The sequence below is a fragment of the Rothia sp. HMSC069D01 genome (assembly GCF_001810135.1).
Taxonomy (GTDB): domain Bacteria; phylum Actinomycetota; class Actinomycetes; order Actinomycetales; family Micrococcaceae; genus Rothia.
On sequence record NZ_KV800088.1, the window covers coordinates 1 to 43,913 of the forward strand.

Sequence of the window (43,913 nt, forward strand, 5' to 3'; positions counted from 1 at the left end):
GGTTACCGGTCGCCGCCGCAGGCTGAGTAGCCGCAGTAGTCGGAGCGGTCGTCTGAGTCGGAGTAGCAGCCACACGGATCGTCACAGTGCTGTTCTGAGCCACCAGAGTACCCGCCGCAGAGCTCTGCGAAAGCACAGTGCCCGCAGGACGCTCGTTAGTCTGAACAGTCTCAATGTTGGTGTTCAGCAGAACATCCTGAGCGGTCAGAGCAGCAATCGCCTGATCCTTGGTCAGACCCACCAGCGAGGGGACCTTTACCTTACCGGAGGACAGGACAATGTTCACGGTGCTACCAGCCTCAACGGTCTGAGCGCCCTTATCGTCGGTCGAGCCCTTCTCCGGGGACAGCTCCACAACCATACCGGCAGGAACGGAAGCGCTCTCCACAGTGGAGACGCGGCCATCCACCAGACCCAGGTCCTTCAGAGCGTTACGGACATACGCCTCACTCTGACCCTGCAGGTTATCCGGCAACTTGACCTTCTCCGGACCGCTCGAAACAGTCACAACCACGGTCGAGCCCTTATTAACCGTAGAACCGACACCCGGCTCAACGTTGATAACGTCGCCCTTCTTGATGTTGTCCGAGTAGCCCTGACGGTACTCCACCACGAAGCCTCGGTTACGCAGCTGGTTATCGGCATCATCGCGGGAAACATTCACCACAGCCGGAACCTGAACCTGCGGAACCTCATTGAGCTTGTTCTGGTAGTACAGAACCGAGCCGACACTGAAAACCAGCAGAGCCACAATCAGAGTACCCACAAGGAAACGAACCCACGCACGCTTACGCGGCGAAGACTCATCGTACTCTGCGTACTCCTCCTCGTCATACAGTTCCTCATCGTCTTCATACTCGAAGAAGCCGTTGAGGCCGCCGTCTTCCACCGAAGCCTCAGTAATCGAGGTGGTGTACGGGGCGTAATCCTCACCCAGGGAAGCAGTAGTCGCCGAAGGAACAAAAGCAGTAGTCATCGCTGCATCCTGAACCACGGTCTCTTCACCCGGGCGAACAACCGACGCCAGAGCCTGAGCGAACTCAGCAGCACTCTGATAACGCTCATCCGGGTTCTTCGCCAGACCCTTCAGAATCACAGCATCCAGACCAGCAGGAACCTCAAGCGGGGTGAACTTGCTCGGAGGCTCAGGGGCATCCGAAAGATGCTTAGCCGCCAGATCAACATTCGACTCAGCGTCAAACGGAGAACGACCAGCAATCATCTCGTAAATTACGCAAGCAGCAGAGTACAGGTCGCTACGGGCGTCAACTTCCTTGCCGCTCACTTGCTCAGGGGACATGTAGCGTGCGCTACCCATCACCACATTAGCCTTGGTCAGCGCCTCGCCAGCTTCCTCAATGGCACGGGAAATACCGAAATCCATGACCTTGATCTGGCCCGGCTGACCCTTAGCGATATCCTCGCTGGTACGCTCCAGCACCATAATATTCGCCGGCTTAATATCGCGGTGAATGATGCCCATCGAGTGGCTGTACTGCAAAGCACCCAGCAGCTGCTCGGAATAACCCAAAGCATCACGGACCGGCAGATGACCGCCACGGGACAGAATGGAACGCAGAGTATGACCCTCCACGTACTCCATCACGATATAAGGAATAGCGGTGCCCTCTTCCGAAGAAGCAGACTCCCCACCATCCTGCGAAGGGTTATACGAACCGGTGTCATAGACAGCAACAATCGCAGGATTGTTCAGAGACGCCACAGCCTCCGCCTCACGCTTAAAGCGTGCGCGGAACGTATCGTCCTGGGCCTGCTCCGGGCGCAGAATCTTAAGCGCAACCTTGCGACCGAGGCGAGTATCCTCAGCAGCATAAACGGTTGCCATCGCACCGGTACCGATTACCTCGAGTACCTTGTAACGGTTATCAACCGTGTCGGGAACCGACAGGTCCATAAGTTCTCCTGGATCACTAAGACTAAAACTAAATCAAAATGTAGGGGCTAACGCGCCGACGCGGAAGCGGAAGCAGAAGCCGACGCAGACGGTGCAGCAGAAGCGCTCGCACTCGAACCCCTACCCGAACTGGAAGAGGCCACATACATGTCTACATTACTACCAACCGTGACCTTGGTGCCAGATGAGGGGGTAGTACGAAGCACCGTACCGGGGGCCGCCGTGTCTGAATTCTCATAATGCAGAGAAACATTCACACCCAGAGCGGCAACAGCCTTCGACGCCTCATCAACGTTCTTACCCTCAAGGTTCGACGGCAAAGTCACCGACTTCGGACCGGTTGAATAGCGAACAGTCACGCTATTACCCTGCTCCAAAGTACCCGTCGGAGAAACCGAAATCACCGTGTTCTCCGGCTGAGTCGACTCAACACCCTCAGTCTTGGGGGACAGGCCAAGGTTCTTCAGCTCGTTCACCGCATCCTGCAGCTCGCGACCCTCGTAGTTAATCGCGTTGACGGTCACCTTCTGCTTAGCGGCACGGGCAGAAGCAGACTCAGTCGGCTCCACCGTCGAAACGGTACCCGTGTTCGTCGGAACAGCAGACGAAGAAGCGCTCGGAACCGGATCAGTCGAACCGCCACCATTATTGGAGGAAAGAACCGTCCAAATACCGCCAGCAATCAGCACGATTGCCAGAAGCAGAGCAACCCACATCCACACGTTCGATCCACGCTTAGCCGGAGGGGCAACAGCAGCCTTCACACGACCCGAAGCTGGACGCATGGTCTGCGCACCCGTACGAGGAATAGGCGCCGTCGTCGGCTCCGGCGAGAAACGACCACCAGAACCAAAACGCGGAGTAGCAGAAGCGCTAATCGGCTCCGCCGCCACATCCATAGCAGTCATAGCGACAGTACCGTCGTCAGCATTCTCCTCAGCCAAGAACTGCGCCAGCGGAGGAACAGCCTTCACCGCTGCCTTCAGATCGCGGCGACGAATCGCATCCACCGCAGACGCCAGAGCGGTCGCATCCTTAGGACGCTGAGCCGGGTCCTTCGCCAGCAGACACATAATCAGCGCACGAGCAGGAGCCGGGATGGTCTCCGGAAGCGGCGGCGGCGGGTCATTCACCTGAGCCAACGCAATCGCAATCTGCGACTCACCTGTAAACGGACGACGACCCACCAGGCACTCATAACCAATAATGCCCAATGAGTACATATCCGAAGACGCGGTAGCCGCCTGACCGGTTGCCTGCTCCGGCGCCAGGTACTGGGCGGTACCCATCACCTGGCCGGTAGCCGTCAACGGCACCTGGTTAGCCAGACGAGCAATACCGAAATCGGTCACCTTCACACGGTCATCCGGAGTGATGATGAGGTTACCCGGCTTCACGTCACGATGCACCAGACCCTGCGAATGAGCCGCAGCCAACGCGCGAGCGGTCTGAGCAATGAAGTTCAGAATACGGTCCGGCGGCAGGGTAGTCTCATGCTCGATGATGCTCGAAAGCGGATTACCCGGCACCAGTTCCATGACCAGGTACGCGGAGTTGTCCTCCTCACCGTAGTCAAAAACATTCGCTACGCCGGGGTGGTTCAACAGCGCCGTATTACGGGCCTCAGCGCGGAAACGCTCCAAGAAGCCCGGGTCACCGGTGTACTCCTCCTTGAGGATCTTGACCGCAACGATGCGCCCAAGCACCTTGTCGCGAGCTTTCCACACCTCGCCCATACCGCCAATCGCGATACGTTCGGTTAGGGTGTAGCGCCCGCCCAAAGTGATATCAGCCGCAGGCCTCACTTGTTCAACACCGCCTCAAAGAGTTGCTTACTAGTACTGGTTGCCAACTGGGCACCGGTCGCCACGTCAATATCCTCATAAACCACAGCAATCGCAATCTGAGGATCATCAGCCGGCGCGAAACCGGTAAACCAAGAATTATTCAAACCTGCCGTGGTCTCCGCGGTACCGGTCTTACCCGCCACCTTCACACCGGAGACACCAGCATTACGTGCAATACCATTATCAACCGCATTCACCATCCACTGCTTTACCTGGTTAGCAATTTCAGGGCTAGTGGAGGTACGCAGCTTCTCAGGAGAGAACTCCTGCAAAGTGCTCAGGTTGCTGGTCTTCACCGAACGAATCAGGTTCGGCTTCATCTGCACGCCGCCATTCGCAATCGCCGCAGAAGTCATCGCCACCTGCAGCGGAGTGGTCTTCACGTCGTACTGACCAATCGCCGACTGAGCCAGCTGGCTCTGCGTCAGATTCGACGGGAAAGACGACTTAGAAACTGTCAAAGGAATCTTCAAATCCTGGCCGTAACCAAAATTCTCAGCGGTCTTCGCGATACGCTCCTGACCCAAGTCCATCGCAATCTGCGCAAACGGCGTATTACAGGACTGAGCCAAAGCCCACTCAATTGTCGCCTGAGTGCGGGTTCCACACTGGCTGCCAGTATAGTTCGGCAGGCTAATGTTCGTACCCGGCAGAGGCAATTGGGCGGGATTCGCAATGACCGAAGACGCGTTGTACTTGCCGGATTCCAGCGCCGCCACCGCATCAATAATCTTGAAGGTCGAACCCGGCGAATAAGTATTACCGGCAATCGCACGGTTAAACAGGGGGCTGTCCTCATCAGAAGTCAGCGCCTGATAATTCGCCAAAACCGAAGAGCTCGTATGAGCCGACAGAAGATTCGGGTCATAGGACGGCGAAGAAGCCATCGCCAGAATCTCACCGGTCTTCGGGTTCATCGCCACCACAGCACCCTTACGGCCCCGCAGAGCGCTATACGCAATATCCTGAAGCTTCGAATTGATCGTCAGCTCCACGCTAGCGCCCTGCGCGGAAGAACCACTGAACAGCTGCGCCACACGGTCATAGAACTGGCTATCGCTCGTGCCCGCAAGCTCCTTATCCATAGCAGCTTCCAAACCGGTCGCGCCATAAATCGTGGAGAAGTAACCCGTCAGAGCCGCATACTTGAGCGGGTGGTTATACACACGCTGGTAGTTGTACTCATCATCGGACTTCACCGACGAAGCAATCTCCGTACCATCAACCACAATCGAACCACGTGCCGAACCGTAATTATCGTAGAGAGCTCGGGAATTCCACTGATTGTTCATCAGAGTCTTCGAATCGAAGAACTGAATATAGCTGAGGGTGCCCATCAGCAGGACAAACACGCACGCGGCAGACATCCACATGCGGCGAATAGCCCTATCCATTCTTCTCACCTCCAGAATCCTTAGCCGTAATACGCGCCAGAACGCTAGTAGCACCCTCCGGCTCGTAGCTAGTGTCCGCATGGTCAATACCCTGCGGAGCATCATAACCAGCCACCAGGTGAGGTGCGCGGGCGCTATGAGAAATAGACAACCACAGCGCCACAATAATCCAGTTAGCCACCAACGAGGAGCCACCGGCAGACATGAAAGGAGTCGTCAGACCAGTCAGCGGAATCAAACGAGTCACGCCGCCAATCACCACGAACAGCTGCAGAACCATGACCGTAGACAGGCCAGCAGCCAGCAGCTTACCGAAACCATCACGAGTACCCAACGCCGCACGGTAACCGCGCGAAACCAGGAGCATGAACATCATCAGGATCGCGCCCAGACCAACCAGGCCCAGCTCCTCACCCAACGAGGAAATAATCATGTCCGAGTTAGCGTACGGGACGAGGTTCGCGCGGCCCTGACCCCAACCGCGGCCAAAAAGACCGCCATAAGCCAGGCCGAAAACGCCCTGCAGAATCTGACCCGAACCGCCAGGAGACGCCTGGTAAATCTCCGGATCAAAAGCATGCACCCACGCATAAATACGGGCGTGCACGTGCGAGACATAGTGGTACGCGAAATAGCCACCCACAGCCATACCGATACCCGCAACCACCAGCCACGAAATACGACCGGTCGACAGGTACAGCATCGCCATGAACAGACCAAAGAACATGATTGCCGAACCAAGGTCCTTCTGGAACACCAGAACACCCAGGCTCACAATCCACGCCAAGAACACCGGCGCCAAATCACGCAGACGCGGCAGATTAATCGGACCAATACGGCGGCCAGCCACCAGAATCAGGTCACGGTGCGTCGCCAAATAGCCGGCGAAGAAAATCGCCAAAGTAATCTTCGCGACCTCACCCGGCTGGAACGTGCGGTTACCGATATGAATCCAAATACGAGCACCATTAAGCTCCATACCCAGACCCGGAACCAGCGGCATGATGAGCAGAATCATCGACAACACCAGCGAGGTGTACGTGACCTTACGTAGCAGACGGTAATCCCTGAGCACGAACACGATAATCGCGCACAGCACCATAGACACGCCGGTCCACATCAGCTGACCATCACCCACCGGCGCCGCAATCTGCGGGTCCAGACGATAAATCATGGTCAAACCAATACCGTTCAGCGCCACCACCAGCGGCAGAATAAACGGATCAGCATAACGTGCGCGGAACTGCATGACTAGGTGAATCAGAAGAGCACCGGCACCCAGCACCACCGTGCACGGCAACCACTGGCTCTTCGACGTATCAAAAGCATGCTCCGGATCAATCAGATACATGCCGAACGAGCTGATACCCACCGCCAAAACCAGCAGGAAAAGCTCCGTGAAACGGCGTGCACGAGGCGCATCCGACTCACGACGGAACGAGAACTTAGCCATTATTCTCACCGCCTACCGCAGCAGGAGCCTCCGAAGAAGCCTGCTCAGGAGCCGGGGATGCCGAATCAGAGCCCGGTGCTTCAGAGCTCGGAGCCTCACTGGGTGCCGCAGAGCTCGGGGAAGCGGAAGCGGAAGCCGAGGCAGACGCTGCAGCCTGCTCAGCCTTCTCACGCGTCTGATCCGCCTGAGTCTTCAAACGAGACACAATCTGGTGCGCATCATCCAGGTCCTTCGCCGTAATCGCATTACGCAACAAAGAACGCGTATGATCGCTCAGCTCACTCGTAGGAATATCGGTATTCTCCACCACGTGAGAAAGGCGAATCGGGCCCAACGCATGCGGAATACCGTTGTACACCGCAACCGTGCCGTCACTCTCACCCACATAGTAGCTACGCTCTACATAACGCAGACCGGTCCACGCAGCCAACGTCAAAACAGCCGCAACCAGCAGAGTAATAAACAGGCGAATCGGCCACGACCTCGGACGCGAACGCTCCTCAGTGTCCTCAGCAATCAGCTCCTCCAGCTCAGCCGGCAGGGCCGCCTCATCAGACTCAACCTTCAACGGCACACGCTGAGCCACCGTCGCACGATGCTCCAGGGTACGAGAAGTCACCGCCGGAATCATGCCGGTCTCAGTAGCCACCGAAGCGGCACCAACCAGCTGATGCGGGCGGGAACCCAACTCGCTACGCAAAATCGCAGCGTTCGTAAGAGCCGCATCCACGGCGTTATCGTACGTACCGATATGGTGACGAACCGCCCCAGAACCGCTGTGCAACAGGGTGCCAGAGAAGTCACGAGCACGACGGAAACGGCGCAACGACCGACGATGATGCTCCTCAGAGTCCTCATCATGGTGCGCACCCAAAAAAGCCTCAGCAGCTTCAGCCGTGGCAGCAACCTCGGGAAGCTTCTGAGTGTTCGTGCTGACCTCCTGCTCCGCCACAATCGAATCAGGCAGAGCAGACTCAGGCAGGCTCGAAGGACCCACCGGCTCATCCACCGGCAGAACCTCACGGTCAATCACCTGCAGAGACACAACCGTGACATTGTCCGGAGCGCCACGCTCCAAGGTCATCGCAATCAGAGTGTCAGCAATCTCAGACAGGTCATCGGTAGAACGCATGACCTGCTCAATCTCCGACAGGGACACCACAGCATCCAAACCATCCGAAGAGAGCACCCAGCGCTCGCCGGGAACAGCGTCCAGAGTCTTCAACTCCAGCTCAGGGGACGCGTCAACATCACCCAGAACGCGCATAATCACGTTCTTATGCGGGTGGTTCTCCGCCTCCTGCGGGGTAATACGACCCTCATTGAGCAGGCGCTGCACAAACGTATGGTCAGTAGAAATCTGCTCAAACTCGCCATCAGCACCCGGACGCAGACGATACGCACGCGAGTCACCAATATGGGCGAACTCAATGCAGTCACCGTCAATCAGCAGGGCAGTACAGGTCGTACCCATACCCGCCAGCTGCGGATCATTTGCCGCCAGCTCATTAATAATCAGGTTCGCGCTCTGAATCTCATCAGCCAGATAAACGCTACCGGTACCATCCTCAAAGTCAGGATGGTCAAGCGGAGTCAGATTCAGAACCGTCGTAGCCGACGCGACATCGCCGCCCACGTGGCCGCCCATGCCGTCAGCAACGACCGCAAGGAAACGACCACCGTAGCCGGAGTCATCATTCTTCGAGCGTTTCAGACCCGTATCAGAGCGGGCCTCAAAACGAAAAGCAATCTTCATACACTAGCCCCTCAACTGCATGGTGGTACCGCCAACGCGGAAATCATCACCGGGCTCAATCGGGGTCGCACGAGTCAGACGCTCGCCATTGACGAACGTACCATTAGTAGAATTCAAATCCTCCAGGAACCAACGGGAACCCTGAGGGAACAGGCGCGCATGGCGACCCGAGGCGTAATCATCCTGCAGAGACACCTCAATGTCATTAGCGCGGCCAATAGTAATCGGCTGGTCGCCCAGCTGCATCATGGCGCCAGCCTGCGCACCGGCAGTAATCACAAGCTGCGAAGGGCGAGTCGGCGGAGGCACAATATGGGTAGCCTCCGGAACTGCATCAACCGGCGCCGCACGATAGTTCTTACCCAAACCAAGGTCACGGCGAGCAGCCGAAACCACCAGGAAAACAAAGAACCAGATGAGCGCCAGAAAAGCGTAACGAAGGATAGTAACAGTCAGTTCGGACGCCATTAACGGACACCTCCGGTCGAACTATGGAAGATGATGCGGGTATTACCCATGCGAAGCAGCGAACCGTTCGCCAGCACCACCGGCGCACGCAGAGGCGCACCATTAATCAACGTGCCGTTGGTAGAACCCATATCGGTGGCGACCACCGCACCACCCTGCATCGAAAGCTGCAGGTGACGGCGAGAAACACCCTTATCGTCCAGACGAAAATCAGCATCAGAACCGCGGCCCAGCACAAACGGCAGGTGGTTCACCGGGTGCATGCGACCCTCAATCTCCAAGAAGAAACGGGGAGCTGCCGTTGCCGGGGGTGCTACAGGCATGCTCGGGCGACCCACAGGAGCCTGCGGCTGTGCAGGCTGCGCGGGCTGTGCAGGGTGTGCGGGCTGGGCCGGCTGAGCAGCCGGCTTCGTAATGCGGGTCGGCAAAGAAGACTCGCGCGGCGGACGCACCGGCGCATAGTTAGTAGCACCACGCAAAGACGGGGACGCCGGAGCCTCCGGCACAGAGAACGGCTCGAAGGTCGCAACAACCTCAAACTCGCCCTCAGAGAGAGAATCAAGAACGTTGAAGGTCACGCGAACCGCACCAATCAGGGTGTAACCCTGCGCGCGGGCGTGCGAAATCGCCAAATCGCACAGCTCAACAGCGAACGGGTTGCCCCACTCGCGTACGCGAGGGAAATCAACCGGTGCGAAACGGAGAGTATAGACATTAGGAGCCATAGTGCGGCCACTGCCGTCCACATAGGACTCGTCATCCATCATGATGCGGACGCGGTTAGCGACATCCGCCTTCGCAAAGGTGCCGAAGCCCTTGGAAAGGCCGACAGTGCGACCGATGCCTTGCTCCAGCTTGCCCAGCTTGTCGAAAAACTTCATGCCGCCTCCTTCTCAACGACCATTCCGAGCAACAGACCGCGCAAACGGTCTTTATCCGAAAGGCTCAGTTTAACGAGCGTGTCTGTGCGTTAGCTGTGTGTCCTGTGAATGAACACACCCGATTCTATTTTAGGTGATGCACTCGCCATCGCTCTGGAACCCCGTCATTTAGCGGGGGATTGGTTATGGATATGAAAAAATCCCCGGTTCTTTCGAACCGGGGATCGTTGGTGCGCGAGGGGGGAGTTGAACCCCCACGCCCTCACGGGCACACGGACCTGAACCGTGCGCGTCTGCCTATTCCGCCACTCGCGCATGTGTCTTACGGTGTATCACCGCAGGCAACACATAAAACTATACGGACCGCATGCGGTGCTGTCCAATTGAGAGAGTGTGACCTTCGTTACTTATTATTGGTGGGGGTGTCAGAAAGAGCCTCCGAGGCGTTACCAGCCGTCCTCCTCAGAAGCCGCCGTATCGGAAGCAGTCACCTCGGAAACAGCCGCAGAAGCCTGCGCTCCGCGTTCCTGCTCAGTACGCTCCCGGTCAATACGTTCCAGACGCGCACGCAACAGCCACGTCACCGGACCCACATACGGCAGGCACAACACCAGCAGAAGCCACTTCAACTTCTGCACCTCCGAAAAATGCGGGTTCCGATGAATCGTCACCAGGCACAGCAGCGCCAACGCAATACCCGCCAGAAAAACAACCGTGACCACCAGCTCCAGTACGGCACGCCAATCCATAAACCCTCCTAATATCCTCCCTAAGGATACAGACCCCGGACACGCCCCGGGATATGCATTAGGACGCACCCAGAACGTGCGCTGGCAGGCACGCCATCCGCACGCCCCTCGGGCGTGTAAAAGGGTCCGCCCCGCACACAGCAGGACGGACCCTCCGCAAAGCCTTACGCAGAAACCTGCGTGTAGCTCACAAACTAGCGGCTAGCCTTCTTAGCCTTCTTAGCGGCACGACGCTCAGCAACCTTCGCATCATACTCAGCCCAGAACTCACGGGTAGTCACCGCATCGGTGCCATCCCACGCCGCCAGATTCTTAATCTCCGGCATATCCGAAGCCTTGAAAATCGGCTCCAAACCAGCCTTACGCTGAGCCTCGTAATTCTTCAAGACCGCAACCACCTTCGGGGTCAGCAGCAGCACAGCCGTCAAGTTCACAATCACCATGCCGGCATTCAGCATATCCGCGGTAGTCCACACCAGATCCAGCGAAGAAATCGCGCCGAAGAACACGAACGCCAGAACCAGCACCCGGAAAATAGTCATCGGCAGCTTACGCTCAGTCACGAAACGCATGTTCGACTCGCCGTAGTAGTAGTTACCAATCACGGTCGAGAACGCAAACATGAAAATAGCGATGGTCAAGAAGTGAACCGCCCAATCGCCCAGCTGCATAGCCAGCGCCGACTGAGTCAGCGACGCACCACGAGAACGATCACCATAGGTCGGGTTCGACAGCAGAACAATAAACGCAGTCACAGTACACGCCATCATGGTGTCAAAGTAAACACCCAGAGTCTGCACGTAACCCTGCTTAGCCGGGTGAGAAATAGTAGCGGTCGCGCCAGCGTTCGGAGCAGTACCCATACCCGCCTCGTTAGTCAGCAGGCCACGCTTCATACCCCAAATCACGGCGCCCATCGCGCCACCGGTCACGAACTCCTTGATGCCAAAAGCACCCTGGAAAATCATCAGCAGCATCTCCGGAACCTTGCCAATGTTCAGCAGAACAACCAGCAGACCCAGCAGCAGATACAGTACCGCCATAATCGGCACCAGCCACTCAGTCACCGAAGAAATCGCGCGAATACCACCGAAAATAATAGCCGCAGTCAGCGCCACCATAATCAGACCAATAGTGATGCGGAAGCCCATCGAGTTAGTACCCGAAACATCAATGCTGAACGAGTTCGCCGCAGCATCCACCACAGCATTCGTCTGAACCGCCACAAACACGAACGCATAAGTGACCACAATGAACGCCACAAAGATGTAACCCATCCACGGAGCATTCAGACCGCGCTTCATGTAGTACGCCGGACCACCAATATAGGAATCCTTACCGCGCTCCTTATACAGCTGACCCAGAAGGGACTCCGCAAAAGCAGAAGCCGCACCAACAGCAGCAATAACCCACATCCAGAACACAGCACCCGGGCCGCCCATAGCAATAGCCAAAGCAACACCCGCAACAGTACCGGTACCCACACGAGAAGCCGCCGAAACAGTAAACGCACGGAACGAAGAAATGCTCTTCTTACCGTCAGCCTCACGAGCAACCGGGTCACCCAGGACGCGGATCATTTCCTTAATGGAACGCCACTGCACACCGCGAGTGCGGATCGTAATGTACAGACCAGCCGCAATCAGAGCGTAGTAGAGGAAATTACTCCACATCCAGTTCTGCACGGCATCCACGGAGGAAGTCAGTTCCGCAGTCTGCGTATTAATGTCCCCGATGATATTCAGAAGAAAATCCACTCGGCACTCCAATCTTGAAAGCAAAAAGCCCGCACGCTCAAATCCGAAAGACGGACAACGTGTGGGCTACATTGCTGGGTGGCGCGGACTCAAAGCCGCGTAACGGAGACAGATACACTCCGTATGATTAGTCACCTCATTGTGGGGTGCGCAACCCTCACGGAGCAACTTAAAAAAGGGGTCAAATGCAAAATGTAACGAATACTTAATATATGGACAGAGTAAATATAGACTCCGTGGAGGTGTTGACGGCACCGGCAGGGCGGGCACAACAAGCCCGGCACAAGGTACAAAACCTCGCACCGGGCTTAGCGGAGAAGCGTGGGTATCAGTCGGGCTACGAACGCTCAGGCTTCACAAACGGGAACGACAACACCCCACGAATCTGCGTCTGAGCCAACAGCATCACCAAACGGTCCACACCCAGACCCAAACCACCCGTCGGCGGCATACCCGTCTCCAAGGCGTAAAGGAAATCCTCATCCACCTCCATCGCCTCCAGGTCACCCGAAGCCGCCTTCAACGACTGCTCCGTCAGGCGCTCACGCTGCACCAGCGGATCCGCCAGCTCCGAGTAGGCACAGCCCATCTCCATGCCGTTAATCACCAAATCCCAACGCTCCGCCAAACCCGGAACACTACGATGCGGCGCCGCAAGCGGACTCGTCTCCGCCGGGAAATCCGTATAGAACGTCGGCTCCACCGTATGCACCTCAACCAGCTCACCATACAGTTCCTCAACGATGGCACCCGGACCCATACCCTCGTGAACACGCACACCGTGCTGCTGCGCCAAAGCCAGCAACTCCTCAAAATCCGTCTGCACATCCACTCGGCGACCCAGCGCCTCCGACAGAGCATCACACACCGACACCACACGCCACGGACCCGACACATCACGCACCACGCGCTCGCTCGAAGCCTTACGACCCAGCGGCAAAGACACCGAACCAAACACCGCCTGAGCGGCATCCTTAATCAGACGCTCCGTCAACTCACGCATCTGCACATAATCCGCATACGGACGATACGCCTCAAGCACCGTAAACTCCGGATTATGGGTCGCATCAGCACCCTCATTGCGGAAATCACGACCCAGCTCATACACCGGACCGCTACCGCCCACCACCAGGCGCTTCAGGTACAGCTCCGGCGCAATACGCAGCGTCAGATCCTCACCGTACGCATTGATATACGTGCGGAACGGGTGCGCGCTCGCGCCACCGTGCACCGTATGCAGAATCGGGGTCTCCACCTCAAGGAAGCCCTCCGCATCCAGGCGGGCACGCAGTGCCTTAATCACCGCGGTACGCAGGCGCAGATTCTGCATCTGGTCCGGATGCACCAACAGGTCTGTGGAACGGCGACGCAGGCGCGCCTCCGGGTCAGTAAAGGAGTCGAAGGGGATGGGGTGCAGGCTCTTCGACGCCATGTACCAGGAGGCGGCAATCAGCGATGGAGTGCCGTTACGGCTCACCCCGTAAGTGCCCTGCACGATGATGATGTCGCCGGTATCCAGGTTGCGGGAGGCGAGGCTCAACGGGCGCTCGCCCACCAGGCTGCGTTCCATGACGACCTGAAGAGTTTCGCCACCCTCAATCAGGGTCGCAAAGAGGACTCCACCGTGGTTGCGAAGCGCGCGAATACGCCCCGAAACCATGAATTCTGAATTTGGAATATTTTCAGAAGAGAATATACGCAGGGCATCCTTCACGCCCAGAATAGGCGCACCATTACTGCGTATCTCACCACCCAGCGGATACGGATCCATGCCCGCCGCACGCAGCGCCTCCAGATGGCGCAGACGGTGCTGAGTCTGATCGCTACGCGACACCTCAGGAAGCTCTTCCACAGAAGCGAGCTGCATCTGGCGAAGAGCCTCCAGCTCATCTGTAGAAAGAACCTGCTCCTGATCCTGCAAACGGCGCGCCGACAGATTCGGCAAAAAGCCCTCCGCCATACCCGACGCAACCACAACATTCGCCATCGCCAACGTCGGCTCCGTCGCCAAAAAACGAGGAACCCACAGCGGGGCAAACTTTAGATTGAAACGATACAGGCGGCGCAACTGCAGAAAACGATCCAGCACACCCAAAGAGCGGGAAGCAAAACGGTTCCACGCCGACGCACCCACCTGATCAGCAGCCTCAAAAATATGGCCAAACATCGCAAAATTCAGCGACACCCGACGCACACCCAAAGACGCCGCCTGCTCCATCAGCGACGCCACCATAAACTCCACCACACCATTAGGTGCCTCAGGGGAGCGACGCATAACATCCAAAGACAGCCCCGTAGGACCCCACGGGACGAACGACAGCAGAGCCACCATCTGACCAGCCTCATCATGAGCTGACACCAGAACAGACGAAGAATCCGCCGGATCATTCACACGATTCAGAGCCATCGAGAAGCCACGCTCCACACGCCCATGACGCCACGCCGAAATATTCTCCGCAACCTGCTGACGCTGCTGCTCGTCCAGCTCCGCAAAGCGACGCATCTGCGCCGTGTACCCGCCGCGACGCACACGCTGAACCGCCTGACGCACCGGTAGCATCGACGTGTCATTGAGCGTGAAACGGTCCGCCTCAAGGACCGCCTCCTCACCCATCTGAATAATCGACAGGCCCGCACGGTTATAGGCGCGCGCACCCGCCTCACTCACGCTCAGCGCCGCAGGAACCCAACCATAGCTACGCGCCTGCAGCATCCACTGCTCAATGGCGGCATCCCACGAATCGGGGTCACCCACCGGGTCACTCGACGCCAAGCACACCGAACCCACCGAACGGTACGTAATCGCCGCCCTCTGATCCGGAGAGAAAATCACCTGCTTATCGCGGCGCGTCGCAAAATAGGAGAGTGAATCATTGGCGCCATACTGCTGCAGCAGAGCGCGAATCTTCAGCTCCTTCTCACCGGTCCAGGCGTCCGGGGCACGGTAGCCGCGCGCCAACAGGTACAGCGCCGCAACCAGCGAAGCACCGTAACCAAACGACGCTAAGAAAGCCACCACATCGGCAGCCCAAACACCAGGATGCGTACGCTCAATACCCATGCCGTGCATGAGTAGCTCCCACGGGGTGATGAAACGCAACGGCTCCCACACACCAATGTGGCAGAGGTACCAGAGCACCAGGGTAGTCAGCAGGATACCGCCAACAGCCGTCAATGCCGCACCCACCCACGAGAGGCGACCAATGCGTGCCGGGAACGCCGAACGAATCGAGAAAAGGAACGGCACCAGCACACACGCAAACACGATGGAGAGAGTATCGACCGTCGAGGAGAAAATACGGTCCTTCGGCATAATCCCCGCGGGGAACGCCAGCGTGAAAGCGCTATGGGTCGCAATCAGTGCGCCCAGCACCTGAAAAACGATGGCTGCAATGAGGGCAGCGCGCTTGCGCACAATCAGGCCGGAAACCAGCACAATCATCGTAATGGCGCTGGGCAGAGTATGCGTGGAGGGAATATTCAGCAGGTCCGCGGTAACTTCCCACCAGGTGAAGCCGCGGCCGCGCCGCAGAGGAGAGATAATCCACGCAAATGTGGTCAGAAGCGCGGCAAAAGAATACACCCCGATGACCACGCGTGCTGATATCTCTGCATACCTTGAAGGAGGTGCGGGCGCCTGCCCTGCTCGTGCTGTACGGCGACGTGAGGTAGTGCGGTGAGACATCATGATCAGCGAGGAATCGGGGTGTAGAGAAGGTATTGGACCTAAAGAATCTGGCTAGGCTTCAGCCTTCGGGTCACGGTAGGTGCCCTCGAAGACATCGGGGATGCCATTGTCGTCAGCATCCACGGTTTCCTTCTCGGCTAGGGCGCGGTAGTGCTTGTTGCGGCGAGACAGGATAGCCGCACCCACAATGGCAGCCAGAACAGAGCCGACGAGAATCGCAATCTTTGCGTCTTCGGTGTGCGGGGAACCGTGCGGGAAGGAGAGCTCAGCCACCAGCAGGGACACGGTGAAACCGATACCACCGGTTGCAGCCAGACCGACCACGTCAATCCAGGCGATATCCGGGTCGAGGTTAGCGTTCTTGAAGCGGGTCACGAGCCAGGTGGTGCCGAAAATACCGATGGTCTTACCGGCAACTAGCGCAACCATAATGCCGACCGCCACGGAGTCGGTGAGGGCGCGTCCGAGGCCTTCAAAACCGCCCACAGCCACACCCGCGCTGAAGAACGCGAAGATGGGCACGCAGATGCCGGTAGAGAGGGGACGGAAGCGGTGCTCCAGCACCTCCGCAAGACCGTGCTCAGCCTGCGCCGCCTCAGAGCGAGCGGACATCTTCACCGGCACCAGGAAGCCCAGAACCACACCGGAAATGGTCGCGTGAATACCGGACTCAAGGAAGAGCGCCCAGGTGATAATACCCAGGGGCAGAAGCAGCAGCCAGGCAGCCAGCGGCTTCAGATGCAACATAGTCTCACCGCGGTAGGCAATGAACGCGAAAAGAGCGAGGGGAATGAGCGCGAAGAGCAGGTACTCGCCATGGAAGTTATTGGTGTAGAAGATTGCGATAATGCAGATTGCGATCAGGTCGTCGACCACAGCCAGGGTCAGCAGGAAGACGCGCATCGCCGAGGGGAGGAAAGTACCCACGGCGGCGAGAACAGACACCGCGAACGCGATATCGGTTGCGGTGGGGATCGCCCAGCCGTGCAGAGCGGTGGGGCTGGTGAAGTTCAGCGCCGTGTAGATAATCGCGGGCACTGCCACGCCACCGAAGGCAGCCGCAATCGGCACAATAGCGGTGGACGGCGACTTGAGGTCACCGATCACGAATTCTTTCTTCAGCTCCAGACCGGTGAGGAAGAAGAAGACTACGAGCAGACCGTCTGCTGCCCAGGTGCCGATGCTCATCTGCAGGTGGTTGAAGCCGGGGATGACCGGGCCAACAACGGTGTCTCGCAGACCAAAGTAGAAGGTGGATGCGGGGGTGTTGGCGAGTACTACTGCCAGCACCGTTGCGATCAGAAGCACGGTACCGCCGACGGTTTCTGCACGCAGAATATCGGCTACGCGGCGTGAGTTGCTATAGGAGCCGCGGCTGAGGGTATCTGGGTTGGTGTGAGTCATTCTCTCCTCTTTCTGCCGCGGTATTCTGCGGCGTCTAAGGCTTTTAAGTTTACTCTGCGCTGTATGAGTATTCGAGTACCCGCTGGCGGCTTTTAGCTCCTGGACGGTGCGCTGCAATGATTTTTCGTGGTTTATATGCATAAACGTTCCGCCCTCCCCACGGTGCGTGGGAAGGGCGGAACGTTTTAATATTCTGCGTGGTCGACTAGGTGCCTAGCCGTCAAACGAGAGATTAGGAACCAGCGATTGCGGGTGCGCCGGACTCCTGGCCGTGGTCGTCTGCCAGCTCGCGTGCAACGTAGTTCTCCAGGTCGAAGAGGTTGCCGTTGGCGCGCTTTACGACGGTCACGAGGGTTTCCATGGTGGCGACTTCCTCGACCTGCTCCTTCAGGAACCAGAGGATGAACTGCTCGCCCAGTGCGTAGTTCTCAGCGCGTGCTGCGGAGAACAGTGCCTCGATCTGACCGGTGACGACCTTCTCCTGTGCCAGGGACATGTCGACGATTTCCTGAACGTTCTCGAAGTCGTTCTTGACAGCGGGAACGGAGGGAATCTCAACCTTGTGGCCACGGTCCAGCTTGTACTGAACCATCATGAGTGCGTGCTCGCGCTCTTCGAGGGACTGGCGGTAGAAGAACTTAGCCAGCTGGGGCAGATCCTCACCGTCGAGCCAGATAGCCATGGACAGGTACTGGTGAGATGCAGCGAACTCGTGGCCGATCTGCTCGTTCAGAAGGTCGTAGAAAGACTTAGACATATGGTTTCTCCTTATATGGTGATTGCTCTTGGGCGCCGGATGGCGCGGTGCAACCTGTTGATATTTATCGTACGGGGTGCTCTGGGGCGTGTACAGAGAGAAAAGGCTAATCGGTGGGGTAGATGAGGTACCCCTGACATATTGTCGCCATAACCCTTAGTGTGGATGCCCTGAATACTCTCTTTGGATTGAGTGGTATTGGGTGTGTTTCCTTGAGATTTCGCGGTTTAACGGGGATAGACAGCGGGTTTAAAAACCACAAACCCTACGGTTCAAGGTAAACATAGAGACACCATGTTGGGTGCCCGCGCACGGGGCTAGAGGGCGCAAAAAAAATCTTAAAAATCTCTCGAAAATGCGGCGAAACTGGTGTGGCCAGAACCCCGATGCGCCCCCAACCGCCTCCGTAAAGGTTGTTCTGCGCGCACCTTTAAAGAGATAAGGCACGTTCCCGGTGGGGAATGTGCCTTATCTCTGGTTCTCTCAACTCTCATCCCTCTGTGGGGTGGAGGAGGTTATTGTGCGGGGTATTCTCCGCGCTTTAGCGCATCAATCGAGATGACATTTGAAGGAGTATCACCCAGAACAGCCTTACCAATCTCGGCAAGCTGCTCAACCTGCTCGGGGGTGAGGTGATCGAAAATTTGGCGGCGTACTTCGCCAACATGGCTGGGTGCGACTTCCTGGATCTTCTGCTCGCCTGCGGGGAGCAGGTGGCAGATGCTCACACGGCGGTCTTCAGCACTGAGGGAACGGCGGACGTATCCATCCTTCTCCAAACGCGCTACGACTCGTGAGAGGCGTGCGGGAAGAGTGTTCGTAGTGATTGCCAGCTCGGTCATGGTCAGGGAATGATCCTTGGACTCGGAAAGCATTGCAAGCACCATGTATTCAACGAAGCTGATGCCAGCCTCGGTTTGTAGCTGATTCTCTAGCTTGCGGGTGAGGCTGAAGATGATGGAGCTGATAAAGAGCCAGCCTTCTCGCTCTTGCGGGGAGAGCCACTGGGTGGATTCGCTGTGCGAGGCATTCTCCGGCTGCTGCGCAGACGTGGTTGGTATGGACACGAGATTGGTTCCTCTTTTATCGGATATGGAGCTCTCTTAAATAAAGAGAGAAGTGGCGTGTTGGCACCCATTGTAGCGAAAGGTCTGACTAGGTGACTCAAAATTGGTACGGTCAAGTAATGGTTGACACTTTGGTGCTAATTTTTTGAGGGGTGCTAGGGGTATCTTTTTGCACGCGGTGACTGCAAATACCCAGGGTAAGCAAGTGATATGCGACATATTTAAAAAGATTTCTGGTACAAGTATAGACGAGACCATACCAAGAAGCACCTCCGTGCATAATGCCAACTTCCGCGGAATATCAGGGTTTTTTGGGTGGTGGAAGAAAATTCTCGGGCCGGCAAAGAGTGTTCCGAGGTCGAAAAATAACGAAACGGTAACAAAAATTTTAAAAAAATCTCGGTTTTGGCTTTGCAACCGTAATGAAACCGTGTACACTAATTACATAACGGGGTCGAAGGAAGCCTCCGAGGCGAGACCGGAAGCTCGCTTCGATAGGTTCGACTCTCTATTTATCGGTGATTGTCGTCGGTGTACGAGTAACTCGTATTTCTACCGACGGATGTGCGGTGCGGGTGCAGTTCGTGGTTGGGCTGCATTCCGTACCGTATCTTTTTAACTCAAATTTCTATCAACTCACTCTAAGAGCATCCAATGGTCGGGTGCTCTTTTTCTTTACCCTCATATCGGCATCAGCAAGAGCGCTGTACGAGCCGGGGGAGGAGCATACGAGGAGGCGCAAACACCTGTGCTGTTATGTAGCTATACAAGTGTGGCTACGCCGCCTGGCTACACTGCGTACCTGCGGTATTGTCGTGCCGTATCGTGCCAGGAGTGTTATCCACAGGGGTTATCCACAGTGTGGAGAACTTACGCCCGTGTGATTTGGTGGAGCGGAATCGAGGCTCGCCACGGGCCCAATTTAAGAGCTCTGCAGAAAAATTCTTGTAATTACAGGCTTTCACAGCCGTTAAAACCGAGGGTCAGTTCTTAAATAGAAGACCTTTTCACCTTTAAATCCGCGGAACGCCAGAGTTTCCACACCTGTGGATAACCCTGTGCACTTAATCCACCGCCTCCGGCGCTAAGCGGCGTGTAAGGGGGCTCGGCGTCCCTGCCGGCGCCCAATATTTTGGCTAGTAGAAGGAAAAACGCCCCGAGTGAGGGCAAAAATTCTGTAGTTTATCCCCTGCGCATCCCCAAAATGGGGTGTTATCCACAGTAGTTATCCACAGTGTGGAGAACTTACAGCACTGTTATTCACATGAGTGCATACCCTGTTATTTCAAGGCAGAACAGGCCACTGAGCCTGAAGAGCCTGTTGATATACAGGGTTATCCACAGGTGTGGGGAAAAGTTTCCGCCTAAAATCCACAGTCCTGCACGGGTTGGTGCGCACATGTGACGCTCCCCAATTCATGAAAGGTAAAGTAAACGCTACGCTGGTAATCTTTAATACGAGCCAAGTTTTCTAATGAAAGGCATCATCATGGCTGAAAAGTACACTCTCCCCGAGCTTCCCTACGACTACGCGGCGCTCGAGCCCCACATCTCCGCAAAGATCATGGAGCTGCACCACGACAAGCACCACGCAGCATACGTTGCAGGTGCTAACGCAGCTCTTGAGCAGCTCGAAGAGGCACGCGAGAACGGTGCGTACGGCAACGTCTCCAAGCTCTCCAAGGACCTGGCGTTCAACCTGGGTGGCCACACCAACCACTCGATTTTCTGGAACAACCTGTCCCCCGAGGGCGGCGACAAGCCCACCGGCGAGCTGGCAGCAGCAATTGACGAGTTCTTCGGCTCCTTCGACAAGTTCCGCGAGCACTTCACCAACGTTGCACTGACCATTCAGGGCTCCGGCTGGGCAATCCTCGCGTGGGACACCGTTGGCAAGCGCCTCATCATCGAGCAGCTTTACGATCAGCAGGGCAACATCTCCGTTGCACTGATCCCCGTTCTGCAGCTGGACATGTGGGAGCACGCATTCTACCTGGACTACCAGAACGTTAAGGGCGACTACGTCAAGGCATTCTGGAACATTGTGAACTGGGCTGACGTTCAGGCTCGCTTCGAGCGCGCAGTGTCCCAGACCAAGGGCCTGGTCCTCTAATCTAGGTTTTCGTCAGCGCGGTGAAGTGACCGCGGTGAGATAACTGAAACGGGTGCCCGGCGCCTCCATATTCGGAGGTGCCGGGCACCCGTTCGTTAAGCCCCGGGTTGCCGACCCGCGGCGCTGACCGGACTAGAGCGCGAGCGTGCGGTCAATGCGGATGCGGCGGCAGAAATCCTCATCATGGCTCACCACGATGAGCGCACCGGTGTAGGCTTCGAGTGCCTGCACCAACCAATCCACCGAAGAAATATCGAGGTTGTTCGTCGGCTCATCCAGCATGAGTAGCTGCGGTACCGGATCAGCCAGAAGCACCTGCGCCACCGCTGCGCGGAAACGCTCACCGCCGGAGAGCTCACCGGTCTTATGGTGCACGCTCTCGCGACGGAAAAGTAACCGCGCCAGCTGATCACGAAGGTGCTGTTCGCTCACCCCGGGGTTTGCCCGCTGCACGCTCTGCAGGAGAGTCAGCTGTGGATCCAAGCTAATGCGCTGCGGAATATACGCCCCCTCGATGCAATAGTCGACGCGATAGGCGGGCTGTACGGGGGAGAGGTAGTCCGCCTCGCCGGCGTGGGCAATTGCCTCAAGGAGGGTGGTTTTGCCACTACCGTTTGCACCGGTGATGCGCAGGTGCTCGGGGCCGCTGAGAATCAGGTGCTCGGGGTGCTCTGCTGGGGTTCCCTGTTGGCTCTCGCTATCAGCCTCTGCGGGCGAAAAATGCAGAGAATCAACCTTGGTGGGTTGCTGAACGGCAAATGTTTCACGTGAAACTGGGTGGCTATCAACCCTGCTCAGCTCCAGCACCTTACGTCCCGCGGGCAGGGGCTGCTGGCTCAGCTCTGCATAGATTTTCTCCTGTGCCCGCACCTGCTCCTGAGCCTTCTGATACGCCTCCTGAGCCTGCTCCTGCTTGCCGATGCGCAGACCGCGAAGCTTCACCGCCGCCTGCCGTGAGGCGTCCTTGGCGAGGGCAAGAATCGTATCCGGCTGGTCATCTTTCCACACCTGCGCCATGTTCTTCGAGATAATCTCCTGCGCATGCACCCACTCACGGTGCGCAGAACGCACCCGGTTCTTCGCCTCGGTGACGCGACGCTGAGCCGCCTGCTGCTCGGTGTCCAGCGCCTGCCGGTAGGTGCTGTAGTTACCCTCGAAAAGGCGCAGATGCGCCACCCCCTGGCGGTCGGCGTGAAGCTCGGCAATCACGTTTACGCGCTCCAGTAGATCGCGGTCGTGGCTGATAATGAGCGCCGGGCAGGGCAGCGCCTCCAGTGCCGTGAAGAGCTGGGCTTTCGCCGCGGAGTCAAGGTTGTTCGTCGGCTCATCGAGCAGAATGAACTCGGGATCGGAAACCATGAGTGAGGCAAGCGCGGCAATGACCGCCTCACCACCGGAGAAGCTGCGCATACTGCGAGCAAAGAGTGCGCGAACCGCCTGCGGGTTGTCGCGATCAATCAGCGCCGCCGGGGTGAAGCCGTAGGTCGCAAGAGCCGCCAGGGTTCGCTCCTCAACGTCCCAGTTATCCCCGATGGTTTCGTAGAGTTCGGGGGAGTATTCGCCGGATTCCACTGCTTGCAGTGCCCGCAGAATCTCGGAGATTCCGCAGAGCTCGGCTAGGGTCTGCTCCCGATCCAGACCCATATCCTGAGGTAGATACGCCATGTGTTCCGGTGCCGCCAAAGAACCGGAATCCGGGGTCAAATCACCCAAAATCAATCTCATGAGGGTTGTTTTTCCGCAACCATTGTCACCGATGAGCCCGGTCAGAGGTGCCGAAAACACCGCTGAAAGGTCCGCAAAAAGCGGAGGCTGGCTCGGGTGCGCAAAGTGTAGGTGGGCGATGCTAACGTGCGCCGCCGCATGGGCGTGTGAACGGGCATCGCGGGAAGAAGCGGAACGGGGAAAGGTCGCCTGCGGCTGAAGTGCGTGTGTCATACGAGCTCCTTGAATCATAGACGCGAGTCATGGATGCTCGGGTGCCCTCAAGCTCCGGCGGTGGTGCGTTGTGGCAGTGTGTCGGCGGTTTTGCTACCTGCGCTGAGTGCGCGGCGGTAAGAGGCTCGCCCCGAAAAAGGGCGCGAAAAAACCCGAGCGTAACGGTGGATATACCTGTGCCCGGGTGTATGCGCGCTGACAGAAATACGCAGGATAAAGCGACTATACGGCTGTGCCTATAAAGCTGCTGCGTGAGCGCGCGAAAAAAATTCTGTGAGGTCCGGGCTTATGCTCGGTGGGTCATTTCTTTGATGCCTCCTAGATTCCGAATACCACCCCGGTCGTGCCTTGGGTGGCTTCGGTCAATCGATATGTTCAGTCCCTTAGGCTACCCCCACACGGTGGGGTAGCGCGGATAGAGAGCTGATGGCTTAAGCATAGAAACTGTGTGGGTGCTGAGTCAAACACCCTCCCGTAAAACCGCCTGACAAGTGCCGATACCCCCTAGAGAACGCAAAAAGAGGGGCGACACCGCACGGTGCCGCCCCTCCTTTTAGGCATTAGATCTTAGGCATTAAATCTGCGCGCGTACAACACGCGAAACGCTATTACGCCTCGTGGCGCTCGCGGTACATACCCAGCGGGCCCGCATCCGCGTACGCCTGAGCGTCGTTGTAACGGTACAGGCGCGGCGGGCGGTGACGGGTGCCCTCCACGCGGCGGCCGGTGTCAATAATCGACTTCGACGCCGCAATCTGGCGGCGGAAGTTCGCCGGATCCAGGGTGCGACCCAGAATCGCCTCGTACACCTCACGCAGCTGCGCCAGGGTGAACTCCTCACCCAAGAAAGAGTGTGCAATACGCGAGTACTCGACCTTGTTCTGCAGGCGGTAGAGTGCGTACTCAATGATTTCGTTGTGGTCGAAGGCGAGCTCGGGCAGTTCATCCACCGGGAACCAGCGGATGTTCTCGTGCACGCGAGTGTTCGCGACCTCGGTGGCGGGAATCGACGCCCAGTACACCACGGAAACCACGCGCTCATGATCAGTACCGGGTGCCGGTTCGGGCTCGCCCACAACGCGGGCGGCGCGCGCCTCGGGGGTGCGCAGAACGTCGCCGAATGCGTAGAGCTGCTCCAGGTAGCCGGGCTGCAGGTTGGTTGCGCGCTTCAGGGTCGAAGCGGCTGCCTCTTCGAGGGAAAGATTCGGGTTGAGCGGACCGCCAGGAAGCGCCCACTGGCCCTTATAAGGCTCGCGGAGGCGGCGAACCAGCGGCAGCCACAGGGTCGGGTGGGTTTCGTTTTCCTTGGGGCGCAGTGCCAGAATAACGGTCGAGACGGCGAGGGATACAGAGGTGTGGTCCACGTCGTTGTGCTCTTCGACGGCGACTGCGCCGGGAAGAGGCTGGGATGCGATGCTCATTCAGACCTCCTGTGCGAATGGGTATCGATAGGTGTGCATACTCTACCCATTTTAAGGGGTTAATAGGGTAAAAATGCACGCAAGGCACCCGCTGAGTCGAAAACCGGTACCATCCGCGTCGTGTCAAGGGGAAAAGTTCAGGTACCGGACACACCAAAGCGCCTCTCCTGCCTGTCCAATAGGACAGAGAGGAGAGGCGCTCCAGCGTCTACTTATGCAACGTCTAACTATGCAGTTTTAGGTGCATATCAGGGGTGCAGACTAGTCAATCTGCAGCTCGCCCATTGCTTCCCAGTCGTCGCCGTCGATCAGGCGAGAAATAATCTTCGGGGTTGCAGTCAGCAGCGGACGCATGTCCTTCATAGCCTGCTGGAAGTGGTCAGAGTTCACGTGCGGGCCAGCTGCGTCGTCGTTGAAAGCCTCGAGCAGAACGAACTCGTTCGGGTCCTCAACGCTGCGGGACCACTCGAAGAACTTGTTGCCTTCCTCGGCGCGGGTTGCCTCGGTGAAAGCGCGGGTCTTCTCAATCCACTGGTCAGCGTATTCGGGCTTGACGGGGAACTTTACAGCAATGAAAATCATCGGAACTCCTTGATTGAAGAGTAGATACGTACCCTTCCAGTTTAAGCCCCGGGTGCTCGCCGGCGCTAAAGAATACGGTCTGAGGCGGCGGTTTTAGCTTGTGGCTTTAACCGCTGTATCGAGTGGATTCTTGTTCTAGCGTGCTGCCGCCTTGAGTACCTGCAGTGCACGTTCGAGCGCCGCACGGTCTGCCGCGATGGCTGCAGCCCTCTGCGGGCTGGCGGAGTCGCCTCCGAACGCCGCGTTGTAGTACATGCCATCACCCAGAAGCAGCACGGCGCGGGCAATCTGCTCGTCACCCAGCTCAGCGAGGACGAGTGCATGCCATCCCTCCTGCACGCGGCTCATGGTCTGCTGGGCGAGCTCATTATTGTTCTGCGCCAGGCGGCTGAGGGCAATGAGGGCACGGTCGAACGGGGTGTTATCCGGCGTGGAGGAATTGATGTAGTAGGCGCTTGCCCCCTCGGGTGCCTGCTCCATTGCCGCGAAGTCCTCTTCAGCCAGGGTGAGGGTGCGTTCTGCGAGCGCTTCAAGGAGCGCCTTCTTGGATGAGAAGTGGTAGAGTAGCCCGCCCTTGGAAACCTTGGCGGGGGTGGCGACGGCGTTGAGGGTTGCGGCGCGTTCTCCCGAGCGAATCAGCAGGTCGACGTAGGTGTCGAGGATGTGTTCGCGGGAGTTGTTGGCGCGCTGTTTGCGGTGGTTGGGGGTGGTCATGGGTACCAGTCTAACCGCTTGAAACTATACCGTCCAGTTGGTATAGTTAATCTTCGTTTATGGCCCCGTCCGGACCCCTAAAACCTCACTAAAAGACCTAGCCCAAAAGACAGGCCGAGCTGATGCCGCCGCGTCCGCCGCATCAGCCGACACCTTATAGACGCACGAAAACAACCCATGACGAATCACAATCCGCACACCACGGCTCTGCCCATTCACGCCCCCGACCAGAAGACCAAGCGCTGGGCGGCACTCGGTGTGCTCATGCTCCCGGTGCTCCTGGTCTCCATCGACAACACAGTGCTTGCCTTCGCGGTGCCCGCAATCGCTAAGGCGCTGAGCCCCTCCTCCGCGGAGCAGCTGTGGATCGTTGACTCCTACTCCCTGGTGCTCTCCGCCCTGCTCGTGCCCATGGGCGCTATCGGTGACCGCATCGGTCGCCGCAAGCTGCTGCTCATCGGCTCGACCGGCTTCGCGGCAATCTCTGCGCTCGCGGCATTCGCGCCCTCCGCGCTGATGCTCGTGGTTGCCCGCGCCCTGCTCGGTATTTTTGGCGCCATGCTCATGCCGGCAACCCTGTCGATTATTCGCAATATCTTTGTGGATGCGACCGAGCGCCGCATCGCTATTGCCGTGTGGGCTTCGGGCTTCTCGGCGGGTGCGGCGCTGGGCCCGATTGTGGGTGGTTTCCTGCTGGAGCACTTCGACTGGGGTTCGGTGTTCCTGCTCGCTGTGCCGATTCTGATTCCTCTGCTGATTCTCGCCCCGATTATGGTTCCCGAGTCGAAGGACCCGAACCCCAGCCCGGTGGATCCGCTGAGCATCCTGCTGATTATGACCGGCATGACCGGCATTACCTTCGGTCTGACTCACACCTCCGAAACCGGGTTCGATGCGGTGGCTATCAGCACCATCCTTGCCGGCCTGTGCTTCATTGTCCTGTTCGTGCTGCGTCAGCTCAACCGCGAGAAGAACGATATTCAGCCCATGCTGGATGTGCGCCTCTTCCGCAACACCGTGTTCACCGGCGCGATTACCGCAAACCTCATCTCCATGATGGTGGACGTTGGCTTCATCTACTTCGCCTCCCAGCACCTGCAGTTGGTCTCCGGTCTGCCGCCCATGTACGCCGGTATGCTGCTGATTCCCGGTACCCTGGCGATCATTATCGCCGGTCTGGTGATTGCGCGCGTGGCGGTGCACTTCCACCCGGCGCAGGTGGTGTCTTTCGGTCTGGCGCTCCACGCTGCCGCGTTCGCGGTGCTCGCCTTCCTGGGTGCGCACAACGACTTGGTGATTATCCTGATCTTCATTGTGCTCGGTACCGGCATCGGTATTGCGCAGACCATTTCGAACGACCTGATGCTCTCCAGCGTGCCGCCGCGTAAGGCTGGTGCGGCATCCGCGATCTCGGAGACCTCCTACGAGACAGGTACGGTGCTCGGCACCGTCATCATTGGTGGCATGCTCACCGCCGTCTACCGCGCAAATGTGGTTGTACCCGACGGCCTGGATGAGACTCTCGCCGACCACGCCCACGAAACCCTCGGCGGTGCCGTGACGGTCGCAAGCCAGGTGGGTGGCGAGCAGGCGAACCAGCTGCTCTCCTCCGCATTCGCTGCCTTCGACTCCGGCGTGGTGCTGAGCTCCGCATTCAGCGCCGTGCTCATGGGTGTTATGGCCGTCATTAGCTACTTCATGATCCGCAAGGCACCGCGCGAAATGAAGCCCGCTGACCACTAATTCCGCGCACTAACTCTGCGCGCTAACCCAGCGAGCGCACTAATTCGGAACACATAAGCCCCGCCTCCTGACGCTACCGCAGCATCGGGAGGCGGGGCTATTTTTACGCACCCACCTGCGCATTTAAAGGTTCAGCACAGGTGCCGGTGGTACGGTAAACACAGTGGGCTCGCGCCCGCAAAGGACGCCCCAAAAAGACATCCTGAAAAGACGCGCTGAAAAGACCGAGGAACCAGCGGCTCCACACAATCAAGGAGGAACGCCACCATGGGACTCAAAGACTGGATTGCACCCTTCATTACACTGCTCATCGGTGCCAGCACCATCTTCATCTCCTACAAGAACTACCAGGCGCAGGCGGCGGCAAAACCCTCCGAACTGGCGCGACTGGAACTGTGGAGCAAACTCCTCACCGAAGCCGGCTTGGACCTCAACGCCCTACCCGACCCCGAAAAGCTCACCTCCGACCAGCGCGTCGTCCTCGAAAACTACCGGGTCTTCCTCAAACGTGCCTCCCTCGAATCGAAGCTGCGTAAAGTCGGCATCGACAGCAACCGCGTGTTCAGCCTGCTCATGAAGCGTGCGCACTCCTCCGTGAAGCCCACGCCCATCCCCATTGGCGACTCGATTAGCTACTACCGCCTGATTCTACGTGCTCTGCTGTACATTTGGGTTCCGCTGGCCGTGATTTTCATCGGCGTGCCCATCATCGTGGTCACCATCGCCTACCTGATTGGCCTGTTCACGAACCACCGCGGCAATCTGTCTGACTTTGCACTCTCCCCGCTCGCCGTGGTGCTCCTGATTGTTGGTGCGGTCGCCGTCGGTGCCCTCGTGTACCTGCAGAACCGCATTATCTACGCGATTATCGCGAACAACGTGTACTTCTACTTCTGGGATATTTACGGCTCCAAGAAGGGCACCCGCGATTCGAAGCATGCCTACAGCGAGCGCCTGTCGGCTAAAACCTACGCCGACCAGCTGTTCTTGGGTCAGCAGGAGTTCGCCCAGCAGTTCCGCGAAAATATGTACATGGCGGGTATTCAGGAGATTGACGAGTACCCGCGTGTGCTCAGTGATAGCGTGATGCTACCGCGTAACTACCGGGTTGTTGAAACTACCGAGGGTGAGGACCGCATTGACCGGGCGGTGAACTGGGTGCGTTCCAAGATCGGTTTTGAGCGTCTGGAACCTCGCATCATCTACACGCTCGAACATAAGGACGCGCACAAGGATGAGCAGAAGGATGCACAGAAGGATTCTGCGCACGGTGAGCCGGTAGCTACTGAGCAGGGTGTTTCTGGGCAGCCCGTAGAGACTCCGGCTCAGGATCAGCAGGAGGATGCGCAGAAGGCTCCGGAGGCACCCGCCTCGGAGGAGCCCATCGTTGCGGAGGTGCCCGTTGGCGCGCCTGCCGAGGATCCGGCTGATGCACCCACCGAGCCCGTCACCGGAGACGCCACCGAATCCTCTGCCGTATCTGGGGTATCTGCCGCATTCGGAGAGGATGATCCCACGGAGGTGTTCAACCCCATCACACAGAACGCCGCTATCGGCGAGAAGGCTGACGGTGAGAAGCCTAAAAACTAAATAGCCGCCCGGAACACAGAAAAACCCCGGAGCACAGAAAATCCCCGCAGTGCCGGAATCCGGGCATGAGAAAAGGGTCGCAGCCTACGAATCGCCATTGAATCGTAAGCGTGCGACCCTTTTCCTTTCCCTTCAAGGAGGAGCAGAATCGGAGGTACCGCCCGACCAAGAAGAGCCAAATGATGCGCCCCTCCACCAGTAGAGGTTGCCTGGCAGAAGAACCCGCAAGAGCGGGTCGGCAGAGCGCCCGGTGGAGGGTGCATCATGCTTGAGGAACCGCCCCTAAACCCACCAAAGAACGGGTTGCCCAAAGAACGGGTTGAGGGAACAGAAAACCCCGAGCTGACGCATCTCTTGAATTTTCAGACAATCTAGTCTCTTCAGAAAATAACTGCATCTCGGGGTAGGGGAGGACGATTCGCGCTCCGGGTGGGACCTACCCACTCCCACCCGGAGGCGAATCCTAGGGATGTTCGCAGTGTCATGAATACATCCCACCGAAATCCCTCACAAACGTTCGGGGTTTCAGTATGAGCGGTATATGAGCCTACCGCAGTCTATGCCGCAACCTCCGGGTCGCGGGAGATAACAACCTTCACCACGTTGTGCTCAGCAGCGTGGGTGAACAGGTCGTAGGCTTCCTCGAACTGGTCGAACGTGAAGCGGTGGGTTGCCATCGCCTTAGCGTTCAGGCGGCCGGAGCGGACCATGTTCAGCAGGTTACCGACGGTGTTGCAGTTGACCAGACCCATGTTGATGCGAACGTTCGAAATCCACATGGTGTTCAGGGGCAGCTCAACGGGCTTGCCGTGCACGCCGGCGTTCGCGATGTTGCCATAGGGGCGAACAATCTTGGTGCAGGTCTCGAAGGTCTGCGGAACGCCCACAGCCTCAATTGCCACATCCACGCCCAGGCCGTCGGGGGAGAGAGCCTTAATCTTCTCGATGAAGTCCGGGTCGCCCGCGTTGACCTTATCGGTTGCGCCCAGCTCCAGCGCCTTGTTCATGCGGTTGTCGTCGAAGTCGATGGTGATGACGCGGCCAGCACCGCAGAGGTTAGCGGTCATAATCGCGCCCAGACCCACGGGGCCTGCACCCACGACAGCGACGGTGTCACCGGGCTTGGTGTTGCCGTTCAGAATACCGATCTCGAAACCGGTGGGCAGAGCGTCGGTGAGGAAGAGGACGTCCTCATCGGTCAGACCCTCCGGAACCAGGTGGACCGAGGTCTCTGCGTAGGGAACACGCACGTACTCTGCTTGGGTGCCGTCAATCATGTAACCGAAAATCCAGCCGACACCACCAACGGTTTGGCAGTGCGAAGGCTGGTTCGCCTTACAGTAGGAGCACTTACCGCAGCTGGTCACGGCGGGGATGATGATGCGGTCGCCGACCTTCAGGTCAGTCACCGCGGAGCCAACCTCGGTAATGGTACCGACAGCCTCGTGGCCGAGGATGCGTCCGTGGTCCACCTCGGGGCAGTCACCCTTCAGGATGTGCAGGTCAGTACCGCAAATGGTGGTGGTGTCGACACGGGCGATAACGTCCGTGGGCTCAAGAATGGTGGGGTTCGGGACTTCCTCCCAGGCGCCCTTCTGGTCGGGGCCGTGGTATACATATGCCTTCATGATGACTCCTTCTTTGAAGCTCTAATGAGGGTGTAGTGACTGCTTTATCACTACATGTATCAACCCATAAGAAATATTTGATAGGTTGTATTTTCATTAAACCCGACGTGTTGAATTAAGCGCTTTTATTACGCGGAGTGTATCTTTTAGTTCTTTAAACATAAACATGATTCACTTTGGGTATTTAAGACCTGTAAAAAACGCACGAGGCGCACCCCCCAAACGGGGATACGCCTCGTGCGTTTAATCGAGGAAAGTTGGATTGAGTCGAGGTTGAGCTGAGTTTAATTCTTCAGCTGGGCACGCGCTCGCGAACGAACCGCCGTCACAGCCCAGACCAGCACGAAAGCCGCCACCATCGACAGCACAATCGTGCCACCGGTCGGCAGGTTAAACGCCCACGACAGGTACAGGCCAACAATCGAGCAGATACCGCCAAACACTGGCGAGAACACCATCATCGACCCCAGTCGGCGGCACGCCAGGCGGGCTGCCGACGCCGGAATCACCAGAAGCGCCAGCACCAGCACATTACCGAGCGTCTGCAGACCCAGCACCACAGAAATGGTCACCAGAACGTACAGCACAATATCCAGGGCAAGCACCGGCAGACCCATCGCGCGGGCACTCTCACGGTCCAGGCTGACCGTCACAATCTGCCGGTGGAACAGCCACAACACCAGCAGGATCACGGCACCCATGATCGCGGCGTTGGTAATGTCCTCATTCGAGACACCCACAATCGAGCCGAACAAGAAATCCTGCACCGACCCCGAATAGCCCGGCGCCAAGGAAATAATCACAATACCCAACGCAAAAGATGCGGCAAAGAAAATACCAATGACCGAATCCTCGCGCAGCCGCTGATTCTGGCTAAAAATAGCCACCAGAATAGCCGTCACCACGCCCGCGGTCAGGCCGCCCACCATCAGGTTGCCGCCCAACACGAACGCCACCGCCAGGCCCGGGAACACCGAGTGCGCCACCGCATCGCCAATGAAGACCATGCCGCGCATCAGCACGTGACAGCCCACCACGCCGGTGACCACCGACGCGAGCAGTACAGCCGCCAGGGCGCGCGGAAGGAACGCCAGGGACGGGTTGAACAGGTCGGCAAGAAAATCGATAGGAGTAATCAACGGGCACCCCCGGTAGAAGCAGAATCAGCGTGGGCGGGGGAGAGAGAAAGATCAGAAGTGCAGGAATCGGGTAGCTCGTGGCCGTACTCATCCAACGCACCACCGGCACAGGTGAAGCCCGTGCGGGCGTGACCCTGCGCCTCCTCAATATCGTGACCGTGCAACCACGTATGCAGCTGCTCCAGGCTAAAGGAGTCCGCCGGACCATCCAGGTGAATATTGCCGCGCACACCGCACAGACGCGAGCAGGACTCACGCGCCGCCAGCATGTCGTGCGTAGACATCAGAATCGTGATGCCCTCACCCGCCAATTCACGGTACAGGCGAGTCAGAGTGGTCTGAGTCGGCGCATCCACGCCCGTAAACGGCTCATCCAGCAGCAGCAGGGAGGGGTTCGCCGCCAAAGCGCGCGCCAAAAGAACCCTCTGACGCTGACCACCGGAAAGCTCCGCGATGGAAGCATCCTGCAGGTGCAGAACATCGGTGCGTTCCATCGCCGAAAAAACCTGAACCCAATCCTTCTTCGCCGGGCGGCGGAAGAACCCAATCTCACGCACGCGACCGGTCATCACCGTGTCCTTAACGGTCAGCGGAAAATCCCACTGGAACTGGTGCTTCTGCGGCACATAACCAATATGCGCACGCGCCACACGCGGCGATTCACCCAGCACCCGAACCTGACCGGACGCCGGGCGAATCAGACCCAAAATGGTGCGCAGCAGCGTGGTCTTACCGGCACCATTGGCACCAATCAGACCCGCAAACTCGCCGCGCTCCAGGGTCAGGGACAGATCCTTGAGGATGGAACGGCGCGCGTAGCCGGCGTACAGGTTTGAAATCTCTAGGACGGGTTCAGTACCCGCTGTTACCGACGCGCTCACGAACGGTCACCGCGCACTTCATCCAGCGCCTCACGCTGCGCGGAGGAACGGCGACGGAACGAAAGGAACGCGCCCACGGCAATCACAGCTGCCACGCCTGCGGCAATAGCACCCCAGGGGATAGTGAACTCTGCCTTGTAACCGCTCTGGTCACTCGCTGCGGCGGCAGAAGAAGAACCGGACGCCTGAGAAGCAGAGGTAGACGAAGCATCGGAGGAAGCAGAAGAAGCCGAGCCCGAGGAACCGCGCGCCTGCGCCTCCATCGCGTACAGGGCATCAGCGCTCGCAGAATCACCCACCGCAAACTTCAGGTAGCGAGTATCAGACACGGTCGAACCGTCAGACAGCTCAGCGCTCGCGGTGACCTTCAGCAGGTACTCGCCCGGGGCGGTGAACACCCAGTTCGCGTGGGTGTGAGTGTTCTTCTCAACCCACAGCTTCTGCGGCTCACTCTTGGTCGAGGACCACAGCACCTGCGGCGCCGAGAAGTTGCCGTTCTCCAGGTACAGGCTGAACGTGCCGGGGCCGCTCACCTGCTCCAGGGTCAGGTTCACGCCGCGGTTCAGCTTGGACACCAGCTGCGGATCCTGAGTGTTCCAACCCGGCCAGATCACGCCCTTAGTTTCGGTCTGCGGAATGACGTACACCTTAGAGCCGGCGGGCGCACCCACGAAGGAATAGCGCGGGTCGTTCGGCACCTCAAGGATCGCCTGGTCGCTACCGCGGTAGATGACCTCGTCCAGGCTGCGCCAGACGGGGGTTTCGCCGTGGTCGTCGTGGAGCATGAGCTCAAACTTGCCGTTGTTGAAACGAGGACCCATATCCACGTGACCGGCAGAAATTTCGGTGCGGCCGGATGCGACCGGTTGCTCCGCAGACAGGGTCTGGGTGAGGGCGCGCTCGCCGCGGCTGAGGTTGCTGTCGCTCGGCTGAGCCGAGGCGCTCTCGGTGGTTGCCTCAGCGGTTGCCGGGGTGGTCTCCGCGTGTGCCACGCCCAGGGGTGCGAGCATGAGGCTGGCGCCCAGAGCCAGGGCGGGCAGGGCGCGGCTACGTGAGGAGCGGGAGGTGGTGGTTGAGTTCATCATGAGGACTTCCTTGAATCATGACCTAGGTGGTGTGTGAAAGATTATCTATATGCTGATACGGCTATATGAGCTTGTGGGTAGCTTAAAAACCGGGTTACGAGGAGTTAGTATCGGAGCAGCTAGCGCCCGAAGAGTCGCTGCCGGAGCCGTTCCCAGAGCACAGCGCAATCGTGTGAGCATTCGCCAACATCATCTGCGCGTAGTGAGGAGCCTGCGCATCCAGGGTGTCCGAATAGAGCACCCCGGTACGCACCTGCGCCTCCCGAGCCAACTCCGTGAGAACCGGTGAACGCATCGCCGTGGACTTATCCAGATAAATCGCCGGAACCTTCAGATCCTCGACCGTGCGGCGCAGACGCTGACGCTGCTGAATACTCGGCTCGCCGCTCGCGCTAGCACTCACAAAACCGGCAATGTGCAACCCGTAGGTGCTCGCCAGGTAGCGGTAGCCGTCGTGCGTGGTGACCAGGTTGCGTGCCGCCTCCGGCAGGGCACCGTACACCTGACGCAGCTGAGCGTCCAGGGCGTCAAGCTCCTTCATCACCTGCTCGGTGCGGGTCGCGTACTCGCTCGCACCCGCCGGATCGGCGGAGGTGAGCGCGTCACGAATGACCTGCACGCTCGCCTTCGCATTCGGTACCGAATGCCAAATGTGCGGGTCGATTTCGCCGTGCACGTGCTTGCCCAGAACGGCCTGCGCGAGCAGGTACACCTGACCGCGGTGCTCCGAAGCACCCGAGCGCAGGAAACGGTAGCTACCGCCGGCGGGCACCTCCTGCAGGGTGCGGGAGGGGACCGCGACCACGGTACGGTTCAGTTCGTACTCTACGGCGCCCTGGGAGGAATCCGCGCGAAGCACGAGCCTGCCGTCACCGGTGCGTGCCGTAATATCGGCGTGACCTGCAGAAAGAACCTTGATGTCTGAGGCGGAAACGTTCTGTTCCTTCGCCAGACGGTCCACCAGCTGTTGCGGGTCACGACCGACCGCGCAGTACAGGGTGCCGCGCGAGGAACGCACCGACTCCGGCGCATTGACTGCGGTGGCACTCAGCTCAATGGCGTACTCGCCGGCATCGCTAAACGCCCACGACAGGTGCGTATGCGCCTGCAACGGAAGCTCCAGCGAACCCATATCGCCGGTGCGGACCGCGGTGTCCCCCTCACGGGTGAGGTTCACGCCGCGCGCATGCGAATCGCACAGCATCTCCACCGCGCCGAAGGTCTGCGTAATGAACGCCGCCAACTGCGCATTCGACGAATCGGTAGAGGTGCGCGCCCGCACGCTCTGCACCTCAAAGCGCATGCCTGCATCCGAAGAGTCGGCGGGGGCAGATTCGTTCTGCCCGCCCTCTTCAACACGCAAACCCAGCCAGATGGAGTCCAGGGAAGCATCCTCAACAATGGCTTCCAGCTTGCCGCCGTACTGCTCAATCTTCTCCGCAACCGCCACGGACACAACGCCGGCGGGCAGGTTCGCCTCAACCATTTTGCTGAGCTTACGCTGCTCCAGTAGCAGACCGTTCGTCAGGGCACAGCGGGCGTAGGCGACATCGCGGATATCGCGCAGGCTCGGCTCATATGAGTGCGGGTCAGCACCGGCAGGCACCAGAGAGTGCACGCTGGCGCGCTCCCCGGCAATCTGCTGAGCCAAGTCCGCCAGGATCGGGGTCGTGGCGACCACGCGCATCCGGTCGGAGGAGGCGTTCACGGTGCTGGCGCATCCGCTCAGCGCGAAGGCACCAGCCCCCACCCCCGCACCCACCGCAATGCGGGAGGCGAGGGTGAGGGCGGTACGCCGACTATAGGTGTGCGCGCCGGTATGCCCGCTATGCGGTGTCACCGCTGCGGCCCTTTCGGCGTGCCGAACGCAAAATCATGGCACCGAGTGCCAGCGCCAGAATGGAGGTGCTGACCATGAACGGGTCGATGACCACACCGGTGTTCGGTAGCTTGCCTGCCGCGGCTGCCTTCTGGGCGTTCGCGAGTTCCTGGCTGGTCAGGGCGCAATCCTCACCGGAGGCGGTCTTACCGACGATGCGCACCTTGGATCCGTCGGGCTTGGTAACGATGCCGGTGGCTTCGTCGACGGTGCCGTTGACGGGGTTCTTTGCGGTGCTCTTCTCGCTGCCGTTGTTGGCGCCGTTAGCGTTGTTAGCGTTGCCGCCGTCCTGCTTGGTTTCTGCCCCACCCTGTGCGTTGTTGCTTGCCGGGGCGTTATCGGGGTTGCCGACGGTGAAGTGCAGAACCGATTCGCTGCTGACCTGCTGGCCGTTCTTCAGGCGTGCAGTCCAGCCGATAGTCACGGTGTAGCGTCCCTCAGCGGTGAACACCCAGTTGCTGTGCTGGTGGGTGTTTGCGGGCACCTGGAAGGAGCCGCCGCTCCGCGAATCGAAGACCTGCTGACCGGCGGAACCGAAGTTACCGGAGAGGAAGGTGGACATCGTGCCGGGGCCCTCAAAACCGTTGAGGCTCATGGTGACGGGGCCGTCGAGCTGCTTGAGCAGTTCGGGGTCCTGGGTGCTCCAGCCGAGCCAGGGCACGCCCTGCTGCTGGGTTGCACCAATCATGTGCACGGGGGTGCCCGCCGGGGCGATGTTCTCCATGCCTGCGGGCAGGTTGATCTTCGCGGCGTCATTGAGTACGAACTCGAGGGCGCCGGGGGAGACGTGGCGGGCGGGGCTGGTACGGTCGTCCTTCACACTGCTGGTGAGGTTGCCGCCGTTGAGGATCGGGCCCACGTCGAAGTGGCCGTGGGTGACTTCTTCACGGCCGCTGTGCTCAGCGGTATTGACCACGGCGAGGGTGGGGATGCTGGTCGGTGCCTGGGCTGCCTGGTTGCTCTGCTTGTTGTCCTTTTGAGCGTCCTTGGAGTCCTTAGAGTCCTTGGCATCTTCGGCGGGAACCTCGGTGGCGATGCACTGCTGGTTCAGGCTACCGGGCAGACCGGAGGACAGCACACCGTTGCCGGTAATGCCGCCGCCGTTGCTGGGCGCGCTGATGTTCTGGGCGTTGGAGCCCTTCACACTGGATCCCTTCGCGCTGGTGGCATTGCCGTCCTTGTTTTTACCCTTGTCAGAGCCGTTATTGGTGTTGTCGGTGCCGCTGATGGCGGTTACACCGGATCCGCCCTGGGATGCCTGCTCACCATTCGCCGCCGCCTTTGCGCCGTTCGGGTCGGTCACCTGCGCGGCGTTCTGGCCGTTCACGGATCCATCCACGCGGCGAATACCGGTGGATGCGCTCGCCTCAGCAGAAGCACTCGCCTCAGCACTTGCGGAGGTAGATGCGCTGGGGCTGCTGGTGGCGCTCTCGGTAGCGGTGGCGCTCGCCTCGGGGGTAGTGGTTGCCTCGCTCGTGGCGTCCTTGGTTGCTTCCTTTGCGGCGTTCTGCGCGTTCAGGAGCTTGAAGCCGTCCTCAGCGTTAGTGCCCACGGCGATGGTGTAGGTCGCCTCGGAGCTGACCGGGGTGCCGTCGGCAAGGGTTGCGGTGGCGCGGAACGTCAGCTGGTAGATGCCGGCGCGGGTGAATGCCCAGCTGAGGTGCTCGTGGCCGCCAGAGGTGATGGTGTGCGGTGCGAGCTTGTCGTTGGTGCTGAAGACGCGCGGGTTGTCGCGACCGGATTCGGTGAAGACTTCGGCGCGGCCGCCTTCGGGTACGCTGCTACGCACGAGTTCAAGGTTGATGGTGTTGTCCTTGAGCGCGCCGGGGCGGATTCCTTCCGCGCCGAGGCCGGGGTAGAGCAGGCCGCGGGTGCGGGTGGAGGGAATGTAGAAGATGTCCTTGCCTTCGGGGGCAATGTAGTCGTAGCCTGCTACGACCTTGGTGTGTGCATCCTCGACGTCGGGCAGGTGGAAGACGGTGCGGGCGGGGTTGAATCGTCCCTGCTGGCCGGGGCCGGTGTCTGCGAGGGTGGCGAGGGTGAACTGGTTGCCGTCGAGGAATGCGTTGAGCATTTCGGTGTGTACGCCCGCGATGACGTAGTCACCTTCGTAGTTGACGTAGCTGCGCGACTCGGTACCTGCCTGGGCGCCAGCCTGGTTTTCCTGCGCCTGTGCGGCGGTGAAGGTGCCGACCTGGGGGAGGGCGAGGGGCGCCCCGAGTGCGAGGGTGCATCCGAGGGTGGTTGCGCTGAGTAGGCTCAGAGGTTTGGTGCGTCCTTGCATGGTGGCTCCTTGGATGACTGCTCGTTGGCTGGCGCGTTGCCCGGTGTGTTCGGGGCCCGTTGCTTTCGGGGCTTGCCCGGTGCTGGGTCCGGCGGCCTGTTGCCGGTTTCTCCCCTGCGTCCGGGGTGCGCTCTGCCGTGTTTTTCTCTTTGTGGATGTACGTGGTGTGCGTTTTTGGGCGCGCCTCGGCGCACACGTGTTTCTGAGAATCACTATACTCACTTAGGTTCTAAATGACAATTATTTGCAAAAGAGCTACCCTAGGAAATAGAAAAATGAGAAAGGTTGTCATGAACTCTCAGAAGCAGACCCAACGACGGGTCACCACACACACACCCGCACTCTTCATCCCCGGCGGCAAGCCCGCCCTCCGCCGCGCAGCCGCATTCCTCTCCGCCGCAGCGCTGCTCGCGCTCGCCGGCGCAGCCCCCTCCCTGCCCGCCGCAGCAGGTCCCGACGACGGCAAAATCGTCACCACCAAGGGCCACGTTGACGCCCCCAAGGCATACTGGGACGAGCAGAACGGCACCTTCGTCCTCATGAACGAGGCGAACCCCTACAAGACCGGCGCAGACACCTACGAACTGGACAAGACCGTTAACTGGGTCGGCAAGGGCTACAGCACCAGGGACGGCAAGTCGCAGTACACCATGACCCTGGGCGAATCGCCCTCCCTGGCGTTCCTCGGCGAACCCGGCCAGACCCTCTACATGGCACCGCACCTGACCTACGGCAACCAGGACCCCATCTGGGCTGGCCTGGGCGCATCCACGAAGGTGCCCACTGAGCGTTTCCGTGACGGCGTGTTCGCTACCGACATTCTCTCCGTTGAGGGCCCCGGCCGCATGGAGCTCTTCCGCTACAACCCGGATGACGCCCCTGCCGACGTGTACCGCATGCTTTCGAGCAGCTCGACCGGCTGGCACTCCTGGCTGCTCGACAAGGGTAGCCACACCCACAACACCACGACCTTCACCCGCCCGGGCCGCTACGTGGTCACCTACCGCACCGTGGCGCGCTCCACCGACGGCCGCATCATTAGCTCCAAGCCGTCGAAGCTGGTCTGGCAGGTTGGCGGCATGCAGCCCGTGCTCGGTGACGGCACCCCCACCGCCGTACCCACCGTCGACCGCTACAATGCGGCACCCGTCGGTGACCTGGACGCCGCAAAGTACGTACTGTCCGTGGCACCGCACCGCCTGGATGCCGACCCGGCTAAGAACAAGGATGCCGACGACAAGCTCAGCGACATCACCTTCACCGCCGCGAACAAGAACCTCAAGGGCACCCTGACCCTGTACAACAACGGCTACTTCCTGACCGACCTGCCGGTCGTGAACGGTACCGCCACCTGGTCTGAAATGCTCGGTAGCGAGGGTTCCCAGCTGCAGGCGGTCTTCACCCCCGACACCTCCGACGCGAACAGCGCGGAGGCGTCCCGCTGGATCTCGCACAAGCTCACCTACGAGCCCGGTAAGGCTGAGAGCGTGTACAGCGACGACGGTAACGGCTCCTGGCCCGAAGAAATCCCGGATCAGGCGAACACCGTACTCAGCACCCAGCAGTACACGCCGACCAGCATGGACTACGACGTGACCGTCACCCCGAACGGCAACGGTTTCAGCACCGTTGAGGTCCGCTTCAAGGACCCGAAGGTGCGCGGCTTCATGCGTGGCGGCTTCTACGCCCAGGATGACCCGGTCTACCCGTACCTCGACCTGGAAGGCTCCGTTGAGGATGGCGTGGCGCGTTTTACCTTCCGTGACGAGTCGTTCTACAAGGGCACGGCTCTGCGCGTGAAGATGCTGACCCACCCGGATATGAACGCTTCCGCCTCCACCACCGAGGTTGCGGCGAACTACGAGCCGGGCACCAAGTACACCGCGCACGGTGCGCTGGCTCCGGATAGTGCACCCATTAGCGATGCGCCGAAGCCTGCTCCGGTGGATCCGTCGCCGAGCGCTGAGCCTACCGTCGCGCCCTCTGCCGACCCTTCTGCTGAGCCGAGCGAGGCTCCCTCCGAGGCTCCGACCGCTGAGCCCAGCACCGTTCCGTCGGTGTCCCCCAGCGAGGTTCCGACCGTGCCTGCGGTGCCGACCGCCTCCGCAGAGCCGAGCGTACCTGCTCCGGCACCCTCCACTCCGGCACCGACGACTCCGGCGCCCGCGAACCCGACCCCGAGCGCACCTGCTCCGACTAGCCCGGCGCCGTCTGCGCAGCCGTCCACCCCCGGAACCCCCGGTAACCAGTGCGTGCCCGGCCAGATTGACGGTCGCACCAAGATCTCGCACGGCCACCTGGACATTCAGGCGACCCTGAAGGACCGCCAGCTGTCCGTGGGTCTGCGTGACGACAGCGGCATCATTGACGCTGATTCGACCGTGCGCCCGCTCGATTCGGTCGTGTGGACTGTCAGCGAGAACGCTCGCCGTGTTCGCACCGAACGTATGGCTGACGAGAAGCTGAACTTCATGGGCCCGGTCGGCACCGCCTTCTACGGCCTGCCGCAGACCCAGCAGAGCGGCCTGCCCTGGCCCGGCTACAACACGCAGGACATTGACTACTCGCAGCTGCGCGGCCCCGTGCGCCTGCACGTGGTGCCGAAGGTCATGCCTGAGGGTGCGCGCTTCGGCATGTTCACTGAGTCGCTGAATGGTGCGGATGTGCTGCTGGACTCGACGACCGGCAAGACCACGATCGACATTGATTACGCGACGCACGCACACGCGAACTGGGTGTTCTCTGAGCCCGGCCAGTACATGTTTGACGTGCACTATTCCGCGACTCTGGCTGATGGTACTGAGGTGAACAGCCCGGTGCAGCAACTTGCGGTTGCTGTGGGTAAGAAGGCGTCGGATGCGTGCTCGTTTGAGACTGCCGTGCCGAAGGACCCGAACGCGGCTGCGGACGACTTTAGTGGTGTGCGCCGTGTGGATTCGGCAACCCCGGGCGGTACCGCTGGTGCTAACCAGCCCGGCTCCGCGCAGTCTGGTGCCGCGCAGGGTGGTCAGTCCGGTCAGGCTGGTGCTTCTGGCGCTGCCGGTGATGTGAACGCGCAGGGCTCCTCTGACGGTTCGGCTGATGGTTCTGCTGGCGGCGTGTACCCGGGCGGTATTTCCGGTGGTGGCACTGGCGGCGGCTCTTTGGGTCAGTCTGGTGTGTCTGCTGCGTCGGGTGGCGTGAGCTCCCAGCAGGGCGGCCTGGCGCGTACTGGTTTTGGTGCGGTGTCTGTGGCTGTGGGTGGCGCACTGGTGCTTGGTGCCGGCACTGTGATGGTGCTGCGTTCTCGCCGCCGCGCCTCCTAGCGCTCGCCGCGTGAGGACACGCTGATACGGTGAAGCCCCCGCGGCTGAGAGGATGACTCTCGGCTGCGGGGGCTTTGTTTTTAATTTATGAGGTTGTTATTCTTTGATTTCTTCAAAGCGGGTCGTATCAAAATCTCGTTCCTTTTTAAGAGATGAGTTTGCGACGTGGAATAGGTATTTTTTGCCAGGTTTGACGGTCTCAACGTACTCGGGAATCTTGCGACCTTCCGGCGGCACAATCATCGTGAGAGTGCCGCATTCTTCTGTCTCAAAAACACCTTTGGGTCTAATATCATTCATGCCGCTTACTGTTCCGCCAATCTCTTTTGTATATGCCTTAGTTACGGTGCAGGTGGCGGTGATACCGTCACTGTCATCACGTGAGTATTTAGGGAAAACAAAGAACATGTACCAAAGAATGATGAACGAAATAATGAGTGCTATTCTCTGGCGGCGTTTGTAATTAATTTCCATCAGTTCCCCTACTATAACTCAGCAGAAAAAGGTAATTTTATTAAATATCCCATTTCTTTAAATTGATCTTATTAAAAAATTCCCTGCACTTCTTTTTTCTTATCTTGGTGCCGATTAATCTCGTACCTGATAATGATGTAGGGAACAGAGACAACGGAGAGCACTAAAACAATTCCCCAGAAAATACTAAAAATGGTATCTAACATGTTTTACTCCACCTCCTGAACGCTAGCATGAGAGGATAGATACTCGTCTTCGTTCTCGGGAATGGTGATACCCACGGTGACGTACCGCTTCACCAGCCACCCAGTTGTCACCACCGGTATCGTGAAGGCTAGCGCGGGTAGCCACTCTGAACGGTTCAGCGTGTTGATCATGTACACCAACGAGATACAGCAAGACATCCCCACCATACCGACGCACACGACACGCAGGGTCCGGTACCCCTCAGACCCCTCCTCAAAATGCGGGTGGTGCAGGTAGAAAAGACCATCGCGCACGAAGTATAGGAACCACGGGGTAAGGAGGAGCGTCAACGCCAGGGCAAGTGAATCATAGCTTGTAGCGGAGAGACTAATCAGGGGAACCACAAGGCACAGAACCGCAAAAATAGCCGCCGTCACAACACCCACACGGGTTGAGCGCCTATCCAGCTGTTCCATGCGTTGCAGGTCAGGGGCGCCGTCCTTGGGGTCGGTGCGTGTGACTAGGACAAGGACGATGGGCGACCCGGCAGCTATATACCAGGAGGCGAAGTTTGTTTCCGGGGTCCACGGAGTCGTGTCTCCCTGGAGTACACCGAAAGCCGTAAGAACCGTCAGTACAATCAAGCCCACTGCACCGAAGAAGAAAACGAAGATAAAGAAGTGGTGGAAAGGGCCACCGTTTGCTTTGCCTGCAATGCTTTCATCATGTGCCATGTCTAGAGCTAAGAGGGTCACAGGCCCCATAACGAAGAATATTGCGCCCCACGGCCAGTGTTCGACCATACCCAGCAATAAAGATGCGAGAGCCAAGAAAATAAAACTGAACCACATGAAGAGAAGCCTGGGGTCGGTGATGGCATTGATAAATGCGTTCATGCTATTTCCCTTTCAACTATTTGGATTCTGCCGCAGCGCGGTCGAGGATGCGCTGCAGGTGCTCCGGGATCTGTCGGTACTCCCCAGCCTCGGGGGAACCAATCTCATACGTGCGGGCATAACAGATGACCTTAATCAGAGCGTCCATGTCCTCGTAATCACCGAACTCTACGAAGAGCTCAGGGATGTACTTGGGTGGCCAAACGCCGTAGCGCTCACGGAAAAGAATCATATGGTAGATATAAGTTGCGTCAAAGAAGACGGGGCTGAAACCCAGGCGGTAGCGTCCCATCTGGCTACTGCTGATGAGTAGGTGTCCGCCTTTGCCGTTGACCTGCATGTGTATTTTGGTGATGCTGCTGTAGTCGAACTCGCGGGTTTTGAATCGCCAGTTCCGCCATTTCACGGAAGTTGCATTCTGCTGGATGTAGAAAGAGTGAACATGGATGGACATAAACCAGAAATGCATTCCAACTATGTTTGTAAATATGTAGGCTGGAATGTAGTCAACAAGGCTCTCTGCTCTGAAAAGTAGAGGACACAGAAGACAAACAACCACTGTACAAGCGTCCAAAATTAACACAGCCAGCAGCGGCTTTTTCTGCCGCTGTCCCAGAGGAATATAGCCTTTGGGGCGGTTGAGTCCTATGGAGCCGTTGGTGACGGTTTCGGCAAGGAATTTCCTGAGCATGGGGTGTCCTAGTGTGGTGGTTGGTTACATGTAGACGTCGGCGAGGCCGGTGACTTTCTCTTTTTCCCTGAAGTACGGGACTGTATCAGGGCCACTATCTAGAGCATCCACCCGAGCAATATCACTCGGATTATTCATATCAGGCCAGCGGTCATTATCAATCCTGAACCGCACAATCGCCATTAGACGATAATTCTTGTGAATAATCGGGCAGAAGGCGGCAATTAG

General features: G+C 58.8%; 30 protein-coding genes, 1 tRNA gene and 1 pseudogene. 4 read left to right on the top strand and 28 right to left on the bottom strand.

Features of this window, described 5'->3' with window-relative positions:
- From pknB to HMPREF2710_RS02350, 14 genes are all read right to left on the bottom strand, one after another.
- On the bottom strand, nt 1-1,915 hold a 1,915-nt coding region (gene pknB, locus HMPREF2710_RS02285; protein ID WP_070599314.1), incomplete at its 3' end, for a Stk1 family PASTA domain-containing Ser/Thr kinase.
- 47 nt (nt 1,916-1,962) lie between these two features.
- Complete coding sequence (locus HMPREF2710_RS02290; RefSeq protein ID WP_049360704.1) at nt 1,963-3,720, bottom strand: protein kinase domain-containing protein; 1,758 nt, start codon at nt 3,718-3,720, stop codon at nt 1,963-1,965.
- Nucleotides 3,717-5,156 (bottom strand): peptidoglycan D,D-transpeptidase FtsI family protein, encoded by a 1,440-nt coding sequence (locus HMPREF2710_RS02295; protein ID WP_049363742.1) that lies wholly within the window; start codon nt 5,154-5,156, stop codon nt 3,717-3,719. Before HMPREF2710_RS02295 ends, HMPREF2710_RS02290 begins: the two co-directional genes overlap by 4 nt.
- On the bottom strand, nt 5,149-6,609 hold the full coding sequence (locus HMPREF2710_RS02300; protein WP_005507381.1) for an FtsW/RodA/SpoVE family cell cycle protein: 1,461 nt from the start codon (nt 6,607-6,609) through the stop codon (nt 5,149-5,151). Before HMPREF2710_RS02300 ends, HMPREF2710_RS02295 begins: the two co-directional genes overlap by 8 nt.
- On the bottom strand, nt 6,602-8,365 hold the full coding sequence (locus tag HMPREF2710_RS02305; RefSeq protein ID WP_049341960.1) for a PP2C family protein-serine/threonine phosphatase: 1,764 nt from the start codon (nt 8,363-8,365) through the stop codon (nt 6,602-6,604). Before HMPREF2710_RS02305 ends, HMPREF2710_RS02300 begins: the two co-directional genes overlap by 8 nt.
- Before the next feature lie 3 nt (nt 8,366-8,368).
- Nucleotides 8,369-8,833, bottom strand: coding sequence for an FHA domain-containing protein FhaB/FipA (locus HMPREF2710_RS02310; protein ID WP_049341961.1), 465 nt, complete (start codon nt 8,831-8,833; stop codon nt 8,369-8,371).
- Nucleotides 8,833-9,714, bottom strand: coding sequence for an FhaA domain-containing protein (locus HMPREF2710_RS02315; RefSeq protein WP_049341962.1), 882 nt, complete (start codon nt 9,712-9,714; stop codon nt 8,833-8,835). Before HMPREF2710_RS02315 ends, HMPREF2710_RS02310 begins: the two co-directional genes overlap by 1 nt.
- A gap of 228 nt (nt 9,715-9,942) precedes the next feature.
- A tRNA-Leu gene (locus HMPREF2710_RS02320) sits at nt 9,943-10,029 on the bottom strand.
- A gap of 131 nt (nt 10,030-10,160) precedes the next feature.
- A complete protein-coding gene (locus HMPREF2710_RS02325; protein WP_239668365.1) occupies nt 10,161-10,463 on the bottom strand; it encodes a PLDc N-terminal domain-containing protein in 303 nt (100 codons plus the stop codon).
- Between the two features lie 194 nt (nt 10,464-10,657).
- Entirely contained in the window at nt 10,658-12,220 is a 1,563-nt protein-coding gene (locus HMPREF2710_RS02330; RefSeq protein ID WP_070505492.1) for an alanine/glycine:cation symporter family protein, read from the bottom strand.
- Between the two features lie 337 nt (nt 12,221-12,557).
- Nucleotides 12,558-15,908 carry a bifunctional lysylphosphatidylglycerol synthetase/lysine--tRNA ligase LysX gene (gene lysX, locus HMPREF2710_RS02335; RefSeq protein WP_083294440.1) on the bottom strand — a complete coding sequence of 1,117 codons (3,351 nt, stop codon included), beginning with the start codon at nt 15,906-15,908 and terminating at the stop codon, nt 12,558-12,560.
- 51 nt (nt 15,909-15,959) lie between these two features.
- Nucleotides 15,960-17,312, bottom strand: coding sequence for a Na+/H+ antiporter NhaA (gene nhaA / locus HMPREF2710_RS02340; RefSeq protein WP_070505487.1), 1,353 nt, complete (start codon nt 17,310-17,312; stop codon nt 15,960-15,962).
- A gap of 232 nt (nt 17,313-17,544) precedes the next feature.
- A complete protein-coding gene (locus HMPREF2710_RS02345; RefSeq protein WP_049363751.1) occupies nt 17,545-18,069 on the bottom strand; it encodes a ferritin in 525 nt (174 codons plus the stop codon).
- A 515-nt stretch (nt 18,070-18,584) separates the two neighbouring features.
- Complete coding sequence (locus tag HMPREF2710_RS02350; protein WP_080976899.1) at nt 18,585-19,136, bottom strand: MarR family winged helix-turn-helix transcriptional regulator; 552 nt, start codon at nt 19,134-19,136, stop codon at nt 18,585-18,587.
- Nucleotides 19,137-20,625: 1,489 nt separating this feature from the next.
- On the opposite strand from HMPREF2710_RS02350, the gene HMPREF2710_RS02355 reads away from it, so the two are divergent.
- Nucleotides 20,626-21,249: a superoxide dismutase gene (locus HMPREF2710_RS02355; RefSeq protein WP_044150883.1), complete on the top strand. Its 624-nt coding sequence runs from the start codon at nt 20,626-20,628 to the stop codon at nt 21,247-21,249.
- Nucleotides 21,250-21,381: 132 nt separating this feature from the next.
- On the opposite strand, the gene HMPREF2710_RS02360 is transcribed toward HMPREF2710_RS02355, so the two are convergent.
- From HMPREF2710_RS02360 to HMPREF2710_RS02375, 4 genes are all read right to left on the bottom strand, one after another.
- Nucleotides 21,382-23,187 carry an ATP-binding cassette domain-containing protein gene (locus HMPREF2710_RS02360; RefSeq protein ID WP_070599316.1) on the bottom strand — a complete coding sequence of 602 codons (1,806 nt, stop codon included), beginning with the start codon at nt 23,185-23,187 and terminating at the stop codon, nt 21,382-21,384.
- Between the two features lie 608 nt (nt 23,188-23,795).
- Nucleotides 23,796-24,608: an NUDIX hydrolase gene (locus HMPREF2710_RS02365; RefSeq protein WP_070505485.1), complete on the bottom strand. Its 813-nt coding sequence runs from the start codon at nt 24,606-24,608 to the stop codon at nt 23,796-23,798.
- A 261-nt stretch (nt 24,609-24,869) separates the two neighbouring features.
- On the bottom strand, nt 24,870-25,190 hold the full coding sequence (locus tag HMPREF2710_RS02370) for a putative quinol monooxygenase (RefSeq protein ID WP_049333773.1): 321 nt from the start codon (nt 25,188-25,190) through the stop codon (nt 24,870-24,872).
- 135 nt (nt 25,191-25,325) lie between these two features.
- Nucleotides 25,326-25,904, bottom strand: coding sequence for a TetR family transcriptional regulator (locus tag HMPREF2710_RS02375; protein ID WP_070599318.1), 579 nt, complete (start codon nt 25,902-25,904; stop codon nt 25,326-25,328).
- A 177-nt stretch (nt 25,905-26,081) separates the two neighbouring features.
- On the opposite strand from HMPREF2710_RS02375, the gene HMPREF2710_RS02380 reads away from it, so the two are divergent.
- Nucleotides 26,082-27,647, top strand: a complete 1,566-nt coding sequence (locus HMPREF2710_RS02380) for an MFS transporter (RefSeq protein ID WP_049338178.1) — start codon at nt 26,082-26,084, stop codon at nt 27,645-27,647.
- A gap of 267 nt (nt 27,648-27,914) precedes the next feature.
- Complete coding sequence (locus HMPREF2710_RS02385; protein ID WP_070599320.1) at nt 27,915-29,237, top strand: NADH dehydrogenase; 1,323 nt, start codon at nt 27,915-27,917, stop codon at nt 29,235-29,237.
- A 557-nt stretch (nt 29,238-29,794) separates the two neighbouring features.
- On the opposite strand, the gene HMPREF2710_RS02390 is transcribed toward HMPREF2710_RS02385, so the two are convergent.
- The 6 genes from HMPREF2710_RS02390 to HMPREF2710_RS02415 all read right to left on the bottom strand — a co-directional run bounded on the left by HMPREF2710_RS02390 (nt 29,795) and on the right by HMPREF2710_RS02415 (nt 38,133).
- Complete coding sequence (locus tag HMPREF2710_RS02390; RefSeq protein ID WP_070541959.1) at nt 29,795-30,865, bottom strand: alcohol dehydrogenase catalytic domain-containing protein; 1,071 nt, start codon at nt 30,863-30,865, stop codon at nt 29,795-29,797.
- A 284-nt stretch (nt 30,866-31,149) separates the two neighbouring features.
- Nucleotides 31,150-32,004 carry an anchored repeat-type ABC transporter permease subunit gene (locus tag HMPREF2710_RS02395; protein ID WP_049341975.1) on the bottom strand — a complete coding sequence of 285 codons (855 nt, stop codon included), beginning with the start codon at nt 32,002-32,004 and terminating at the stop codon, nt 31,150-31,152.
- Nucleotides 32,001-32,885 carry a metal ABC transporter ATP-binding protein gene (locus HMPREF2710_RS02400; RefSeq protein WP_049341976.1) on the bottom strand — a complete coding sequence of 295 codons (885 nt, stop codon included), beginning with the start codon at nt 32,883-32,885 and terminating at the stop codon, nt 32,001-32,003. The genes HMPREF2710_RS02395 and HMPREF2710_RS02400 overlap by 4 nt, the downstream gene beginning before the upstream one ends.
- The gene (locus HMPREF2710_RS02405; protein WP_070599322.1) at nt 32,882-33,970 is read right to left on the bottom strand and encodes a choice-of-anchor M domain-containing protein; all 1,089 of its coding nucleotides are present in this window, start codon (nt 33,968-33,970) and stop codon (nt 32,882-32,884) included. The genes HMPREF2710_RS02400 and HMPREF2710_RS02405 overlap by 4 nt, the downstream gene beginning before the upstream one ends.
- Nucleotides 33,971-34,064: 94 nt before the next feature.
- On the bottom strand, nt 34,065-35,810 hold the full coding sequence (locus HMPREF2710_RS02410) for an anchored repeat ABC transporter, substrate-binding protein (RefSeq protein ID WP_070599323.1): 1,746 nt from the start codon (nt 35,808-35,810) through the stop codon (nt 34,065-34,067).
- Complete coding sequence (locus tag HMPREF2710_RS02415) at nt 35,797-38,133, bottom strand: TIGR03773 family transporter-associated surface protein (RefSeq protein ID WP_070599325.1); 2,337 nt, start codon at nt 38,131-38,133, stop codon at nt 35,797-35,799. Before HMPREF2710_RS02415 ends, HMPREF2710_RS02410 begins: the two co-directional genes overlap by 14 nt.
- A gap of 290 nt (nt 38,134-38,423) precedes the next feature.
- Between HMPREF2710_RS02415 and HMPREF2710_RS02420 the strand changes: the two genes are divergently transcribed.
- Nucleotides 38,424-41,438, top strand: a complete 3,015-nt coding sequence (locus tag HMPREF2710_RS02420) for a choice-of-anchor M domain-containing protein (RefSeq protein ID WP_070599327.1) — start codon at nt 38,424-38,426, stop codon at nt 41,436-41,438.
- Nucleotides 41,439-41,534: 96 nt separating this feature from the next.
- Here HMPREF2710_RS02420 and HMPREF2710_RS02425 read toward each other — a convergent pair whose 3' ends face one another.
- From HMPREF2710_RS02425 to HMPREF2710_RS09480, 4 genes and pseudogenes are all read right to left on the bottom strand, one after another.
- Complete coding sequence (locus HMPREF2710_RS02425; RefSeq protein WP_049352846.1) at nt 41,535-41,912, bottom strand: hypothetical protein; 378 nt, start codon at nt 41,910-41,912, stop codon at nt 41,535-41,537.
- 209 nt (nt 41,913-42,121) lie between these two features.
- Entirely contained in the window at nt 42,122-42,994 is an 873-nt protein-coding gene (locus tag HMPREF2710_RS02430) for a hypothetical protein (protein ID WP_070599329.1), read from the bottom strand.
- 16 nt (nt 42,995-43,010) lie between these two features.
- A complete protein-coding gene (locus HMPREF2710_RS09330) occupies nt 43,011-43,448 on the bottom strand; it encodes a hypothetical protein (RefSeq protein WP_141746594.1) in 438 nt (145 codons plus the stop codon).
- A gap of 261 nt (nt 43,449-43,709) precedes the next feature.
- Nucleotides 43,710-43,913: pseudogene (locus HMPREF2710_RS09480) on the bottom strand (hypothetical protein); the annotation flags it as partial.

Coding starts and splice junctions, on each gene's coding strand:
- HMPREF2710_RS02385 (WP_070599320.1), top strand. CDS start 27,915: ATGGGACTCAAAGACTGGATTGCACCCTTCATTACACTGCTCATCGGT.
- HMPREF2710_RS02370 (WP_049333773.1), bottom strand. CDS start 25,190: ATGATTTTCATTGCTGTAAAGTTCCCCGTCAAGCCCGAATACGCTGAC.
- nhaA (WP_070505487.1), bottom strand. CDS start 17,312: ATGACTCACACCAACCCAGATACCCTCAGCCGCGGCTCCTATAGCAAC.
- HMPREF2710_RS02380 (WP_049338178.1), top strand. CDS start 26,082: ATGACGAATCACAATCCGCACACCACGGCTCTGCCCATTCACGCCCCC.
- HMPREF2710_RS02295 (WP_049363742.1), bottom strand. CDS start 5,156: ATGGATAGGGCTATTCGCCGCATGTGGATGTCTGCCGCGTGCGTGTTT.
- HMPREF2710_RS02390 (WP_070541959.1), bottom strand. CDS start 30,865: ATGAAGGCATATGTATACCACGGCCCCGACCAGAAGGGCGCCTGGGAG.
- HMPREF2710_RS09330 (WP_141746594.1), bottom strand. CDS start 43,448: ATGTCCATCCATGTTCACTCTTTCTACATCCAGCAGAATGCAACTTCC.
- HMPREF2710_RS02365 (WP_070505485.1), bottom strand. CDS start 24,608: ATGAGCATCGCATCCCAGCCTCTTCCCGGCGCAGTCGCCGTCGAAGAG.
- HMPREF2710_RS02300 (WP_005507381.1), bottom strand. CDS start 6,609: ATGGCTAAGTTCTCGTTCCGTCGTGAGTCGGATGCGCCTCGTGCACGC.
- HMPREF2710_RS02355 (WP_044150883.1), top strand. CDS start 20,626: ATGGCTGAAAAGTACACTCTCCCCGAGCTTCCCTACGACTACGCGGCG.
- lysX (WP_083294440.1), bottom strand. CDS start 15,908: ATGATGTCTCACCGCACTACCTCACGTCGCCGTACAGCACGAGCAGGG.
- HMPREF2710_RS02345 (WP_049363751.1), bottom strand. CDS start 18,069: ATGTCTAAGTCTTTCTACGACCTTCTGAACGAGCAGATCGGCCACGAG.
- HMPREF2710_RS02315 (WP_049341962.1), bottom strand. CDS start 9,714: ATGAAGTTTTTCGACAAGCTGGGCAAGCTGGAGCAAGGCATCGGTCGC.
- HMPREF2710_RS02375 (WP_070599318.1), bottom strand. CDS start 25,904: ATGACCACCCCCAACCACCGCAAACAGCGCGCCAACAACTCCCGCGAA.
- HMPREF2710_RS02360 (WP_070599316.1), bottom strand. CDS start 23,187: ATGACACACGCACTTCAGCCGCAGGCGACCTTTCCCCGTTCCGCTTCT.
- HMPREF2710_RS02430 (WP_070599329.1), bottom strand. CDS start 42,994: ATGAACGCATTTATCAATGCCATCACCGACCCCAGGCTTCTCTTCATG.
- HMPREF2710_RS02415 (WP_070599325.1), bottom strand. CDS start 38,133: ATGCAAGGACGCACCAAACCTCTGAGCCTACTCAGCGCAACCACCCTC.
- HMPREF2710_RS02425 (WP_049352846.1), bottom strand. CDS start 41,912: ATGGAAATTAATTACAAACGCCGCCAGAGAATAGCACTCATTATTTCG.
- HMPREF2710_RS02325 (WP_239668365.1), bottom strand. CDS start 10,463: ATGGATTGGCGTGCCGTACTGGAGCTGGTGGTCACGGTTGTTTTTCTG.
- HMPREF2710_RS02310 (WP_049341961.1), bottom strand. CDS start 8,833: ATGGCGTCCGAACTGACTGTTACTATCCTTCGTTACGCTTTTCTGGCG.
- HMPREF2710_RS02420 (WP_070599327.1), top strand. CDS start 38,424: ATGAACTCTCAGAAGCAGACCCAACGACGGGTCACCACACACACACCC.
- HMPREF2710_RS02405 (WP_070599322.1), bottom strand. CDS start 33,970: ATGATGAACTCAACCACCACCTCCCGCTCCTCACGTAGCCGCGCCCTG.
- HMPREF2710_RS02305 (WP_049341960.1), bottom strand. CDS start 8,365: ATGAAGATTGCTTTTCGTTTTGAGGCCCGCTCTGATACGGGTCTGAAA.